The following is a 54360-nucleotide window of genomic DNA, read 5'->3' on the forward strand; positions in this document are numbered from 1 at the left end:
GTGTCGACACCGTTGCTGAGGTCGGCGATCGACGCGGCGGGCGTCGAGGCGGCGCTGGGCTCGGCGGACGACGAGGACGACGTCGAGGAGGTGTCGGTCGCGGTGCCCGAGTTGGACGAGCACGCGGCGAGGGAGAAGATCAGGGCGCCGGAGGCGGCGATGCCGAAGGCGGCTTTCGTGATGCGCTTGCGAGTGAAGGCGTTCATGGTAAAGCTCCTTGTCTGTTGGTCCCGGTGGGGATGTACAGGGTTCGCCACCGGGCCCGGAATCGATTGGGCCCGATCCACTTCGTTACCCGCCCGTGACCTTCACCCCCGAACGGGGGGCGAGGGTGCGCGATGGGCCCAGCAGGACGCGCAGGAGGCGCGGTGCCGGTCTCGAGGACCGGCACCGCGCCTCCTGCGGTCGCGTCGGGTGCTGCCCTACTTCTTCAGGAACTCGAGCACGACGCGGTTGAACTCCTCGGGGTCGCTGACGTTGGCGCCGTGCGGGGCGCCCGCGATCACGTGCAACTCGGAACCGGCGATCGCCGCGTGCGTCCGTGCACCCGAGCCCTCGTACGGCACCGTCTCGTCGCCGTCGCCGTGGATGACCAGCGTCGGCACGGTGACCTTCGTCAGGTCGTCGCGGAAGTCGGTGGTGGCGAACGAGGTCATGGCCTCGAGCGCGGCGGCCTTGTTCGCCTGCTTGGCGAGCCGGAGGGCGTCCTGACGGTCCGCCTCGGACACCTTGAGCACGCCGCCGACCGAGAAGAATCCGGTCGTGAAGTCCTCGTAGAACGAGTCCTCGTCCTTGGTCAGCCCGGCCGTCATCTCGGCGGCGGCCTCCTTGGTGAGAGGGCCGTCGGGGTTGTCGTCGGTCTTCAGCAGGTACGGCGGCACGGCCGAGGCGAAGACGATGCTGTGCAGGCGCTCGGTGCCGTACTTCGCGACGTAGCGGGCGACCTCGCCACCACCCATCGAGAAGCCGACGAGCGTGACGTCGTCCAGGTCGAGTTCGGTGAGGACGGTGTGCAGGTCCTCGGTCAGGTGGTCGTAGTCGTAGCCCGTCTTGGGCTTGTCGCTGCGTCCGAAGCCGCGGCGGTCGTAGGTGACGACCCGGTAGCCGGCCTCGACGAAAGCCGGGACCTGCTTGCTCCAGGACTCGCCCGACAGGGGCCAGCCGTGGATCAGGACGACGGTGCGGCCCGAGCCGCCGGTGTCGTCGACGTGGAGGTTCGTGTCCTTGAAGAGGCCGTGATGTGCGGTGATCTCGGTCATGGTCGGGTGCCTTCTCTCTCCCGCCGTCCCGGCGGGGTCCCTTCCGTTCGTAGTCCGCCGCCGGGCGCCCCGTCTCGACGCGGAGGCATCTCGGAGGTTGGGGGACAGCCGGTCGGGCGCCCTGGCATTCATACCCCTAGGGGGTATAACCTGGGCGTCGATCGAGAGGACCGCGCATGACCGACACCACCATCACCACCCTGCAGGTCGACGGCATGACCTGCGAGCACTGCGTCGCGAGCGTCACCGAAGAGCTCTCCGAGGTCGAAGGCGTCGACTCGGTCGAGGTCGACCTCAACCCGGGAGGCGCGTCCACCGTCTCGGTCCAGGCCGACGCCACCGTCGAGCACGACCGGCTGCGGGCCGCTGTCGAAGAGGCCGGCTACCAGCTCTCCGCACGATGACGCGAGACGTGCAGCCCGGCGCCGTGCAGCTCGACATCTCGGGCATGACCTGCGCCTCCTGCGCGAACCGCATCGAGCGCAAGCTCAACAAGCTCCCCGGCGTCGAGGCGTCGGTCAACTACGCGACCGAGAAGGCGCACGTGCGGGTCGTGGCCGGCGAGGCACGCGACGGCGACCCCGGGGCACCCGACGTCGACGCCCTCATCGCTACGGTGGCCGCGGCGGGGTACGGGGCCACCCTGCCCGCGCCTCCTGCGCCTTTGGCCGGTTCGGCCGACGCCGCGGGCGTCGACACCCCGGACGCCCGGACCACCGAGGTCGTCGCCCTGCGTCACCGCACCCTGGTCAGCGCCGCCCTGGCCCTGCCGGTCGTCGTGCTGTCGATGGTGCCGGCCCTGCAGTTCACGAACTGGCAGTGGCTCGCGCTGACCCTCGCCGCTCCGGTCGCCGTCTGGGGTGCCTGGCCGTTCCACCGCGCCGCCGCCGTGAACGCGCGGCACGGCGCCGCGACCATGGACACCCTGGTCAGCGTCGGCGTCGTCGCCGCGTTCGCGTGGTCCCTCTGGGCCCTGTTCTTCGGCGACGCCGGCCGACCGGGCATGCACATGTCGTTCAGCCTGGTCGCGACCCACGGCGGTCCGACCGAGATCTACCTCGAGGTCGCGGCTGCCGTCACGGTCTTCATCCTGCTGGGGCGCTGGCTCGAGGCCCGAGCCAAGCGTCGCTCGGGTGAGGCCCTGCGCGCCCTGCTCGAGCTCGGCGCGAAAGAGGCCACCGTGCTGCGCGACGGTCAGGAGGCGCGGGTCGCCACCTCGAGTCTGGTGCCCGGCGATCTCGTGGTCGTCCGCCCGGGCGAGGCGATCGCCAGCGACGCCCTCGTGCGCGAGGGCACCTCGGCGGTCGACCTGAGCATGCTGACCGGTGAATCGGTGCCGGTCGAGGTGGGCCCGGGCGACCGGGTGGTCGGCGCGACGATCAACGTCGGCGGGCGTCTGCTCGTCGAGATCACCCGGGTCGGGGCCGACACCGAGCTCGCTCGTCTCGGCCGCCTCGTCGAAGAGGCACAGAGCGGCAAGGCCGAGGTGCAGCGCCTGGCCGACCGGGTGTCGGCCGTGTTCGTGCCCGTCGTCATCGGGCTGGCGGTGCTGACCTTCGTCGGCTGGCTGGCGTTCGGCGGCCTGGTGGACGGCACCGGAGGGTTCTTCGCCGGGCCGCTCCAGACCGCGTTCACGGCTGCGGTGGCCACCCTGATCATCGCCTGCCCGTGCGCGCTGGGACTCGCGACGCCGACCGCGCTGCTGGTCGGCACGGGCCGCGGCTCCCAGCTCGGCATCGTGATCCGCGGGCCCCAGGTGCTCGAGCGCACCCGCACGGTCGACACGATCGTGCTCGACAAGACCGGGACGGTCACCACCGGACGCATGGGCGTGCGCGAGGTCGTCGTGGGCGAGGCCGAGACGGCCGACGAGGTCCTGGCCCGGGCCGCCGCCGTCGAGTCCGGCTCGGAGCACCCGGTGGCCCGTGCCGTCGAGGCCGAGGCCACCCGTCGCGGGGTCGTCGTCCCCGGCGCCGAGGCGTTCGCCGCTCACGCCGGGGCCGGCGTGCAGGCCCTCGTCGGCGGCACGCTCGTGCTGGTCGGCCGCCCCGGGTGGCTGGCCGACGAGTGGTCGGTCACCGCGCCTCCTGAACTCGACAGGGCGTTCGCCGCGGCCGAGGCGACCGGGGCGACGCCCGTCGCGGTCGCCTGGGACGGCCGGGTGCGCGGTGTCGTCACCGTGGCCGACACCGTGAAGCCCGGCGCCCGTGAGGTGGTCGAGCGGTTCCGTGGGCTCGGCCTGAGGCCCGTGCTGCTGACCGGCGACAACGCGGGCGCGGCCCGACACGTCGCGACGCAGGTCGGCATCGCGGCGGCGGACGTCGTCGCGCAGGCGACCCCGCAACAGAAGGTGGAGGCGGTGGCCCGGTTGCAGGCGGACGCTCACGTCGTCGCCATGGTGGGCGACGGTGTCAACGACGCGGCGGCCCTCGCCACGGCCGACCTCGGCATCGCCCTGGGCACCGGCACGGACGCGGCGATCGCGGCGGGCGACCTGACCGTCGTCGGCGGTGAGCTCGCCGGGGTGGCCGACGCCATCCGGTTGTCGCGGGCGACGCTCGGCACGATCAAGGGCAACCTGTTCTGGGCCTTCGCCTACAACGTGGCGGCGATCCCGATCGCGATGCTCGGGCTGCTCAACCCGGTGCTGGCCGGTGCGGCGATGGCGGCCTCGTCGGTCTTCGTCGTGACGAACAGTCTGCGCCTGCGGCGGTTCCGCGCCGGCTGAGGTGCGGGCCCGCGTCGCACCGCCCTCTGAACGTCGCACCGCCTGTTTCGGCGGTGCGACGTACAGTTCGTGGTGCGACGCGGCTCGGCACCGGGTCGGGGGCGCCGCCTAGGGTGAGCGCATGATCATCTTCGGCACCAAGGGCACGAGCGCCCTGCTGGGCGTCCTCTTCTTCGTCTGCCGGGTCTGCGGCAACGAGGCCGCGCAGCGCCTGGTGAAGCACCGTCGGTGGTTCACGCTGTTCTTCATCCCGGTGATCCCGTACTCGACGAAGCACGTCTACACCTGCGCCTACTGCGGCGCGGGCACCGAGCTCGACGCCGAGGCGGCCGGGCGCTTCCAGGCCGACGCCGAGCACGCGGCGGCGACCCACGGCGGGCGACCGCAGGGCTGACCGGCCGCTCGGCAGCACACAGCCGAACACCACCGACGGGACAGAAAACCGCGCTGTTCCTGGGTGTTCTGTCCCGTCGATGGTGTTCCGGCACGGGAGGCGCGGGGCGGCGTCAGGGCAGCGCGCGGTACCAGCCGGCCATGCGGGCTCGGAGGCCGGCGCGGCGGGGCCGACACCGCGCCTCCTCGGGGGTGTCGTCGACGACCGGGGCGAAGCCGACGGTCGCGCACGAGGTGCAGACGAGCACGTGGCGATGCACCGAGAGGGCCGTGCCGTAGAACGGGTTGGGCTCCCGGCGGGTCGGTGCCGCGCAGAGGGCGCACGGGGGCAGCGCCTCGTCGTCGGTCTCTGTCGCCACACTCGATGTTCCGTCATCGGGCCGCCTTCGGTTGTCCCCCACTTCGGGTGCCGGGGTACGAACGAGCAGGACGGAGACCCCCAGGTCGATCCGATGACCCGACCGAGGAGGCGCGGGTCGGCTGCGTAGGATCGTCGCGTGACGGACTCCCACGACCCCGGGCACGGCGCCGGCGGGCACGGCGGCTGGTCACCGCTGGCCGGGAGTGCGCAGGCCGTGGTGCTCGACATCCTCGTGCACGGCGCCCGGCCCAGGACCGAGCTCGCGGCCCGGCTCGGCCTCTCGGGCCCGAGCCTCACGCGCATCACCCGGCCCCTGCTCGAGAGCGGGCTGCTGGTCGAACGCCCCGCCCTGGCGTCGCCGTCCGGTTCGGGTCGGCCCTCGATCCCACTCGACCTCGACCCGGACGCGCACCACTTCGTCGGCCTCAAGCTGACCCGAGACCGTCTCTTCGTCGTCGTGACCGACCAGCGCGGTGAGGTGCTGAGCGAGCACGACGAGCCCTTGCCCGACCTCGCGCCGGGGGCGGTCGTGGCGCAGCTGGCCGTGGTCGTGGCCGCCGCCCGTGCCCGGGACGACCGGGTCAGGGCGGTCGGCGTCACCGTCGGAGGGCAGGTCGTCGACCGGGCCCACGTGCGCCACGCGCCCTTCCTGGGCTGGGACGACGTGCCTCTGGCCGATCTGGTGGGCACCGCGACGGGCTTGCCCGTCTGGGTCGAGAACGACGTACGCGCGCTCACCCAGGCCGAGCACTGGTTCGGCGAGGGGCGCGGGCTGCGGTCGTTCGCCCTCGTCACGATCGGGGCGGGCGTCGGGCTCGGCCTCGTCGCCGCGGGCGAGGTGATCGGCGGGGCGCACTCGTCGGCGGGCAGCGTCGGGCATCAGCGGATCGTGGCGCCGGCTCCGATGCCGGTTCACACCCCCGCCGCACCCCCTCCCGCCGCCCCGGCCCCGACCTGCGACCTCGGCCACCGCGACTGCGCCGGGGCGTTCCTCACGGTCGCCGCGGTCGAGAGCGCCGCCGCCCGGGTCCTCGGCCGCCCGGTCGCCTACGACGACCTGCTCGCCCTCGCCGTCGACGGACACGAGGAGGCGCGGGTCGTCGTCGACACCGCCGCCGACGTCCTCGGGCAGCTGATCGCGGGCGTGCTGAACCTGCTCGACCCCGAGGTGGTCCTGCTGTCGGGAGAGGGCGTGCGGCTCGCGGTCGTCGGCGGCGCCGCGGTCGCCGCCGCGATCGAGCGCGGCACCCACGGGGCGGTTCCCCCGCCGCGACTGATCGTCCAGGAGTTCCGGTTCGACGAGTGGGCCCGCGGCGCCGCAGCCGTCGCGATCCAGATGCACGCGCTCGGCCGCTGACGCCGTGTGCGCTCGCTGACACCGCGCGCGCTCCTCGGGACGCGACCCGCGCCTCCTCAGCCCTCGGCGGTGACCCGCAGCAGCACGACGCGTTCGGGGAACGACACGGGCGCCTGTACCCCGGCGACCGCCAGGGTGCGCCCGTCGAGCACGATCCCGGGGTAGGCGCCGCCCTCGTCCGGCGTGCCCCACCACGGCGGAGGCGTCAGGCCGTGGTCCGGCGATCCCACGGTCACGGGGGCCACCCGGTACCTCCGCTCGGGGGCGAGTCCGGGCAGCAGCACGCGGCCGGCCGGCGCGACGTCCGAGCGTCCGACGGTGGCGAGGAAGAACAGGGCCTCGCTCGCGTCGGCGGCGACCGATCCGTAGACGAGCAGCGACGGGTCGGCCTCGTCGACCCGTACGACGTCGCCGGTGTGCAGCAGATGGCGGTGCCGCTTGTAGAGCGCGATCCACTCGGCGAGATCGCGGTTCTCGGCGTCGGTGGCACGGGCGAGATCCCACTCGATGCCGAGGTGGCCGAACAGGGCGGTGCCGGCCCGGAACGACAGCTCGTGCCAGCGGCCGGTCATGTGGCTGACGCCCGAGGCGATGTGCGAGCCGAGCAGCTCGGGCGGCAGCAGCTGCATCGTCCAGCGGTTCATCTGCTGCCGGTCGAGCGGGTCGATGCAGTCGCTCACCCAGACGCGGTCGGTGCGCTCGAGCACGCCGAGGTCGACCCGGGCGCCGCCGGACGAGCACGACTCGATCTCGAGACCGGGGAACCGCGCCTTGAGCTCGTCCATCAGCCGGTACGCCGCGAGGGTCTGTTCGTGGACGCCCGCGGCACCCGTCGGCCACGTGCCCGCGTCGACGAGGTCGCGGTTGTGGTCCCATTTCAGGTAGGCGATGTCGTACTCGGTCAACATCGCCGTCATCTGGCCGAGCACGTGCTCGAACGCCCCGGGGATGCCGAGGTTCAGCACCTGCTGGTCACGCGACCGTGGGGGCAGACGGTCACCGGTCTGCAGGATCCATTCGGGGTGGGCCCGGGCGAGGTCGCTGTCCTCGTTGACCATCTCGGGCTCGAACCAGAGGCCGAACTCCATGCCGAGGCCCGTGACGTGGTCGATCAGCGGCGACAGGCCGTCGGGCCAGACGTCGGTGTCGACCACCCAGTCGCCGAGGCCCGCGTGGTCGTCGCGCCGCCCCTGGAACCAGCCGTCGTCGAGCACGTACCGTTCGACACCGAGGGCGGCGGCGCGGTCGGCCAGGTCGCGCAGGCGGGCGAGGTCGTGGTCGAAGTAGACGGCCTCCCAGACGTTGATCGTCATCGGGCGCGGACGGGTCGGGTGCTGCTCGCGCGCCCTCAACCACCGGTGGAACCGTCGGGCCTGGTCGTCGAGGCCGTCGCCGTACGAGCCGTACACCCAGGGGCTGCGGTACGACTCGCCGACCTCGAGCCGCAGTTCGCCGGGCAGCAGCAGCTCCCCGCCGCCCAGCACCTGCACGCCCGTCGACAGGCGCTCGGCGTAGTGCCGGTGGTTGCCGCTGAACCCGACGTGCAGGCCCCAGACCTCGCCGGCGGCGAAGCCGAAGCCCGGCACGCCGACGCTCAGCACCGTCGCGGCGTCGGGTCCGGTGCGGCCCTTTCGTCCCTCGCGTTCGTGCACGCCGACCACGAGATCGCGGCGCTGTGGCGTGCGCTCCTTGCCCCAGCGGCCGGCGAAGTCGAGGATCTCGCGGGCCCGCGGCGGCAGCGGCAGGGCCAGGTGCAGGTCGGTCAGCGTGTAGACGTCGGCGGCGACGCTGGCGGCGCCGGCTGCGGTGCTCGCCGAGCGGTCCTCGCCCGAGCCCGCGCGGCCGCCGTCGCGTCGTCCGGCGACGTTCGTCAGGGCGGCCCGGGTGCGGACGAGCCCGCTCGTCGTCAGCTCGACCTCGATCGCGACCGCGAGTCCGGCCACGTCGTCGTGCGCCTCGACCGTGACGACGGCGGCCCCGGCGTCGAGCAGCCCTGGCCCCGAGGAGGCGCGGGTCGCCCGGGCCTCGCCCGTCACGTCGAGCGTGTCGACCGCGAACCGCGGCGACCAGTCGGCACCGTCCGATCGGTGGCCGCCGACCCCGGGCTTGCCCGACCATCCCGCGTGGTGCTCGGGCAGGATGGCCAGCCGCACCGGCTCGTCCATCAGGTTGTTGACGGAGGGTGGCACCGCCGCGGCGGCGAGCGCGCGCACGTCGTCGAGGCCGGGTCGGCCGAGTGCGGCTCCCCAGTGCACGATCGCCGGCAGGCGCCCCCCGGTCACGTCGAGCAGCAGGCTGACGCCGGCGCTGCTCAGGTGGACGAAGGCGTCGGGTGCCTCGGGCGGCGAGACGACGGTGGGCGACGGGGTGGGGTGCGACACGGGACTCCAGACGGCGGAAGATACTTTTGTCCAAAAAGTATCTCTGAGGTCACGCCGGCGTCACAACCCCTTCGTATCGGTCGCGGGGTCCGAGCGCCGGGGTCGGGATCAGGAGGCGCGGGGCGAGAAGAGCTCGTCGGTCACCTCGGTGGGCTGGTCGCGGAACCAGCGCAGCAGGGTGCGGACCTTGTGCGACGACGACGGGGACAGGTTGCCCAGCCCGTCGCGGTCGCGGTTCCCGGCCTCGGTCTCGGTGCCGAAGACGTCGGCGTAGCCCGGGATCACCGTGGCGAGGTCGTCCGTGACGGCGCGGTAGCCCATGGTCCAGCCGGGGAACAGCCGGTCCTCGACGCGTTCGTCGACGATGGTGTGCACGGCCGTGTGTCGCGGGTCGCGGGCGATGACCGCGAGGCGCGCGCGGACCGCCTCCTCGGGCCCCTCGAGCACCTGGATGAATCGCCCCTCGCGGTGCAGCAGCATGCCGGTGATGCCCAGTCGGGCGTTGTTCGAGCGACTGGTCATCAGCAGATTGGCCAGGTCGTCGTCGGTGAAGGGGTACGACGATCGGCTGACGTACACGGTGGACAGCACGGGCGGGCCTCCTCGGGATCAGCGTCCGAGTCTGCCGGTCCGGTCGCGCCGCCGCCCTCCCCAGTTCTGGGCGCTGACAGCTCCCGCACGTCCATGCCACGCCCTGCCCGCCTGCCTGCCTGCGGAGTGGGTGTCACACCACGTTCTGAACGTCGCACCGCGCAATTCGGCGGTGCGACGTTCAGAACGTGGTGCGACCCCCTGATCCGGTTCGTACCGGATCAGCTGCCACGAGGCGCCGACCCTCGTTCCCGTCGTCCCTCGAGCACCCCGGCGAGCAGCACCACGGCCACGCCCACCACGGGCACGATCAGCAGTCCGAAGCGCAGGCCGGCCGAGTCCGCGACGAACCCGACGATCGGAGGCGACGCCAGGAACCCCAGTCGCAGCAGCCAACTGACCAGCGTCAGGCCCGTGCCGGCGCGGAACCCCGGCAGGTTGTCCGCCGCATGCATCGCGGCCGGGATCAGGGTCGCGACGCCGAACCCCGCCGCCGCGAAGCCCACGATCGTCCCGACCACCGAGGGGAACGCCAGCGCGACGCCCATGCCGACGGCGACGAACACGCCTCCGGCCCGGGCGACGGCCTTCTGCCCGAAGCGGTCGACCATGCCGTCGCCGAGCAGCCGTCCGACGAACTGTGCCCCCTGCAGCGACACGAACCCGAGTGCGGCGACCGTCACGCCGGCCCCGAGCGACCCGAGGTAGAGCGCCGCCCAGGTGCTGCCGGAGTCCTCGACCACGGCGCCCGACGACGCGATGACCACGAGGGCCAGCAGTACGCCCCACTTCGCCAGGAACCCGGGCGAGACCCGGCGGCCGTCACGAGCCGAGGAGGCGCGGGTCGAGTCGACGGGACCGCCCCCCGCGGGCGCGACCCCCGGCTCCGCGCCCGCGGCACCCGTCACGACCACCGCGTCCACGGCCTCGGGGAGGCCCTCGGCCGGTTCGCGCCCGGCGAGCAGCAGCGGGTAGGCGACGAGCGCCACGACGGCGAAGATCAGCGCCGAGGCCCCGAGGTGCCAGGCGATCGGGATGCCGAGACCTGCCGCCGCGCCGCCCATCAGGCCGCCGAGGACGGCTCCGATGCTCCACACGGCATGGAACGAGTTGAGGATCGACCGGCGGTAGCGGTACTGCACGCGCAGTCCGTGGGAGTTCTGCGAGACGTCGACGATGGCGTCGAGGGCGCCTGCGAGCAGGAAGCCCGCGGCGAGCAGTCCACCGACGGGGGCGATGCCGGTCAGCAGGACGGCGATGCCGGTGATCACGGTGCCGACCACGGCCACGCGCGACGACCGGAACCTGCGGATCAGCCATCCGGCCCCGAGCCCGGCGACGAGCGCGCCGACGGGCATCGCCGCGACCGCCAGGCCGAAGTCGGCGTTCGACAGTTCGAGGCCGGCCTTGATCGCGGGGTATCGCGGCAGGAGGTTCGCGATCAGGGCGCCGTTGGTGAAGAAGAGCAGGGCGACGCCGAGTCGGGCGCGGCGGTCCTCACGCGTCGGCACGGTGCGGGCCGGTGCGGCAGGAGAGGTCGTCGGTGACGTCATGGTGTACGAACGTACACTAAGGCCGGACGGCCGTTGACCGCTCACGGGGACGTGCCGCCGAGGTGACCAGCGACGCACCCGCGACCACCGCCAGCACGACCACCATCGCGCTGCGCAGGCCCACGTGCTCGCCGACGAAGCCGAGCAGGGGCGGCCCGACCAAGAACGCCACGTAGGCCATCGTCGCGACGGCTCCGACCGCCGTCGTCGGGTCGTCGCTGTCGGCCGCGGCCGAGACGGTCACCGGGAACCCCAGGGCGGCGCCCAGTCCCCAGAGCAGGACGGCGACGCCTGCGACGACGACCGAGTCCGAGAAGACGACGAGGGCGATGCCGGCCGCCGAGACGAGGGCGCTGGCGCGCAGCACGGTGGCGTGGCCGAAACGCGCGAGCAGGGGTTCGCCGAGGAACCGGCCGACCGTCATCGCCGCCGCGAACGCGGTGAAGACGACCGTGCCGGCGGTCGCCGAGACGCCGTGGCCGTCGACGAACAGCAGGGGCAGCCAGTCGTTGGCCGACCCCTCGGCGAGGGCGAGTGCGAGCACGATCAGCCCGAGCAGCACGAGCCGGCGGTCGCGCCAGACCGCGAGCGAGCCGGCGAGTCGAGCCCTCGCCCCGGAGGCGCGCTCGGCCGCCGCGTCGGACCGTCCGGTCGCCCGCGGCACGATCGGCACCGCCCAGAGCAGTGCGGCACCGCCCGCGAGCGCGACGCCGAGCAGGTGCCACTGGACGGGCACGTGGGTCGCGGTGAGCAGGATGCCCAGGCCGGCCCCGGCGACCGTGCCGAGGCTGAAGCAACCGTGCAGGACGGGCAGCACCGACCGGCCCGACGCGGTCTCGATGGCCGCGCCCTCGATGTTGACGGCGATCTCGGCGAGGCCGACGCCGGCGCCGACCAGAGCGAGGCCGCAGAAGACGCCCGGCATCACCGAGAGCGAAGCGGCCAGGCCGACCAGGGCGACCCCGAGCACCAGCGAGGTGCCCCCGATCGCCACGGCGCGGTGCGCCCCGTGCCGCCGCACGATCGGGGCGGAGGACAGGATGCCGCCCATCGATCCGACGGACAGGCCGAAGATGACGAGGCCCATCTCGCCCGTGCTCGCCTGGAGCAGGTCGCGGATGGCGGGGGTGCGAACCACCCACGAGGCGAGCGAGACGCCGACGACGGCCATGAACACGAAGACCGCCGCTCGACGTCTGGCGAGTTCGGGGGTGAACGGCGGTCGGTTGGTCATGCGTCCAGTGTGTACGTTCGTACGCTCGTCGTCTAGGGTGTCGGGCATGACGACCACCGACCACTTCGCCGGCGACGCGCGCACGAACCACGAACGCATGCTGGCGGGCGACCTCTACATCTCGGACGACCCCGACATCGCCGCGCAGCAGCAACGGGCGATCACGCTCCAGGCGCGTTTCGCCGGCGACAACGTCTGGCTCGGTGGTGGCGTGATCGTGCTGCCCGGGGTGACGATCGGCGACAACAGCGTGATCGGTGCCGGGGCGGTGGTCACGAAGGACGTCCCCGCGAACGTCGTCGCGGTCGGCAACCCGGCCCGCGTGGTGCGGAGCCTCTGAGCATGGGGGGCACGCGGCGCACCGAGCCCGACCGTCGCGACCGGCTGATCGACGTGACCCTCGACGTCGTGGCCGAGGTCGGCGTCGCCGGCGCGTCGCACCGCAGGATCGCGGCGCGCGCGGACGTGCCGCTCGGCTCGATGACCTACCACTTCGACGGCATGGACGAGCTGCTGCACGAGGCGTTCTCCCGTTTCGCCGAGACGATCATCGTGCGGTTCGAGGGACGACTCGGTGCCGCGACCACCCGGGACGAGGCCAAGGAGGCGGTGGTCGCGTTGATCCACGACGACCTGACCGGCCCGGCCGCGGTCCGCGACCAGGTGATCAGCTACGAGCTCTACGCCCTCGCCGCCCGCGAGCCACGGTTCCGCGAGATCACGCGGGAGTGGATGCGTCGCAGCCGGGTCGAGCTCGAGCGCCACTTCGACCCGGACACCGCCCGCCAGCTCGACGCCTTCGTCGAGGGGGCGTCGATCCATCTCGCGCTCGACCCGTCGCCGCCGAGTCGTGCCCTGACCCGAGAGGCCGTGGAGCGCATCACGCGGCCCTCGTGACCGGCTCCACCCGCGCCTCCTGCGGTCGGCCGGAATGGCCGCAAACCGAACTGTGCCCACCGCGGCACGCGGTCCGAGGTCGCTAGGCGATCTAATGGAACAGGTGCAGAAGGTGCACGCCGGTGAGAACGTCGGCACCTGATCAGGACGAGAGTCGAGAAACCAGTGGACGCAGAGGGCGACGAGTCGCGCCGCGCTCCCACGGTCGACAGCCCGGGCGGCTCCACCTCGGGTGCACCCGACACCGGGTTCGGCGACTTCAACGTCGCCAGTGACTTCGGCGAGATCGGTGACGCGGCCCGGACCCCGGCGGCCGACCTGTTCTTCGGCGACTTCGCGCCCCCGCTCGACCCCGACCTGATCTTCGAGTGCTCGGCGTCCATGAACGGCGAGCACGGGGCTGTGACCCTCTACGAGGACCGCATCATCGTCGAGAGCCCGGACGAGCCCGACGGTGAGGCCGTGTTCGCCGCCGATACGGTGCGGGCCTGGTGGCTGGTCGATGGTGACTCCTTCTTCGCGCTCGTCGTCGAGGCCGACGTGCTCCACCGCACCCGTCTGCCGACGGGCTTCAAGGCCGTTCTCAAGGCGGCGTTCTCGAAGGCCTTCGGGCCCGCGTCGCCCCCGACCGGGGCCTGAGCGCCTTATACCTCTGCCCCCGCTTCGGGGGTTCCGCCCGGTCAGGCCATTCTTTCAGTGCGCGCGACATGGCAGGATCACTGTGATGGAACCCGAACAGACCCTGCCCCCGGTGCGCTCCGAGATGGGCGGCCGCGACATGGACCAGGCGCGCGCCCTGTTCGAGGACACCTACAACGGCGCCGGCTTCCGCACCGACACCCGGCAAGAGACCTTCGCCTACCGCTACACGACGGCGGGCGACGAGGACATGACCCTGCGGTCGGCGATGTTCCTGGGGGACATCCGCGGGGCGATCCAGCCCGAGCGTGAGTACGTCGTCGCCTGGATCACCGCGGGCGAGGGGCGGGTCGACGTCGGGGCCGAAGAGGCCGCGTTCGAGATCGGCCGACCGTTGATGTTCCCGACCGGCAAGGCCTTCGAGTTCGAGGTTCGCGAGTACCGACAGAACCTCGTGCACTTCGACGCCGCGTTCCTCGAGCGCATGGCCGCCGAGCACGAGGGTGCCCTCGCCGGGCCCCTGCAGTTCGACCACACGGCCGTGCCCGAGCTCGCCGACCTGCGTCGGTGGCAGGCCACCATCACGAACGCCGCGAAGACGATCCTGGGTGGGGAGTCGACCGAACTGCTGCGCTCCGAACTCAAGCGGGAGTCGGCGTTCGCCCTGCTCGACACCTTCTCGCACCGGTCGATCGACCTGCCGCCCGCCTTGCTCGTGCCCCGCAACGCCCGCCTGCGCGAAGCCGTCGAGTACCTGCACACCCACTCGCACCTGCCGGTCAACATGACCCAGTTGGCCGAGGCCGTGCACCTCACACCACGCGGACTGCAGCAGGCCTTCAGCCGCCAGCTCGGGGTGACCCCCACCGAGTACCTGCGCACCATCCGCCTCGACCACGTGAAGGCCGAGCTGAGCGAACTCGCTCCGGGCGAGGCCACCGTGGCCGCCGTCGCGCAACGCTGGGGCTTCACGCACCTGAGCCGGTTCACGGCGTCGTACGTCAAGCGCTTCGGCGAGTACCCCAGCGCCACCCTGCAGGGCTGAGCCGGCGCGCACATCCCGCCACCCACCACGCCAGGAGGTGGACACCGCACCACGAGAACGCTTGGCGCTGTGACCACGTCCTGGCGCTGTGCCCGGCGCCGGGCGAGTCAGCCGCGCAGTGCGCCGGCGACCCGGTCCCACCACACGGTCGACGCCGCGCGGGTCTCGTCGAGGCGCTCGGCCCAGGCCGCGTGCACCGCGTCGCGCCTGGACCACGCCGCCAGCGCGATCGCGTCGGCTTCGCCCGCGAGCAGCTGCCCGGCCGAGACGACGCTCGTCTGTCCGAAGTTGCCGAGCGCCCCGGTCAGCTTGATCGTCGTGTAGTCGTCGACCGCGAGTCCGACCGTCGGCACCCCGCCCGCGACGGCGAACACGGCCGGGTGGTAACGGCTGGTCAGGTGCAAGGCCGCACCCCGGGCGAAGCGCGCGGCCGCGGGGGAGTCGGTCGTCGGTTCGACCCGCGCGGGCACGGTCAGCTGGTCGAGCACGGCCCGGTGCAGCAGCGAGTCACCGCGCTCCTCGGTCGGGTCGAGCGATGCCCAGTGCGCGAGGAACACGACCTCGAGCCCCGCCTCGCCCGCCACCCGGTCGAGCAGCCGGGCGACGGCCGTGGCGAACGCCGCGCGGTCGGCGTCGCCCACGTGCGCGGACAGGCTGACGGCGAGGTACGGCGCCGGTGCGGCCGCGGCGTCCACGGCGCCACCGGCAGGAGGCGCGGCGTCGAACCCGAGGAAGCTCGCGTCGTCCACCGTCCCCACCGTCGTCGCCGGGTCGACCCCGAGCGTCCGCACCAGCTCGAGCGACGCGCCCTCGCGCAACCCGACGAGGGCGGCGGCGTCGAGCAGCTCGGTCACGAGTTCGCGGTCCTCGCCCTCGAGCACCGGCCCGATGGTCTGCCCGCTGACGACGAGCGGCTTGTCGAACCGTCGGGCGATCAGCCCGAGCGTGTTCCGCTCGTAGACGTGCATCGGCCAGAGCGAGGCCATGTTGCCGCCGCCCGCCACGAGCACGCCGTCGGACTCGCGGACGGCCTCGACCACCTGCCAGGCGGGGTCGTCCTGCGGGAGGTGACCCGCGCCTCCGTCGATCGCCGACAGCACCCGGGCGCGACGCTCGCGCTGGCCGAGCCGGCCGCCGGTGGTCGCGGGGTGGAAGCCGATCGCGGGCACGGCGTCGACGCCGTACCGCTCGGCGGTCTCGGCCGGGTTCGACGAGACGCCGGTGATCGTGGCGCCGCGGGCACGCAGCTGCACGGTCGCCTCGTGGAACATCGCCTCGTCGCCGACGTGGACCATGCCGTCGAGCACGCCGACGTCTCCGATGGTGACGATTCGCACGGGTGGGACCTCTCGCTGCGGGATTCGGCAGCGGGATCGATGCCGCCCACGACGGTACCGGACCCCCGAGGCACGCAACGCACCGCCGGGTCACGCCGCGGCGATAGGCTCCACCAGGCCCGGGGCTCCGGGGTCGACCCCCGCGCGACGCGCGACGCACCATCGAGAGGCACCGCATGGGCATCCAGACCTCGCTCGACGCGATCCACGAGGCCGACCGCCTGGTCGACTCGATGCGGCTCGCCGACGACCTCGCGCTCGACGCCGCGCGCACCGGTGGGGCCCGCACGATCCGGGTGCTCCGCGGTGCCCTCGGCAGCCAGGACCAACTCGTCGCCATCGCGGCCACGAACGCGCTCGCGCAGGTCTTCGACGAGCAGGCCGACGTGGTGCTGAGCGACCTGCTGTCGAGCGACCGCACCTTCTTGCGTGAGCACGCCGCGTCCGCGCTCAGTCAGCGACTGCCCCGGTACGACACCATCGGCCGGCTGATCGGACTCGTCATCGCCGGGGGCTTCACCGGCATGGTGGCCCAGCGCACGCTCGAGCAGTGGTCGTCGTCCGCCCCCGCCGTGGTCGCGGTGGCACTCGAGGGTGCCCTCATCGGCGTGCACGAGCCCGCCGCGCGGTACCGCCTGGTCGAGACCCTCGGGCTGGTGCGGGCCCGCATCGCCTCGCGCCCGCTCTCGACCATCGCCCGAGACGGGGGCGAGGACGAGCACGTCCGCGTCGCCGCCGTGTCGGCCCTCGGCCAGCGACGCGGCGACCAGGCCGTCGCCGCCGTCGTGCGCGAGCTCGCCCGTCACGACGGCTACCTCGGTGACGTCGCGCGCCTCGCCGAGATCGACCTCTCGGCCCGCGACGACGTGTTCGGCGGTGACCGCGGGCTCGACCGCACCGGCGACCGGGGCGGCGCCGACCCCGTCGACCTCGCCGACCCCGCCGGGCGCGAGGGTCTCACCATCGCCCAGCTCTTCCTGCACGCCGACATCGACGCCGGCCTCACGCACGCCGGCAGCGGCGACAACGGTGGCATCGCGACGCTTCTCGTGCGGCTCGGCGACGCGCTCGCCGCGGGAGGCGCGGCGCACGTCCTCGACGGCCGTCACGTCGCCAGGGTCGTCACCCTCTCGCGGGGATCGGCCGACGCGGCGGTCGCGAGCGTCCACGATCTGGCGATCCGCGCCTCCGGACACGTGTACGGGCGCGTCCCGCTGCTCAGCGACCCCGTCACGTCGGCGACCGCGTGGCCGCTGCGGGTCGCCGCGCGTCGCGGCATCCGGCGGGTGCTGCGCGCCGCGGGCGGCGTCGACCTGCTGCACCTGCGCATGGCCGACGTGGGCAGCCTCGCGGCGGCCGACGTGGCGCGCGAGCTCGACATCCCCGTGGTGTTCACGGTCGCGCCCGACCCGCACGCCGTCATCCAGTCCCTCGACCTGTCGGGCGCGCTGACCCGCGAGACCTTCGGCGACGTCGACGAGGTCGAGCACTTCTGGTTCCGCACGCGACTCGTGCAGCAGCTCGCCTCGAACGCGTCGCACACGGTGTTGTTCCCCCGGCCGGAGCTCGAGCGCGACATGCGCGAGCTGGTCGGCATCGACGTCACCTCCCACCCCGAGCGCCACACGATCGTGCCCGAGGGCATCGACCTCGACGTGGTCGACCGCTCCGTCGCCGAGGCCGCCGAGCACGCCGCGGGCCTGCCCGCGACCCCGCCGATGGCCGAGCTGTGCGCCCTGCTCGAGACCCTGCCGCCCGAGCGTCGCGGCCTGCCGCTGCTGGTCAGCGTCGGACGCCTGCACCGGGTCAAGGGAATGGCGACCATCGTCGAGGCGTGGGCCGCCGACGCGGCCGGTGCCGACGGGGCCGCCGCGGCCGGGTCCCACGCGTCCGGGGTGCCGCTCCGCGACCGAGCGAACCTGCTGCTGATCGGCGGCGACCTCGAGCACCCGAGCGCCGACGAGCGCGAACAGCTCGACCTGATCGACGCGATCGTCCCCGCCGGTCGGCACCGCGCCTCCGGACTGCTGCTGCCCGGCCACCGGCCGAACGACACGGTCGCCCGCTGGGTCGCCGCGGCGCGCTTCGGCCTGCCGGGGCTCGCGGCACCGCGCGGCGTCTACGTCTGCGGCAGCCTGAAAGAGGAGTTCGGCATCGCCCTGCTCGAAGCCATGGGCTCGGGCCTGCTCGTCGTCGCGCCGCAGGGGGGCGGGCCGTCGACCTACGTCCGTCAGGGGGACACCGGCTGGCTCACCCGCACCTGGGACGTCGACGCCCTACGCCTCGCGATGGGCGAGGCGCTCACCGCGGCCTCGGCCGAGACCACGGAGGCGCGCGCGGCCCGGTCACGCGACACCGTCGAGCGCTCCTTCACGATCCAGGCCATGGCGCGGGCGTTGTCCGGCGTCTACGGCACGGTGCACCACGACGAACTCGAACAGCGCGAGTGGAGCGTGAGCGCACGATGACCCTGCTCGTCATCAGCCCGGATTACGCGTCGCACCTGCTGCCCCTCGCGACCCTGGCCACCGAGTGGCGCGATCGCGGCGAGCGCGTCGTCGTCGCGACCGGGCCGGCCACCGCCGCCATCGTCCGGTCGTTCGGCTTCGAGCGTGTGCACCTGCAGCTCGGTCGCGGCTCGAACCCCGGCGTGATCCGCGCCGAGGAGCAGGTGGCCGAAGAGGACGCGTCGCTGCGCGGCTTCTTCGACGCCACCCGGCTCGGCATGGTCGAGACGCTCTCGTACCAGGCGCGCGAACGTCTCACCGACCTCATGTGGCAGCCCGTCGCGACGGCCCGGGCCGTGCTCGACGTGGTCGCCGCCGTGCAGCCCGACCAGATCGTCGTGGACCACCTTGCGTTCAGTGCCCGGCTCGCACTCGTCGCCGGGGGCGTCTCGTTCGCCGACGTCGTGCTCGGGCACCCGACGGCGCTGCCCGTGGGCGACGAGGTCTACGGCTGCCCGCCCGAGTGGCCCGCGGCCTTTGGCGGCGCGCAGCCTTCCGAGGCGAGTCGCACCACCGATGTGGCGTCGAACCACGCACATCGGTGGTTCGACGCCACATCGGTGGTGCGACCCCCGGCCCCGGGCGTGGGGGGGCTGCGCGAGCTGTGCCAGCGGGTCGACGCCTCGTTCACCGCCGAGTGGAACGCTGCACTGGCCGAGCTCGCTCCGCACCTGGCTCCGTCGACGAGTGCGTTCGGCGAGCACGGCGACCTGCTGCTCTACAACTATCCCGGCGAGCTGGCCGACCCCGCGCGTGAGGCCCTGCTGCCGCCGCACGTCTGGCTCGGCTCGGCCGTGCGTGCCGAGCCCGTCGACACCGAGGTCGCCGCGTGGCTGGCCGCCGATGCCGACCCCACGCCCGCCCCCTTCGTCTACGTCAGCTTCGGCAGCTTCCTGTCGGTGCGGTCCGACGTGCTCGGGCGTGTGGCCGAGGCCCTCCGCCGTGTCGGGGTGCGGGCCGCGATCGCGCTCGGCTCGGGTGACCGGGCCGACCTCGGCGAGGTGCCGCCCGACTGGCTCGTGCGTGAGTTCCTGCCGCAGGTGACGTTGCTCGACGCGGCGGCCGCGGCGGTCACGCACGGCGGCAACAACAGCGTGACCGAGGCGATGACCGCGGGTGTTCCCGTCGTCGTCCTGCCGTTCTCGACCGACCAGTTCGCCGGGGCGGCGGCCCTCGAACGGACCGGAGTCGGCGTCGCGCTGGCCCCGAACACGGCGACCGTCGACGAGCTGGCGGAGGCGCTGCGGCACGTGCTCGACCTGCCGTCGCGCGACCCCGCTGCGGCCGGGCGGCTGGCCGGGCTGGCGGCGTCCCTGCGCGAGACGCCCGGGCGGGCACGAGCCCACGCGGCACTCACCGGACGCGGCTGACCGACCCGGCCCGCACCTCCTCGGCCCCGCCCCTCGAGATGTCGCGACGTGCCGCTCACCTTCGAACGTGAGCGGCACGTCGTGACATCTCGCCTGCGGGACGCCCGGGCGAGCCCGGCCTAGCCGCCGAAGACGACGGCGCGCATCGCGTCGGCGCCGACCGAGGCGTCACGGTACCGCTGCATGAGCGCGGCGTTGGCGTCGTACTGCGGCCCCTCGCGCACCTCGGCCTGGTGGTGCAGGGCGAAGACCATGCCCTCGTGGCGGCGGGGTGGTTCGCCGAGCAGCGTGGTGTGGGCGAGGTACCAGGCGGCGTCCTCGAAACCCCAGCCGCGGAAGCGCTCGTCCTGCCCGCCGTGCGCCTGCCACGAGGAGGCGCGGGTCACGTAGACCCCCGAGCAGGCCCCGCGCACGAGTTCGAATTCGCACCGCTCGAGGGGGGTGCCCGCGGCCGCCTGCGCGGTGCCGGCGCTCCCCAGCCAGCGGTACTCGGTGTAGGGGAGGTGCACCCGGCCGCTCGTGCGCGCCGCCTCGATCGCCGCGAGCAGGGGCTCGCGTTGCGGCAGGGTGTCGGCGTCGCCGATCACGGCGACCTCGTCGTCGGCCAGGGCCGCGACCCCGAGGTTGCGGCACTGCGCCAGGTTGAAGACCGGGTCCGGCGAGTCGATCGTGCGGATCTCGGCCTCGGGCAGGGCCTCGGCGTACCAGTCGCGCACGACCTCGAACGCCGCGATGCGACTGGGTTGCGGACGCCAGGGGAGCACGACGGTGACCATCCCGCGAGCCTAGCGGCGCCCGCCCGCCCGCACGGCCGCCCGCACGACCGTCCGCGCCCGGCGGCCTGGCTGCGCGGCTGACCCCTGTGCCCGGGACGCCGAGCGGGCGTGTTCGTGGCCGGCGGGCGTCGTCGGACGCCCGCCTTCACGGACTCGCCCGTTTCCGCGTGCTCGCCCGCTGGCGACCCGGAGGCGCGGTGCCGGTCAGGCGGGGACGTCGTCTCCGGCCGTCGACCGGCGCTTCTCGACCTCGGCCTCGAGCTTCGCCAAGCGGGCGAGCCGCTCGTAGTGCTCGGCCTCGCGGTCGAGGTCGGCGAGCTGCTGCTCCGTGCTGCGCACACGGTGGTCGAGCGTGCGGGCGGCGGCCTCGTGGTACCGGCTCTGGTCGCGCGGCCCGACCTGCTCGACGCGGTGACCGTACTCACGGCCGGCGGCGAACCAGACGATGCTGCCGATCAGCGGCAGGAACAGCACGATCATGATCCACAGGCCCTTGGGCAGGTGGCGTACGTCGCTCTCGGGGCGCGTCACGATGTCGACGAGCGCCCCCACGATCACCAGCAGGGGCAGGGCAGCCAGCACGAAGGTCACGGCCCGAGGGTAGGGGCGCCGGCGACCGGACGGAACCCCCGCGAGGTGGGGTGACGGCGGTCCCGGTGTGCCGCGTTCTGGGTGTGACCGGTCCCTCCCGTGGCCGATATCGTCGCCCGCATCGCGGCGAGCGTCCCCGGTCCGGAGGCGCGGTGTCGGTCGACCCGAAGGGTGCAGCTCATGAAAGATCGCCTCCACCCCTGGTCAGCGGGCGCCTCGGATCGTAGAGTGGGTCGGTCCGCCCAGCCGAGGAGAACCGTGAGTCGACGCGCCGTCCTGATCAGGAAGCGCTCATGACCGACCCCTCGACCGCCGCCGGGTCCGCGGCATCGGTGACCACCGATCCGCCGCTGACGCGCCGCGAGGCCCTGGCCCGCGAGCGTGCCGCCGCAGCTCCGGCCGCCGCAGCTTCTGCCGCCGCACCTTCTGCGTCCGCACCTTCTGCGTCCGCGCCTCCTGCTGCCGCCCCTCTCGTCCCCGTCACGAAACCGGGTGCGACGGTCTCCCGCGTCGTGAGCCCGAGTCCGCGCCAGGGCCCGAGCCCCCGCGGCAGGTCCGGCCGGTCGCGACTTCGGGCCGTCTCGTCGCGCGTCCGTGCGGCGACCCTGCCCGTGCTCGGCGTCTGCGCCGTCATGCTCTTCTTCACGTCGAACCTCACTCCCGCCTCGGCGAGCGACCTCGGCGGGTCGAACATCCCGACCGCCGGTGCCGCGCCGATGCCGACCCAGACGCTCGCGGCCTCGCTCGTCGTGTTGACCGTGTCCGATCGCGACGCCTTCGGGGTGACCGACGCTCCGCCGCCCCCTCCGCCGCCCGAGCCCGAGCCCGTGGTCACCTCGAAGAACCTCGCGGGTTCGACGAGCTCGAACCGCGCCTCCTCGGGGGGCGGCACCATCGTCAACTCGGGCACCGGCGACATCCGGTGGCCCTTCCCCGGCACCGTCGTGCTCAGTTCCGGGTTCGGCCCCCGCTCGGCCCCGTGCGCGGCGTGCTCGAGCATGCACATGGGGCTCGACCTGACGCCCGGTGGTGGCACCCCGATCGGTGCCGCTGCGGCGGGTGTCGTGCGGACCTCGAGCATGCACGGCCAGTTCGGCCAGTACGCGGTGATCGACCACGTGATCGACGGCCAGCGGGTCAGTACGCTCTACGCGCACATGCAGGTCGGCTCGAGTCCGCTCGTCGCCGGGCAGACGGTCCAGGTGGGCGAGCTGGTCGGCAAGGTCGGCCGCAGCGGGGTCGCGACCGGAGAGCACCTGCACTTCGAGGTGCTGCTGGGCGGCACCACACAGGTCGACCCCAAGGCCTGGCTCGACGCGAACGCCGGCCGAACGCTCTAGCCGCTCCGAGCCGCTCCGCGTGGGGCCATCCCGTGGCGGGACGTCCCGGGTCTCAGGCCGTGCGACGCGCCTCGCGCCAGGCTCGCACCTCGGCGGCCAGCTCGGCCTTGCGGTCCGCATCGGCGAACGACGCCTCGACGGAGTTCGTCGCCAGCAGGGCGAGTGTGTCGTCGTCGAGGCCCAGTACGTCGCGCAACGCCTGGTAGTTGTCGCCCACGTAGCCGCCGAAGTACGCGGGGTCGTCGCTGTTGACCGTGACGAGCAGCCCGGCCTCGAGCATGCGGGGCAGGGGGTGGTCGGCCAGGTCGGACACCACGGCGAGCCGCAGGTTCGACAGCGGGCACACGGTGAGCGGCACCCGGTCGGCGACGAGGCGCGCGACGAGCGCGTCGTCCTCGAGGCTGCGCACCCCGTGGTCGACCCGTTCGACGTGCAGCAGGTCGAGGGCGTCCGTGACGTACGACGGCGGCCCCTCTTCGCCGGCGTGGGCGACGACGTGCAACCCGAGGGCGCGGGCACGATCGAAGACGCGGGCGAACGCGGCCGGCGGGAACCCCACCTCGGAGGAGTCGAGCCCCACCCCGATCAGATCGGAGGCGCGGTGCGCGACGGACTCGAGGGTCGCGGCCGCGTCACCCACCGGCAGGTGGCGCAAGAAGCACAGGATGAGCCCGCCCGTGATGCCGTACCGCTCGCGTGCCTCGTCGAGTGCCTGCGTCAGGCCGTCGACGACCGCGTCGACGTCGACGTCGCGCGAGGTGTGCGCCTGGGGATCGAAGAACATCTCGACGTGTCGCAGCCCCTGGGCGTGGGCCCGTTCGAGATAGGCCCAGGCGAGGTCGCGGAAGTCCTGTGCGGTCTGCAGCACGGCCGTGCACGCGTAGTACAGGTCGAGGAACTCTTGCAGCGAGCCGAACGAGTACGCGGAGCGCAGCTCGTCGACCGAGGCGAAGGGCAGATCGACGTCGTTGCGTTCGGCCAGGGCGAAGACGAGCTCGGGTTCGAGCGTGCCCTCGACGTGCAGGTGCAGCTCGGCCGTCGGCGGCGTCGCGAGCACGGTGCCCGTCAGGGGCGTGCCCGGGGCCGTGGCCGTGGTCGTCGGGGAGGTGTCGATCGCCGTCATCGGGCCACCGTAGCGGCACGGTGCCACCTGACGAAGCCTCGTGCACGATCGTTCACCGTCCCGTCACCGGAGGACCGCCTGGGGACGAGACGAGGAGGCGCGGGTGGCGGACCCGAGGGCCCTCGCGACCGGCGCGTACCCGCTGCCGGCACCGCGCCTCCTTCGGGTCGTCAGGCCGTGAGCACGACCGCGAGCGTCTCGGGCTGGTCGTGCCCGGTCCAGGTGCCGGTGAGTACGTCGACTCCGTGGTCACCCGTGTGACCACCGGTCGCGGCGAGTGCGCCCGCGTCGTGTCGGCCGAGGACGCGGGCGACGACGATGCGGACCGTGGCGCCCGTGACGACCGTGCGGCCCTCGACCTGGTCGACGGTGATCTCGTCGACGTCGGGCACCGGGGTGCCGGGGGCACCGCTGCCCACGACGGTCGAGTTCGGCTCGCGGACCTGCCGCTCGCCCTCGACCTCGAACCAGGCCTCGGCCTGCGTGCCGCCGGTCAGCACGGCGGTGGCGAGGGCCCCGGCCCATACGGGGTCGGCCGTCCCGTCGTAGACCCACCGCTCGCCGAGCACCGAGTGTCGCGTCGTCCCGACCAGGTGGGCGTCCGCGCCCGCAAGGGGAGCGTCGCGGTAGGTGAGGGGGACCTGCAGCTGCACGCCGTCGGCCGTCGCGACGACGATCGTCTCGATGCCGACCTCGCCGGCGGGGTCGTCGAAGCGGAAGGCGGCGACGTCGCGCAGGCCCCCGTCGCTCCCGGGGGGCGGCGGGCCCTCGAACCACGGCTGGGTGGGCACCCACGCGTCGAGCAGATCGATCTTGGAGGGGCTCATCTCGGCCCGGTGCAGGTGTGCCATGCCGTCGATCGTAGGACCGACCTCCGTCACGGGCGCGAGGCGTGTCCGCCTCGGGGATGTACGGCGACACCTGTCGCCCGAATTCCAGCAGCCGGGCGTAGCCTGCGCCCCATGAAGGCACTCCAGTACACCCAGATCGGTCAGCACCCCGAAGTCGTCGAGATCGAGAAGCCGTCGCCCGGCCCGGGGCAGGTGCTGCTGAAGGTCACGGCGGCCGGCGTCTGCCACAGCGACGAGTACGTCATGAGCCTCAGCGACGAGGACTACACGGCGCAGGGCTACCCCCTGCCGCTCACGCTCGGGCACGAGGGAGCCGGCATCGTCGCCGAGCTCGGTGACGGCGTCGAGCACCTGCAGGTCGGTGACGCCGTCGCCGTCTACGGCCCGTGGGGCTGTGGTCGCTGCCACCAGTGCGCCCAGGGCAAGGAGAACTACTGCGTCAACGCGGCCGCCGAGGGCATCAAGCCCCCCGGGCTGGGCGCTCCCGGCTCGATGGCCGAGTACATGATCGTCGACGACCCCCGCCACCTCGTGCCGCTCGGCGACCTCGACCCCGTCGAGAACGTCTCGCTGACCGACGCCGGCCTCACGCCGTACCACGCGATCAAGACCTCGCTGCCGAAGCTCGGGGCGGGCACCTATGCGGTCGTGATCGGCACCGGTGGCCTCGGCCACGTCGGCATCCAGATCCTGCGGGCGCTCTCGGGTGCGCAGATCATCGCACTCGACGTGACCGACGAGAAGCTCGAGCTGGCGAAGCACGTCGGCGCGCACCACACCGTCATCAGCGACGAGCACGCCGCCGACGCGATCCGTGAGATCACGGGAGGCCTCGGCGTCCAGGCCGTCTTCGACTTCGTCGGTGCCAAGCCGACGATGGCCACGGCCGTGGCGGTCGCGGCGCCGGACGCCGACGTCACGATCGTCGGCATCGGCGGCGGCACCGTCGAGGTCGGGTTCGGCACGGTCGCCTTCGACGTCGCCGTCCGCATCCCCTACTGGGGCAGCCGCAGCGAGCTGATCGAGGTCCTCGATCTCGCCCGTGCGGGGCAGGTCGAGGTCGCCACCCAGCGCTACTCGCTCGACGACGGCCCGAAGGCCTACGAGGCCCTCGCCGCCGGAACGGTCCGCGGCCGCGCGGTCATCGTCCCCTAGGGCGACCACCCCGAGGAGGCGCGTCCACACCCACCAGGCGATCACCCACACGCACGAGCACTACCCCGACAGTCATCACCGCCACACCCACTGAGGCGAGAGCCCGATCACGGACGCGTGATCGGGCTCTCGGGGTGCTCAGGACGAGGGGCGGTCGACGACCTCGTCGGTGTCGGCTGGAGGGTCGGTCTCGTCGGCGTCGGGGATGACCAGGAGCTCCGAGATGCGGCGTCGGTCCAGCTGGGTCACCTGGAGCCGTGCACCGTCGATCTCGACGACGTCGCCCACCTTCGCCAGGCGCCCGAGGGTCTCGATGACGTAGCCGGCGACGGTGTCGGAGGCGCTGTCGGGGAGGTGGATGCCGGTCGCCTCCTCGAAGTCCTGGAAGTTCAGGCGACCGTCGACGGTCCCCCCTCCTGCCTCGAGATCGGCGGCGGCGGACTCGGTGTCGTACTCGTCGAAGATCTCGCCGACCACTTCCTCGACGAGGTCCTCCAGGGTGACGATGCCGTCGGTGCCGCCGTACTCGTCGACGATGACGGCGATGTGGTGGCCATCGGCGCGCATCGAGGTCAAGGTCGGGAGGACGCGTGCCGTCGCCGGGAGGTAGGAGATGGTGCGGACGATGTCGCGGACCGGTGTGGCGGGGTCCGTCGAGATCGCTTCGAAGAGATCGCGGACGTGGACGAAGCCGATGATGTCGTCGATCGACCGGTCGATGACCGGGTACCGCGAGTAGGGCTGGTCGTGAACCTCGACCGCGGCATCTCGTACGGTCCCCGTGCCGTCCACGGCCGTGACCTCCGGGCGAGGGCGCATGACCTGGCTGAGCTGCCGGTGCCGAAGCGACAACACGTCGTCGAGGATGCGCCGCTCGTCCTCGGGGAGGCCCTCGTGGCTCGAGACGATGTCGCGGAGCTCTTCCTCCGTCATCTCCTCGCCCGTCTTGTTCGGGTCCCCGCCCAAAAGACGGACGACGAGGTTGGTCGAGATCGACAGCAACCAGATGACGGGACGCATGAGGACGGCGAAGACCGCGAGGACGGGGGCCACGGCGTACGCGAAGGAGGCGTTCCGCTGGATCGCGAGCCGCTTCGGTGCCAGCTCGCCCAGGACGAGCGAGAGGTAGGCGATCACGAGGGTCAGGGCGATCGTCGCGACCGTGGACGCGAGCTGCTCGCCGAGGCCGAGGCCGACCAGCAGCGGCGCGACCGACGGGGCGATGGAGGACGCGCCGTAGGCGGCCGAGGCGAAGCCGGCGACGGTCACGCCGATCTGCACCGCCGCGAGGAACATGTTGGGGTCGCGGGCGAGACCGGCGACTTTCTCGCCGCGCTTGCCACGTGCTGCGATGGCGTTGACCTGGCTCTCACGGAGCGTGACGAGCGCCATCTCCGTGGCGGCGAACACCCCGCCCACGAGGACGAAGACGACGACGAGGACGATGTTGAGGAGCAGGTCGCCGTTCATCGGATCGTGGTGGCCAAAGCTCGGTGGGTGCCCGGGGTCGTCCGGGCACCGGGCCTGTGGCAGTCGGACGGAGAATCTGCTGTGCGCTTCATGGGCAGAGATTACCGGCAGCCCTCCGCCGCCGTCTGTGATCGACGTCCCGAGGCCACGACCGCCGTCTAGGTTGGGCCTGGTACCCATGGAAGGAACCGTCATGAGCATGGAAGGCGCGGCCTGGAGCTCGCTGTACAAGATCTCGTCCGCGAGGGACGGCAAGCACGGCATCTCCCGCGAGTCCGTGCGGCGGATCATGAGGTTCGCGGTGCCCTACCGCTCCAAGCTGGTGGTTTTCATCGGTCTCTCGATCGTGGGGGCCTTCCTCGCCGTCGCGACGCCGGTGCTGGCCGGTCGGGTGGTCGACGTCATCGTCGCGCGGGGCGAGGTCGGAGCGATCGTCCGACTCGCCCTGCTCATCGCCGCCGTGGCCGTGGCCGACGCCGGCGTCTCGCTCGCGACGCGCTGGTACTCGGCCCGGATCGGCGAGGGGGTCATCCTCGACCTCCGCACCGCCGTGTTCGACCACGTGCAGAAGATGCCCATCGCGTTCTTCACGCGCACCCGGACGGGCGCCCTCGTCAGCCGGCTCAACAACGACGTGATCGGTGCCCAGCAGGCCTTCAGCGGCACGCTGTCGGGCGTGGTCACGAACGTCGTGGCCCTCGTCCTCACGCTGATCGTCATGCTCAGCACGTCCTGGCTCGTGACCGTCCTCGCCGTGATCATGCTGCCCGTGTTCCTCGTGCCCGCACGGCGCATGGGCAGCCGTCTCGCGGCGTTGCGCCGCGAGGCCGCCGACCACAACTCGGCGATGAGCACGCAGATGACCGAGCGGTTCTCGGCTCCTGGGGCCACCCTCGTCAAGCTGTTCGGTCGTCCCGACGAAGAGGCCGAGGAGTTCCGCGTCCGCGCCGCCCGCGTCCGCGACATCGGAGTCCGGAGCGCCCTGCTGCAGTTCGTCTTCGTCACCGCGTTGACGCTCGTCTCCGCTCTCGCCCTCGCCCTCGTGTACGGGCTCGGCGGTGCGCTCGCGCTCGCGGGCCAGCTCGACACCGGCGAGGTCGTCACCCTGGCCCTCCTCCTCACCCGCCTCTACGTGCCGCTGACCGGTCTCGCGAGCGCCCGGGTCGAGATCATGAGCGCGGTGGTCAGCTTCGAGCGCGTCTTCGAGGTGCTCGACCTCGAACCGCTCATCAAGGAGAAGCCCGACGCGGCGGTCGTCCCCGACGGCCCGGTGAGCGTCGAGTTCGACGACGTCCGCTTCGCGTACCCCTCCGCCGACAAGGTGTCTCTCGCCTCGCTCGAGGAGGTCTCCACCCTGGACACCCGCGGCGGCGACGAGGTGTTGCACGGAGTGTCGTTCAGGATCGAGCCGGGGCAGACCGTCGCCCTCGTGGGCACGTCCGGTGCCGGCAAGTCCACCATCGCGCAGCTGCTCTCACGCCTCTACGACGTCGACGGTGGTGCCGTCCGACTCGCGGGTGCGGACGTCCGCGACGTGACCTTCGCCTCGATGCGCCACACCCTGGGCATGGTGACGCAGGACGGCCACCTCTTCCACGAGACCATCCTCAGCAACCTGCGCCTCGCCCGTCCGGAGGCGTCGGAGGACGAGGTGTGGGACGCCGTCCGCCGTGCCAGGCTCGAGCCCCTGATCAGGTCGCTGCCGGACCAGCTCGACACGATGGTGGGGGAGCGCGGCTACCGGCTCTCGGGAGGCGAGCGCCAGCGGATGACCATCGCGCGCCTCCTGCTCGCCCAGCCGCGTGTCGTGATCCTCGACGAGGCGACCGCGGCACTGGACTCGACGTCGGAGGCCGCCGTGCAGGCGGCGCTCAGCGAGGCGCTCGACGGGCGGACGGCGATGGTGATCGCCCACCGCCTGTCGACCATCCGCAGCGCGGACATGATCCTCGTGGTCGAGGACGGTTCGATCGTGGAGCGCGGCACGCACGACGAGCTGCTGGCTGCGGCCGGTCGGTACGAAGAGCTGCACCGGACCCAGTTCGCCGTGCAGCGGACCCCTCACGCCACGGATCAGTCGTAGACGCGACCGAGCACCCAGCCGCCGTCGGCATCGAGGACGACCTCGAACATGTGGGTCGTGCCGTCGTCGTCGGTGGCCTGGAAACGCCAGCCCACGAAGCGCCGGGGCGGGTGCGTGATGAAGGCCGGCGTGACGGCCGGCTCGACGCGCAGCTCGGTCGGGGTGTCGCTGACCCGCCACCGACGGCACGACCAGACCAGCCGCGCGGGGAGGTCGCGCTCGAACCACAGCGCGACGGGCTCGTGGGTGGTCTGCGTGGTCATCTCGTCCTCCTGCTCGCTCGAACATGTGTTCGAACGGATCGAGTGTAGGTCAGCACGGCAGGGCGGGCAACCAGATCACGATCGTCCTGACGAGCAGGCGTCGGCACTCCTGCCGGCCCCCTGTCCGCTATGCGAACTGCTCGGGGGAGTAGCTAGATGGCCTAACTACCTCATGGTTTCATTCATGTGTACCGACTTCACGGGCGGTACGGGACACCGCACACGAGTCGCGGTCCCTCCAGATCAGCATCACGGGCAGGCGGCACAGGGCTGCCGAGAACGGATTCACCATGACACTCCTCACCCCGACGCGTCGCCGTTCCGACGAAGGCCGCAGCGCCTTCTCGGAGGTCCGCGAGACCGAGCGCCAGGCGACCCTCTTCGTCATCGCCACGGCCGCCGTCGGCGCGAGCGCGAGCCTCGTCGCCGCCCTCTTCCTCAGCAACGGTCTCTTCCTGTGAACGACGACCTGACCCACCTCGAGCTGGCTCCCACCGAGCCCCTCGACCTCTCGATGCTCTTCGAGGCCGACGCCGCCTGATCCGCGGCTCGGCCGCGGCCCCCGGCGCGTCGGCGGCCCCGCCCGCGACGTCCATGCGGTTCGGAGCCGGCGCCTCCTACCCTGGTCGGCATGCAGACCCTCCACCCGACACCCGTCGATCCGGCGGCACGACTCGACGACCGGTACGGCCGTCGGCCGGGTAGAGCTCGTCGCTCGCGGCTGATCGCCCTCGTGTCGGGTGGCCTCGTGGCCGTCGTGGTGGCGGCGTGGGTCGTGCTGGTCGCCTTCGACGGCGACTCGGCCGAGCTCGAGGTGAGTCACTACGGCTTCACCGTCGCGGACGACGACGCCGTCCGGGTGCAGTACACGATCAACGTGGCCGGCGGCACCGACGTGAGCTGCGCCGTCCAGGCGCTCAACGAGAATCGTGCGGTGGTCGGCTGGAAGGTCGTCGACCTGCCCGCCGTCGACACGTTCACCCAGACCTACACGACCTCGCTGGTGACGAGCGAGCGTGCCGTGACCGGGTCGGCGTACCGCTGCTGGGTGCCCTGAGCCGCCTGCCGTCCGGTCCGACGACGACGCGACCCGCGCCTCCTGCAGGAGGCGCGGGTCGCGTCGTTCGGGGCGGCGTCGCCACCCGGCCGGTTCAGGAGGCCTGCGGCACCCGGTTCGCCTTCGCGAGGTTGGCGACGAGCTCGTCCTTCGTCTGGCGCACGACGTAGGCGGGACGGTCGCGCTCGACGCGCCAGCTCTCGGACAGCGGGCTGACGTCGACGGTGTCGAAGCCGAGCTCGTCGTAGAGGTCGGTCATCAGGGCGACGGCCTCGGGCGAGTCGCTCGACGTCGCCAGGGCGCGACGGTCGGGGGTGCCGGAGGGGGCGACGTCGGTGGTGATGTCGTCGGCGGGGATGTGGTTGAAGCCCTTCACCACGCGGCTCGTGGGCAGGTGGCGCTGCAGCATCTCGGCGGTCGTGTCGGTGCCCTGGTCGAGCGCCTCGATGTGACCGTCGCGCTCGAAGTAGTAGTTGTTCGTGTCGATCACGGTCTTGCCGGCGAGCGGCTCGACGGGCACCTGGTCGATGTTCTTGAGGGGGACGGTGACGACGACCACGTCGCCGGCCGCGCCGGCCTCGGTCGCCGTGGCGGCCCGCGCCTTGGGGCCGAGGTCGGCCACGAGGTCGGTGAGGGTCTCGGGTCCACGCGAGTTGCTGATCACGACGTCGTGCCCGTGGGCGATGACCGCCCGGGCGACCTGGCTGCCGATGTTGCCTGCTCCGATGATTCCGTAGGTTGTCATGTGCAACCCAACCGGTGGACGGCGCACTCCCTTCCCGGTGACCCCGTTCTCCCAGGGCATCGCAAGGTGCGAACCCGGCGCGGTGGGGTCGCGGGCGCTCGCCGTGACGCCGGCCACGAGACCGTCGTGATGCGATCGTCACCCGCGCGGTCGTCACCGGAACGCGCCACATGCGACAGGATGGACCCCACACCAGTCACGAGGGGGAGGCGATGGCCGCGCCACAGCAGGACGACGCGCTCGATCGTGTCCTCGCCGAGCGCTATCGCCTGCAGTCCGTCGTGGGTCGCGGCGGCATGGCGACCGTCTACAAGGCCGTCGACGAGAGCCTCAACCGCACGGTGGCCATCAAGGTGTTCCACAGCGCGATGGTCGACCCCGCGCGGCAAGAGGCCGAGCTCGGCGTGCTGTCGAGCCTCGAGCACCACGGCCTGGTCGGCTTGTTCGACGCGGGTGTCGAGCAGGGTCCGAACGGGCCGCAGCGATTCCTCGTGATGCCCCTGATCGCCGGTCTCAACCTCGAGGACCGGCTTCGTCACGGCGCACTCGCCCCCCGGCACATCGCCGAGATCGGCTACGACATGGCCGAGGCGCTCGACTACATCCACGGCCACTCGGTCGTGCACCGCGACATCAAGCCGTCGAACATCCTGCTCGTCGACTACGGCGACCACGGCGCCGCGCGTGCCCGGGCCAAGCTCGCCGACTTCGGCATCGCCCTGACCGAAGACGTCGAACGGCTCACCGCCGAGGGCGTCACGACGGGGACCGCCGCCTACCTCAGCCCCGAGCAGGCCGTGGGCGGCCAGGTCGGCCCCCCGAGCGACGTCTACAGCCTCGGTCTCGTGCTGCTGCAGTGCTTCACCCGCCGGCGCGAGTTCCCCGGTTCGCTCGTCGAGTCGGCCGTGGCCCGGCTGTCACGCGACCCCGTGCTGCCCGACCCGCTGCCCGACCACTGGCGTCACGCGTTGCGCGCGATGACCCGCCGCGACCCCGCCGAACGCCCGACGCGCGCCGAACTCGTGGCGCTGATGCGCGACGTCGTGATCACCGAGAGCACGGAGCACCGTGACGGCCTCGGCGACCTGTCGGTGGGCGACGGCACGACGCGCGGGGGCGACACCGAACCCTTCGACCACAGCGAGGTGCTCGACACCTTGCCGAACGAGGCGCTCGACCGGGTCACGGCCATGGCCGCGCGGCTGTTCGCGGCGCCCATCGCCCTGGCGACCGTGATCGACGACGACCGCACCTGGTTCACCACCCACTACGACCCCGCCGTGGGCGACGTCGCGCGGCAGATCGACCTCTCGCAGGGTGCCGTGCACTCGTCCGAGCCCTTGGTCATCGAGGACGCCGCGACCGACCGTCGCGTGGCGACCAGCCCGCTCGTCACCGGCCCGCTCGGCATGCGGTTCTACGTGAGCGTGCCCCTCACGAGGCGCGACGGCCACACGATCGGCACGCTCTCGGTGATCGACCGCGAACCGGGCACGGCGAGTGACGAGCAGGTCGCCAACCTCGCCGATCTCGCGGCGCTCGTGGTCGCCCAGCTCGAACTGCGACAAGAGAGCCTGCGCATCGCCGGCACCACCACGGGCAACGTGCCGCACGCCTCGCGCGCCGATCTCGACACCCAGGCCTGGAGCCCTTCCGACGACTGAGGTGCGGCAGACTTGCCCGGTGACCATCGAGCTCGTGCCCGCCGACGTGGGTGAGGCCGCCGCCGGGCCCGTCCCCTCGCGTGTCGCCGCCTTCCCGCGCCTGCGCTACATGGGCTCGAAGTACGCCCTGCTGCCCGTGCTGCACGACGTCTTCTCCCGCGTCGCCCCCGTACCGGCCGGCGATCCCGACGACGCAGGAGGCGCGGCTCGGCCCTCGACCGCGATCGACGCCTTCAGCGGGTCGGGCGTCGTCTCGTACCTGATGAAGGCGGAAGGTCGCCAGGTCGTGAGCAACGATTTCCTGGCCTTTCCCGCGGTCATCGCCCGCGCCTCCGTCGTCAACGGGTCGACGACGGTGTCGGACGACCTCGTGGACGAGATCTGCGGCCCGCCCGCCGACGACCGCGACTTCGTTCGTCGCACCTTCGACGGCGTCTTCTTCTCGGCCGACGACCGGGCCTTCCTCGACTCGGCCTGGTCGCACGTCGACCGGCTCGACGGTGCCGAGCGCGACGTGGCGATCGCCGCTCTCGTGCTGGCTGCGGCGCGCAAGCAGCCGCGGGGCGTCTTCACGTTCACCGGCACGCGCTACGACGACGGACGCCGCGACCTGAGGATGACCATGGCAGAGCAGTTCCGGGCGGCCGTCCGGGCCTACGGCGCGACGGTCTTCGACGACGGGCTCGCGCACGAGGCCGTCGAGGGCGACGTGGTCGACCTGACGCGACCACCCGCCGACCTGGTGTACCTCGATCCGCCCTACGCGCCTCCTCGGGACGACGCGGACTACATGAAGCGGTACCACGTCCTGCAGGGGCTGGCCGTGTACTGGCGGGGACAGACGATCATGACCGAGACCAAGACCAAGAAGATCGCCAAGCTCTACACGCCGTTCGCCTACCCGCGCACGGTCGACGACGCCCTCGTGCGCACCTTCGAGCAGTTCTCGGACGCCGGGGCCCTCGTGCTCTCGTACTCGTCGAACGCCGTGCCGAGCCGCGAGCGCATCGAGCAGCTGCTGCGGACGGTCAAGCCGCACGTCGAGGTGCACGTGGTCGATCACACCTACAGCTTCGGCACGCATCGAGCGGCGACCCGCACGGCGGCCACCGAATACGTCTTCGTCGGGAGGGACTGACCATGACCATCCCCACCTTCGACGAGTACCTGGCGTCGCTCGGCCGCATGACCCCGCACGTCGACCCGACCTCCCCTTCGGCGGCGGCGGCCGACCTCGCCCGGGCCGCGGCGAGCCTCGGCGAGCTGCCCGTGGTCGACCGCGACCACCTGGCCGAGTGGACCCGGCAGCACCCGGCGTGGGTGCCGGCCCTCGGCCTGGCGGTCGGGCTGTCGCAAGAGAAGCTGCGCAACTCGCTGCGGCACGCCTTCGACACCCCGAGCTGGCTGACGCTCGCCCGAGGGCGAGCCGACGACCTGGTCGCCCACCTCGACGACGAGTTCGAGCTCGTCCGCCTGATCGCGTCGCAACGGCACCGCACCTACGACTTCGGTGACCTGCTCTCGGCGCGGGCCGGCACGCGGGCGTCGGCGATCCGTGCCGGTGTGTCGGGCCGTCGACTCGAGGACGAGATCGAGGCGATCGCCCGCGACCTCGGGCTCGCCTGCGGCACCCGAACGCGCTTCACCGGCCGGGCGAACCGCACGGCGCCGTGCGATCTCGTGATCCCGTCGGCCGCCGAGCCCGCGATCGTGGTCGCGGCGAAGGGCTTCGACTCGACCGGTTCGAAGCTGACCGACGCGGTACGCGAGATCGAAGAGATGGCCGACGTGCGGCTGCCGCGGCAGACCGTGATGGCCGTGATCGACGGCATCGGCTGGAAGAGTCGCCAGGCCGACCTCCGGCGCATCCACCAGCTCTGGGTCGACCAGCAGATCGACGGGCTCTACACGCTGGCCACACTCGACCGGTTCCGGGTCGACCTGGCCGACGCCGCCCGCCTGCGCCGCCTCATCCCGTAGCGACCCCTCCGCGCGGGACGGATCAGGCTGCGGCGGGGGCTGCGGCGGTGCCGACCCCGTGCCGGTCGAAGGCCCGGCCGAGGTCGATCAGCGTGTCGGCGAAAGCGTCGTGCTGCGACGCCGGCACGACCTCGGCGAACGCGGCCGCGTAGGCGCTCGCGATGGCGGTCGTGACCTCGACGCCGCGCGGCGTGCGGCTGACGATGACGCTGCGTCGGTCGTCGGGATTGCGGCGGCGGTCGAGGTGGCCGGCGTCGACGAGGCGGTCGACGAGGTTCGTCATCGCGCCCGACGAGAGGTCGAGGTGGTCGGCCGCTCGCTTGGGCGTGACCAGGTCGCCGGTGGCCCACACGTAGAAGAGGAACCGGATGTCGGTGTCACCCAGCCCGAAGAGGTCGCCCTGGTGGTCGAGCACCCGGGAGTGGTTCAGCATCAACAGCCGGAACGAGTCGAGCAGGCGCCCGAGGTCGGCGGGGCCGGGGGTGGCGGTGCCGGGATCGGCGGGGGTCGTGACGGGCATGGGGGTCCTCCGTGACACAGGTCGGTGTGCCGTCCATGGCACGGGCTCAGTCAACAAGAGTCTTGACGATCGGGACACCCCCACCACTGGGGACATGGTTTGGCTTGCAAGCCTCTCAAGTAGCAAGTAATTTGATTGCCGTACCACTTGAAGACAACGATCACTTGAAACCAGAACGGTTCGAGTGGTGAGCGTCTCACCGGCGAAGTCCTTGATCTCGTCGCCGGGTGGCCCCCGATCTCCCCCTCCTTCCACCCTCTCGCCCCCTGGAGCACACCATGTCCCGTCCCACCCCCCGCATCGCTCGCATCGCCGCCTGGATCGCCATCCCCGCCGCCCTCGTCGCCTCGGGCATCGTCGTCTCGACCGCGTCGTACTCGGCCTTCTCGTCGACCACGGTCAACCCCACCAGCAACTGGACCGCCGGCACCGTCGCCCTGACCGACGACGACAGCAACACCGCTCTCTTCACCGCCACGAACCTCAAGCCCGGCCAGACCGGCAGCAACTGCATCGCCGTCACCAGCACCGGCTCGCTCGCCTCGGCCGTCAAGCTGTACGGCACGGGCGCCGCCACGACCAACAACCTCGCGTCGAACATCACGCTGAGCGTCGTGCAGGGCACCGGCGGCGGCTTCGGCTCGTGCACCGGCTTCACCCCGCTCTCGTCGGGTTCGAGCCTCTACAGCGGCACGCTGGCCGCCTTCGGCACGAGCTACACCAACTACTCCAACGGCGTCGGCACCTGGGCCCCGACCGGCACCGCGTCCGAGACCCGCACCTACCAGGTGACCTACACCGTCTCGAACACCGCCCCCAACACGACCCAGGGCGGCACCGCGAGCCTCGGCCTCACCTGGGAGGCCCAGAACAGCTGAGCCCCCGGCTGACGCCCGGCTGACCCCCGGGACACGGCACCACACCGCACCACGGCACCAGGCGGCCCGACACCGCATCACCCGCACCATCCCCGAGCAGAGGCACCCATGAGCACGATCGACCTGAAGTTGCGGCCCGCCGCAGCGGCCACGGCCTCGATCACCGTGCCCCTGGGTGCCTCTCGCTCGTGGCTCGACTGGACCCGCCTCGCCCTCGGTACCGCCTCGCGCGTCGTGCTCTACTCGCTGCTCGGCCTGATGGTCTACGCCGCCGCTCCCGCCGCCCTCGGTTGGAGCCCCACCACCGTGATGACCGGCTCGATGGAGCCCCGCATCCACCCCGGCGACGTCGTCGTCGCGAAGCCGGTGGCGGCCTCCGACGTCCACCGCGGACAGGTGCTGCTCTTCGACGACCCCGACCAGGCCGGCCACCTCCGTCTGCACCGCTACTCCGACAACGGCCAGGCCGGGCAGATCGTCACCAAGGGCGACGCCAACCCGAGCGCCGACTCGACCCCGATCGACCGCAGCGCCGTGATCGGTGTCGGTTTCCTCCGCGTCCCCTACGTCGGCACGCCCTTCGTCTGGGCGGCGGGCCACCAGTACGGCCACCTGCTGGTGACCGGCGGCCTGCTGATCCTGATCGTCCTGCTGAGCCGCAACGACCGGTACCTGCTGCGCGAGGACCGCGACGAGCGCGTCGCGTCGAGCCGCGTGACCGCCTCGACCGGCCGCCGTGCACAGCGACGACGCGAGCGGCGCCTCCGTCGCCTCCGGACCGCAGGAGGCGCGATCGGCCTGGCAGCGATCGGCGGCGGTCTCGCACTCACCCTCGTCGTCTCGGGTGGTTCGCACGCCGCGTTCGCCGCGTCGGTGGCGAACCCGACGTCCAAATTGACGGCCGGCGCCTACGACTGCCTCACCGAGACGTTCAGCGACAAGCCCGACTTCGCCTTCGCCTACAGCGAGGTGTCCGGGACGACGGCCACCGACAGCTCGGGCAACGCCCGGCCCGGAACCCTGGTCGGCGGGGCGTCCTTCACCGCCGGAACCTGCGCGGCCGACGACAGCCCGTACCTGACGCTCGACGGCGCCAGCGGTCAGGTCACCACCCCGACGTCGTTCACCGGCTCGAACAACTTCACGATCGAGACCTGGGTCAGGACGAAAACGACCGCCGGTGGCGAACTCGTGGGTTTCGCCAACTCGCAGGCGGGGGCTCCCGGGTTCTACGACCGGCACCTCTACATGACGAACGCGGGCAAGCTCGTGTTCGGCGTCTACCCCAACGCGGTCAAGACGATCGCCTCGCCGCTGTCGTACAACGACGGAGCCTGGCACCACGTCGTCGCGACCCTCTCGAGCACGAACGGCATGAGCCTCTACGTCGACGGCACGAGAGTCGCCGCCGACGCGGCCACCCGGAGCGCACAGGCCTACACCGGCTGGTGGCGCATCGGCCAGCTGCCGCTGTCGGGCTGGACCTCGGCCCCGAGCAGCAACTACTTCGCCGGCTCGCTCGACAGCACCCAGGTCTGGAACACCGGCGTGCTGACGGCGACCGGGGTCACCGCCCACTACAAGGCGGGGCGCTGAGCCCGAGCCTCCTCGCTCAGCCGGCCAGCGCCTCCTCGATGACCGCGACGACCTCGGGGGCGTCCGGCTCGGTCGTCGGGCGGAAGCGGTGCACGGCACCGCCGGGCGTGACGACGAACTTCTCGAAGTTCCACTTGACGCGGCCGGCCTTGCCGTCGGCGTCGGTGGCCTTCTTCAGCTCGGTGTAGAGCGGGTGCTCGCCACGACCGTTGACCTTGACCTTCTCCATCATCGGGAAGGTCACGCCCCAGGTCGCCGAGCAGTACTCCTCGATGGCCTCGCCGCTCGAGAGCTCCTGGAAGAACTGGTTGCTGGGGAAGCCCAGCACCGTGAAGCCCTGGTCGCCGTACTGCTTCTGCAGCGCCTCGAGCTTCTCGTACTGCGGGGCGAGGCCGCAGCGCGAGGCCACGTTCACGACCATCACCACCTTGTCGGCGTAGGCGCCGAACGTGGTGGACTCGCCGCGGATCGTGGTCAGGGTGATGTCGTCGAGGGTCATGCGGTCGACGGTAGGCCCGCCTGCTGCGAACCTGCTCGCGATCTGCGCCGCCGTTCCGTCCTGCGCCCCTGGTCACCCCGCGTCCGTCGTCACCCTGCCATCGTCGGCAACTCCTGACCCGTGCGTCGCCGAGGTGGAGCGAGCCGCCAGGCTCTCCGCCCTCTCGGTCCGAGCACTCGCGGCAGGGAGGAGTTCCCGACACCCACGACGGGCCGCGGCCCACCCGCCGTGCGGATGAGTGCCCTGATCGCGGCGGCCGTGGCCTCCCACAGGTCTCGCAACATCACCGTCCCTGCCCGGAACGGGATTCGACCGTCGCGAGCTATGTCGGCATCTTTAAGGCGGTCCTTGTCGAAGCGTGTCTCGTGATGTCTTCGCCCGTCCGTCTCGAGACCGACGATGCCGTCGACCACCATGTCGATGATCTTCGGCGTTCCGGGGATGGGCACCTGGCGCAGGACGTGATGCCCTGCCTGCCGGAGTCTCGTGCCCGCCGCGCTCTCGAGGATGCTCTCGGCGCCGGAGTCGCTCCACGCCACGAGACCGGCAGCGTCGGCACGTTTGCGGGACAGCACTTCGGCCGCATCGTCGTCCCCCTCGACGATGCCTGCCCGCCTGGCCCAGTCGACCAGGATGACCGCATCCTCGAGAGACCGGGTCTCGACCACTGCCCGGGCCAAGGCGTCGCGGGGGTCGACGGACCAGGTCGAACCGCGACCACTGATCTCGAGGGCATCCCATACGACCCGGACTCCGCGCCGGCGCCGCAGCCGCGAAGCCGTCTCGGGGACCGACACCGTCACGGGCGGCCGGGACCACGACCACGCGCCCAACTGATGCAACGCGGAGGCACCGGTGAGTCGACCACCCACGGCGACCGCGATGTATCGAGGGTCTTCAGGCGCCCAGGTGGAGTACCACCCGCGCCGGGGCCTGCTGACGGTGCGTGAACGAACCGCGACCGTCAGATGCCGGTCGTTGGCACCGGATGCGACGAGGTCGTGTTTGTGGAGGAGCCCCCCGGCGGACGAGACGAGTTCGGCGATCGTGGTCATGCCACACGAGCGTGGCGACGAGACGGGCTCCCTCGTCGAGCACGCATCTGCGGGTGTTCAGGGAGCGTCCGGCATCGCCTCTGGGGAGGAGGCGTCGGAGGAGGCGTCAGAGGAGGCGGCGGAGGAGGCGTCGGAGGGGCCGACGCGAGGTTCCTGCGAGCCGCGGGTCTCCGGTCGGCAATTCCTCCCTCACGTGCCGAACGTGCCTGTCGCGCCGCTCAGTTCGCCGCGGCCGCAGCACGGGGCAGGAGTTGCCGAACGCAGAGCGCGGCGCGGGCGGGGGCAACAAGGAGCGGCACGCAGATGTCAACCCCCTCGGGGTGAATGGTGCGGACTTTGGAGCGCGTGCAACAATTCGCAGAGATGGCTGCCTGGGACGACAAGATGCGCTTCGACGCGCGCGGTCGCGATCTCGACGAGGCCATCGACATCATGGAGGCCGGCTACAACGGCCGTGGTTTCCACGTCGTCCCCACCGAGGCGCCTTTCGCCTTCCGCCACACGATCGTGGGCGACGGGGCGATGACCCTCCGCTCGACGATGTTCATGGGGCGTGTCGACGGCCAGGCCGCGGCGGGCGACGAGCACGTCGTGCACTGGCTGCTCGGCGGGCGTTCGACCGTCGACAACGGTCGCGACGAGGTGGCCGGCGCCGTCGGGCGGCCGATCCTCTTCCCCGAGGGACGCGAGTTCGAGTTCACCACCGAGGACGTCAACCAGAGCCTGCTGCACCTGTCGAAGTCCGTCGTCGACGAGGTCGCGGCCGAGCGGCTCGGCATCATGCCCGGCACGCTCCGCTTCGACCACGCCGCCCCCGTGTCGTCGGCTGCGGTGCAGGCCTGGCACGCGACCGTGCGCCTGATCGGCCGCGTCTACCTCGGATCGGGCGAACCCAGCGACATGATGCGCTCCGAGATGGCCCGACTCGCCGCCGGCGCCCTGCTCGACACCTTCGTCCACACCTCGACCTCGATGCCCGCGGCCCTGCTCGCACCGCGCAACGCGAGCCTGCGCCTGGCCGTCGAGTACATGCACGCCAGCGCCCACCTGCCGATCTCCGCCGTCGACATCGCCCGGGAGGCGGGGCTCACCCCGCGCGGGCTGCAACAGGCGTTCAGCCGCCACCTCGACACCACCCCCACGGCCTACCTGCGCGAGATCCGGCTCGGGCGCGTGCACGAGGCGCTGCGGGCGGCCGCCCCGGACACGACGACCGTCGCCGACGTCGCCCGACACTGGGCCTTCGCCCACCTCGGTCGGTTCTCGGCCGCGTACCAGCAGCGGTTCGGCGAGTACCCCCGCGAGACGCTGCACCGCGGCTGAGGTCAGTGTCCGATCGCGGCGTACACGTGCAAGGCGCCGGGGACGACCTCGACCGTGACGGGCAGCGGTCCGACACGCTCGCCGTCCGCGTAGGCCGCGACCCCGTCGGCCTCGACGACGGCACGACGCACCCGGTGCACCGTGACGTTCGGGTGGCTCAGGTGGGTGCCGCGGAACACGCTCGGGAAGAGCCGCACGAACTGCCACCGGGTGAGCCGCTCGACCACGAGCACGTCGAGCAACCCGTCGTCGAGCACGGCGTCCGGGGTGACCTTCATGCCCCCGCCGAGGGACTGACCGTTGCCGATCGAGATCAGGGTGCCCTCGACCGTCGTCGCGACGCCGTCGAGTTCGAGGCGGTAGGCGATCTTCGGCAGGCGGACCAGTTCGATGGCGAGCGCTACGTCGTACCTGCGGCGACCCTTCGGCCAGCTCAGCCGGTTGGCCCGCTCGTTGACGACGGCGTCGAAGCCTGCCGACACCATGCAGGCGAACCAGGTGGCGCGGCCGTCGGCCTGCAGCACGCGGCCGGCGTCGATGGTGGTCGGTTCGCCCTCGAGCAGCCGGACCAGGAGGCGCGTGGCCGCCTCGGCGTCGTCGTGGGGCAGCCCGAAGGCCCGGGCCGTGTCGTTGCCGGTGCCCGTCGGCACCAGTCCCAGCGGCACGTCGGTACCCGCGACCAGGTTCGCCCCGAGGTTCACCATGCCGTCGCCGCCGACGACGATCAGCGCGTCGGGGCGCTCGCCGCGACCGGGATCGAGCTCGCGGCGGGCCGCGGCCACGAGATCGTCGTAGCTCGACTCCGTGAGCGGCACGACGGTGTGGCCTGCTTCTCGCAGAACGGCGAGCACCCGGTCGATGAGGTGCTCGCGGCCGCCGGCGGACGCACCGGGGTTGATCGCCACGACCAGGCGGAGGGGCATCGGGCTCATGGGGACGATCCTGCCAGCCACGCGCCCGTCCGGGTCGGACGGCCCGCCGCGGGTGGCGGGCATACTGGACAGCGACCGGACCGACGAGAGGCACCCCCACCATGAGCAGCACCCACGGCACCACGACCACCGCGACCCCGGCTCCCTACGAGCCGACGATCCGCGAGTCGCCCAACCGCGGGGCCGGTCTGTTCGTCGGCACGGTCTTCCTGCTGCTCGGTGCCATCGGCTTCCTCGTCGAGGACATGGGCACCTTCTTCTCCACCCAGGGGGCCTCGCTCTGGTTCGTCTGGAACCTCAACCCGGCGCTGGTCGTCGTCTGGGTGCTGGCCGGCGCCGCTCTCATCATCGCGGGTGCGTCGTCGCGGGCGAGTGCCCGCTACATCAACACCTGGATCGGTCTGATCTTCGTCGTCTTCGGCGTCGCCGGGTTCTTCCTCGAGGGCACCGACGTCAACTTCCTCGCGTTCAACCTCGGTGACAACGTCACGCACCTCGTCGGTGGTCTGCTGCTGCTCGCGACCGCGGTGGGGGCCGAGCGCCGCCGCCGCTGACCCGGCGGGGAGCCGCCTCGCAGCGGCCTGTGGTCCGCCTGCGCGTCCGCCGGGATCGTCCCCGGGGGCTACCGACGCCGGGCGTCTCTGGCTAGGTTTAGGGTCACCTAACCCAGGTCACCCAGGAGGTGCGTCTCATGACCGTCGTCATCCCCTTCTCCGAGGCGGTACGCGAGCGAACGGCCGAGCGCGTGCCCACCGACGTCGGCTGCTCGTTCATGACCGACCTGCTGATCGGGCGCGGCACGCGTGACGACTACGTGCAGCTGCTCGCCCAGCACTACTTCGTCTACGCCGCCCTCGAGGACGCCGCCGAGAGCTGGTCGGGCGACGTCGTCGTGGCACCGTTCCTCGCCCCGGGGTTGACCCGGTTGCCGGCCATCGAGGCCGACCTGGCGTTCTTGCTCGGCGACGACTGGCGCACCAGGATCGCGCCGCTACCGACCACCCGCGCGTACGTCGAGCGCATCGAGCTGGCCTCGACCTGGGCCGGCGGGTTCATCGCGCACCACTACACGCGGTGCCTCGGCGACCTGTCGGGCGGGCACCTGATCCGCAGCATCCTGCAGCGACGCTTCGGGTTCGACACGAACGGGGTCGGCTTCTTCCTGTTCGCCGAGATCGCCGAACCGAAGTCGTTCAAGACGACCTACCGCCGGCAGCTCGACTCGGTGCCCTGGTCCGACGACGAGCGCGAGCAGGTGCTCGACGAGGTCTGCGCCGCCTACCGCTTCAGTACCGAGCTGTTCGCCGACCTCGCCGCCGCGAAGGCCGCCGCCTGACTCGCAGCGGTCAGGCGGCCGCCGTGAGGCGAGCGCTCAACCCGCGGCGGCCGTGGCGTCCTCGGCCACGCCGGCGTCGGCCGCGGCCTTGATCGCCGGCACGCGCGACGCCTCGCTCATGAAGCGGCGGACGTCGAGGTCGACGATGATGTCGGCCGGCCGGAGCGGGCGAGACAGGTAGAGGCCCTCGAGCGAGGTGATGCGGCTCAGGGCGACGTAGGTCTGCCCCGCACTGAACACCCGGGAGCCGAGGTCGACGATGGCCCGGTCGTAGGTCTTGCCCTGGGACTTGTGGATCGTGACGGCCCAGGCGAGCCGCAGCGGGAACTGCGTGAACTCGGCCACGACGTCTTTCTTGAGCTGCTTGGTGGTCGCCGAGTACGAGTACTTGTGTTTCTCCCACACGACGGGCTGCACCTCGTGCACCTCGCCGTCGACCTCGACGAAGACGGTGTCGCGCACCCGGGTGACGACGCCCGTCGTGCCGTTGACCCACCGCTGCTCGGAGTCGTTGCGGAGGAACATGACCCGGGCCCCGACCTTGAGCTCGAGGGCTTCGTCGGCCGGGTAGGCCCGCCCGCCGAACTCGCCGCTGACCTCGGCCTTGGCGGTCATCACCTTGCCCGACAGGCGATCGAGCTCGACCTTGTTGATGCGGTTGACCGTGTCGTTGCGCGTCGCCAGGGTGATGGCCCCGCCGTCGGTGGGCACCGGCCGGGCGCCGGCGCCGTTCAGCGCCCCGGCGATCTCGGCCGTGACCCGACCGTGCCGCACGGCGTTGAGCATCTCTTTGAAGTCGCCCTCGGTCTGGCGGTGGATGAACGCGAGCTCGTAGATGCGCAGGCTCGCCTCGGCCCACACCTTGGCGTCGAAGAACCACATCGAGCGGTAGTTGTCGCGGAAGTACTCGCGCTCTTCGGCGTCGCCGGGCACCGGTGGCAGTTGGTAGGGGTCGCCGAACAGCACGACCTGCACCCCGCCGAACGGCTCGTGTTTGCGCTGTCGGGCCTGGCGCAGCGACCGGTCGATGGCGTCCATCAGATCGGCGTTGACCATCGAGACCTCGTCGATGACGAGGGTGTCGATGGTGTTCAGCAGCTTGCGCAGCTCGGCGTTCTGCTCGATGTCGTGGTCGGCGATGAGCCCCACCGAGAGGCGGAACAGCGAGTGGATCGTCTGGCCGCCGACGTTGAGGGCGGCGACGCCCGTGGGGGCGCAGATGACGATCTGCTTCGAGGTGTTCCACGACAGGTGGTTCAGCAGCGTCGACTTGCCGGTGCCTGCCCGTCCCGTGACGAAGATGTGCTCGCGGGTGTTCTCGATCGCGTCGTACAGCGCCTGCTGTTCGGCGGAGAGGGCCACGCTCACGACGACGAGCACCTTTCAGGAGGGAGTGGGGGAGGCCACCAATCTACCCGCGACGGGGGCGACGCTCGGCTGTTCGTGACCCGCGCCTCCTATTGTTGTCGTCATGTCGTCGTCTGTGGGGGAGGGGACGCGCTCACCGCTCGGCTGGCCTTTCGTCGCGATCTGGGGCGGAGCGCTGCTCTTCGTGCTGATCGGTTTCTGGGTCACCGTCGTGGCGCTGAACGCCACCGTCTACAGCGCCGCCGGCTTCGCCCGCGGCTACGTGGCCGCGGTCGACCGCGGTGACACGTCGAGCGCGCTGACCCTCGCGGGCGTCACGCCGACCGACCAGCTGGCCGATGCGCTGCTCGAGGTGCCCTCGCTCGGCGGCGTCGACGACGTGACCGAGGTGGGCGACGTCGACCTCGGCGACGACACCCACGCCATCACGCTCTCGTACTCGATGCAGGGCACGTCGGCCACGGCCGAGGCCCCGGCCCAGTCGCAGTTCGTCGTGCAGCGGGTGGGCACCCGGTTCGGGCTGTTCCACTCGTGGCGCTTCGTGCAGGCACCCACCGCGCAGCTCGACGTGACGCCCCAGCACGACTCCCGGTTCAGGGTGGACGGTCGCGACGTCACGACCGACGCCCCCGACGTCGCGACCCGGTTCACGGTGCTCGCCCCGTCGCGATTCGAGCTCGACCATTCGTCGCGCTACCTCGAGGCACCGACGGTCCAGGCCGACGCGCTCAGCGTGGGGGCGACGACGGGGGTGTCGATCGAGGTGCAGCCGCGGGTCGCGTTCGTCGAGGCCGTGCAAGACATGGTCGACCAGCAGCTCGACGAACAGTGCGTCACGCAGCAGGTGCTGCTGCCCGCCGGCTGCCCGTTCGGCCGCCAGGTCGACGACCGGGTCACCGACGACCCGACGTGGACGGTCCCCGTGCACCCGGTCGTCTCGATCGTGCCCGGTCCGTCGGGCCAGTGGCAGGTGCCCGGTGTGGCCGGCACCGCCCACCTGGTCGTCGGTGCCCAGTCGCTCTTCGACGGCAAGCGGTACACGATCGACGAGGACGTCCCGTTCACGGTCACGTACCTGATGCGCATCAGCACCTCCGACGAGCTGACCTTCGAGTAGTCACTCCCGGTCAACGGACGGAGGCGCGGCGCAGGAACGCGTACGTCCCCGCGATCGCGGCCGCCGCGAGCAGCGCCGCCGTGAGTGCCGACCACCAGCTCTGGTAGTTCGCGAACACGGTGGGCAGCGAGGGGCCGGAGGCGAGGAGTGCGACGGCCAGCACGAGGACGATGCCGATCGAGATGCCGAGCGGACCGCGCGGCCCGAACCGCAGCCAGGCCGCTCCGAACACCCCACCGGCCGTCTGGGCGACGAGGGCGCCGAGGAACACGATCGGGACGAGCGCGCCCAGGTCGCCGGCACCGAGGACGTTGACGTCGAAGACGTAGAAGCCGCCGAACCAGTGGTCGGTCAGGATCTCGAGCGCGAGCAGGGCGGCGGACACGCCGGTCAGGTAGAGCGCGACGAGGGTGTGCGTCACGGCCGTGCCCAACGCGAACGCGCGCCGCGTCGCCCCGAACGAGGCGGCGAGGGGGAAGGTCGAGGCGACCGAGGCGACGCCCATGGCGACGAGGTACCCGGACTGGGCCCACACGACCCCCGGATTGAAACGCGCGCCGGTGGCGTATGAGGTGCCGTCGTCGTAGGTGCCCGAGCGTTGGAGGGTGACTTGGATCACCACGGTGACGGCGACCGTGATGGCTACGATGATCAACGGTACGAGCAGGACGCTGCGTCGACGGGCGAACTGCAGGCGGACGACGGGCATGATGCGGTTCACGAGGCGGCTCCTTCGAGTTCGGTGTCGCGCGACCCGAGCGCCGCGACGACCTGTTGCAGTGAGACCCCCGAGAGTTCGACGCCCGCGGTGGCCGCCTCGGCGCGCGCGGTGCCGTCGGCGACGCCGTCCACGACCGCCGTCTTAAGCCCGCCCACCGCGTGCTGCGACAGGAGGCGGCGCCCACTCGTGAACCGGTCGACGGTGGATGCCGTACCCGCGACCTGGTAGGCGGAGGCCCGCGCTTGGTCGACGTCGGAGTCGAGCCGCACCCGGCCCTCGTCGAGCACGACTACCCGCTCGAGCAGGGCTTCCATCTCGTCGATCAGGTGGGTCGAGAGCAGGATCGTGCGGGGGTGGGTCGAGTAGTCGGCGAGCAGGCGGTCGTAGAAGAGCTGCCGGGCCGTGGCGTCCAGGCCGAGGTAGGGCTCGTCGAAGATCGTCAACGGGGCCCGAGAGGCCATGCCGATCACGATCGACGCGGCGGACAGCTGCCCGCGGGACATCTTCTTCAGGTCGGTCTTCTCGGGCACCCGCAGTTCGGCGGCCAGGTCGCGGGCGAGCGCGGCGTCCCACCCGCGATGGAAGGCCGGCGCCACCGACAGCACGTGCTTGAGCCGGAAACCGTCCGGGTACCGCTGACTGTCGCGCACGAACGACACCCGCGACAGGACGTCGGCGTGGTCGGCGGGCTCTCGGCCGAAGACCCTCACCGCGCCTCCTGATGGTCGTTCCTGGCCGGCGACGCAGGCCATCAACGTGGTCTTGCCGGCGCCGTTGCGGCCGAGGAGGCCGCAGATGACGCCTTCGTCGACGTGGAGGTCGACGCCGTCCAGGGCTAGGGAGGAGCCGTAACGGCGGCTCAGGTCGGTGATCTCGATCACGGGGCTCATGACTGGTCCTCTTGTTCGATCAGGTGGTGGAGGGCGGCGACGTCGATGCCCAGCGCGCGCGCCTCGGACACCAGGGGGCGCACGTACTCGTCGGAGAAGCGGGCCCGTCGGTGTTCGGCCAGGCGCTCGCGGGCGCCGGTCGCGACGAACATGCCGACGCCCCGGCGCTTGTAGAGGATGCCGCGGTCGACCAACAGGTTGACGGCTTTGCCGGCCGTGGCCGGGTTGATCCGGTAGAACGCGGCGAGCTCGGTGGTCGACGCCACCGGTGCCTCGTCGGCATAGGTGCCGTCGAGCACGTCCTTCTCGATCTGCGCAGCGAGCTGCTGGAAGATCGGCGTCCCATCGTCGAGCACAACAGCTCCTTTGGTTAGCTACTTAGGTAGTTAACCTAGGAGGCGCGGATCGGCCTGTCAAGGTCCGTCCTGGTCAGGCGGTGGCCGCTCCAGCCCGCTCGAGGTCGCGCACGTCGCCCACGCCGCCGAAGGTCGCGCGATAGGCCCGCGGGGTGGTGCCGAGCACGCGGGCGAAGTGGTGCCTCAGGACGGCGGCCGAACCGAAGCCGACCCCGTCGGCGATCGCGTCGATGCCGAGCCCCGTCGCCTCGAGAAGCTCTTGCGACCGCAGGAGGCGCTGGCGGGTGAGCCATGCCCCGGGCGTCGCCCCCGCCTCGGCCTTGAATCGTCGGGCGAAGGTGCGCGGCGACATGTGCGCCCTCGCGGCCAACCCCTCGATGCTCAGGTCGTCGCGGAGGTGCCCGAGCATCCAGTCGGTCAACGGCGCGAGGGAGTCGTCGACCTCGACCGGGAGGGGCGTCTTGATGAACTGGCTCTGACCGCCGTCGCGGTGCGGCGGGACGACCATGCGCCGAGCGATCACGTTCGCGGCGGCGGCACCGTGCTCGCGGCGGACGAGGTGCAGGCAGGCGTCGATGCCGGCGGCGGTGCCGGCGCTCGTGATGATCCGGCGGTCCTCGACGAAGAGCACGTCGGGGTCGACGTCGATCGCGGGGTACTCGCGCTGCAAGGCGTCCGAGTACCGCCAGTGCGTCGTCGCCCGGCGGCCGTCGAGCAACCCGGCCTCGGCGAGGACGAACGCCCCGCTGCAGACGCTCAGCAACCACGCCCCCCGGGCCTCGGCCGCGACGAGCAGCTCGCGCACCGCCGGCGAGACGAACTCGGCCTGGTCGGGGCGGTTCCATAGGGCCGGCACGCAGATGACGTCCGCGTCGGCCGCGGCACCCAGGTCGAGGTCGACCGTGATCGAGAACCCCTGGTTCGTGCGGACGAGCCCCGGGTGCTCGGTCACGATGCGGTGCTCGAACGGAGGCGCGCCCTCGTCGGTCCGGTCGAGGCCGAACACCTCGCAGAGCACCCCGAATTCGAAGGGCGCGACGCCGTCGGCGACGATCGTGGCGACGGTGCGGAACGGGGGCATCGGGGCTCCTGGGGTGAGTCGAGCCGCACGCCGCCACGACGTGGACACAGCGCCATCTTTTCTCGTGGCGTGGTGATCACATCGTGGCGCGTTGGCGGGATGTCGAGGGGTGGTGGCAACACTGCCACTCGTGGCAGGAGCTGTCCACCCGTAGGGTTCCTGCCATGACGCCCGAGCCCCGCCCGACGCCCGAGTCGCGACCGACCGCCGCCCTCCTCGACGAGCTGCTCGCGCCTCCTTCGCTCGTAGCCTCCCGCGCCCTCGAGGCCGCCGCCGCCGTGTCGAGCCCGGCCCTGCTCGCGCACAGCCGCCGCTCGGCGGCGCTCGCCGTCGACCTCGGGCGACGTGAGGGCCTGGCCTTCGACCACGAACTGCTGTTCGTGGCGGCGGCCCTGCACGACGTCGGGTTGACGTCACCGTTCGACAGCCACACCGAGCCGTTCGAGCGAGCAGGGGGCGAGGTCGCCCGGGTGTTCGCGACGGGGGCGGGCTGGTCGGCCGAACGGGCCCAGCGGGTGCTCGACGTGATCGTGCGGCACATGTGGCCGGCGGTCTCGGCCGACCTCGACGTCGAGGGGCATCTGCTCGAGCGGGCGACGAGCCTGGACGTGTCGGGGGTCGGTGGCGACGACTGGCCGGGCGAACTCGTCGGCGCCCTCGTCGCGCGCGTGCCCCGGGACGGCTTCGGCGTCGAGTTCGCCGGGTCGATGTCGACCCAGGCCCACCGGAAGCCCGGGTCCGAGGCCGCCCGGGCCATCCGTGGCGGAATGCGCGACCGCATCGCCGCGAACCCCCTCGACCGGCCGTGAGTCGAACCACATCCGGCGCCGATCGGGTAGAATGATGCAAACGTATTGATTTGGAGAGCACGCGCATGGCACACCCCCTCGAGTTCGGCCTCGACACCTTCGGCGACATCACGGACCGTCTCGACGGCAGTCCGGTCACGCACGCCGAGGCCATCCGCAACCTGGTCGACCAGGCCGTCCTGGCCGACGAGGTGGGCCTCGACTTCATCGGAGTCGGCGAGCACCACCGCAAGGACTTCGCCGTCTCGGCCCCCGAGGTCGTGCTCGCCGCGATCGCCGCCCGCACGAAGACGATCCGTCTGGGTTCTGCCGTCACGGTGCTCAGCTCGGACGACCCCGTCCGGGTCTTCCAGCGCTTCGCCACAGTCGACGCGATCTCGAACGGCCGGGCCGAGGTCATCCTGGGCCGCGGCTCGTTCACCGAGTCGTTCCCGCTCTTCGGGCTCGACCTCCAGGACTACGAGGTGCTCTTCGAAGAGAAGATCCAGCTCTTCGCCGAGCTGCTGAAGGAGGGGCCGACGACCTGGTCGGGCACCGTCCGCGCCGGCCTCGACGGGCAAGAGGTCTACCCGAAGACCGAGGGCGGCTCGATGCGCACCTGGGTCGGCGTCGGCGGATCGCCGCAGTCGGTCATCCGGGCCGCGCACTACGGGTTCCCGCTCTTCCTCGCGATCATCGGTGGCCAGCCCGCCCAGTTCGCGCCCTACGCCGACCTCTACCGTCGCGCCCTCGGCGAGTTCGGTCACGACTCGCAGCCGATCGCGATGCACTCGCCCGGCTTCGTCGCCGAGACGGACGCCGACGCCAAGGAGGCGCTGTTCCCCTACCAAGAGGAGCAGACGAACCAGCTCGGTCGCGAACGCGGCTGGCCCCCCTACAGCCGCGCGCAGTACGAGGCGAGCGCCAGCTCGACGGGTGCGCTCTACGTGGGGTCGCCCGAGACCGTCGCCACGAAGATCGCGCAGAACATGCGTCTGCTGGGTGCGACCCGCTTCGACATGCGCTACAGCATGGGGCGCCTGCCGCACGAGCTCATGATGCGCAGCATCGAGCTCTACGGGACGAAGGTCGTGCCGCTGGTCCGCGAGATGCTGGCCTGACCCGACCCGCGCCTCCTCGACCCCCGGGCCGTCGCGTCAGCGGGTGCGCTCGCGCTGATGCGCCAGCGCCTCGAGCTGCTCGTTGTACGCCCTCAGCTCGGCGTCGTCGTCGCGCTCGGCCTGGCGGTCCTTCCGGACGGCCTCGCGGCCGTCGCTGCGGCTCCACATGATGGCCACGGCGATGGCCATGACGATCGTCGGGATCTCGCCGACGCTCCAGGCGATGCCGCCGGCGACGTACTGGTCCTCCATGGGGGTCGGCCCCCACGTGCGACCCATGGCGCCGTACCAGTCGGCGAGGAAGAGCCCGGTGGCACTCATGATGCCCAGGCCGAAGAACGCGTGGAACGCCATGGTCCCCAGCAGCACGACGAGGCGGGCGGGGTAGGGGAGTCGACCCTTGACGGGGTCGATGCCGATCATCGACTGCACGAAGAGGTAGCCGGTGATCAGGAAGTGCACGATCATCCAGTAGTGGCCGATGTGCGTGGTCGTCGCCCAGCTGAACAACGGCGTGTAGTAGAACGCCCACAACGAGCCCGCGAACAGCACCGCCGAGATGATCGGGTTGCTGACGAAGGTCGCGAACCGGGAGTGCACGAGGATCATGATCCACTCGCGGCCGCCGCGGGTCCCGTCCTTGCGCTTCGTGATGGTGCGCAAGGCGAGCGTCACGGGCGCACCCGGCACGAGCAGCACGGGGACGAGCATGCCCAGCGCCATGTGCGCGAGCATGTGGGTGCTGAAGAGGTACTCCTCGTAGACGTTCGGGGCGCCACAGGTGATGTAGAACAGCACGACGAGGCCGGCCACCCACGAGACGGTGCGCCCGATCGGCCAGCGGTCGCCGCGGCGGTGCAGGCGGACGACGCCGGCCAGGTAGAAGAAGACGCCGAAGGCGCAGAGCAGCCCCCAGAGCAGGTCGACGTTCCACTCGGTGAGGTAGCGCAGGGGCGTCAGCTCGGGCGGCAGCGCCTCTTCGGTGAGGATGACCGCCGGCGTGGGGTCGGCGAGATCGGTCGCGGCGATCTGTTCGACCGGGGTGGCCGTCCGGGCCAGGGCCGCCGCGACGCCCGAGGCGAGACCCATGAACGCGAGCTCGGCGGTGACGAACCACCAGAAGAGCTTCGTCGTCGCCTTGGGGTGCGTCGCCAGGCGGTCCACGAGCCACCGCCGCTGCACGACGCCGAACAGACCCAGCGCCACGAGGGCGAACGTCTTGACCAGCACGAGGACGCCGTAACCCGACGTCAGGGCCGACCAGTCGCCGATGCGGATGGCGGCGCTTCCGACGCCCGAGACCGCGACGACCACGAAGCAGACGATGGCCACGCTCGAGTAGCGCGCCAGCACGATCGCCAGCCGCCCGCTCGAGAGGTGGCCGCGGAGCAGCACGATGGCGAGCAGGCCACCGAGCCAGACCGAGGCCCCCACCAGGTGCAGGGCGAGGTCGGTGACGGCGGCGTCGTGCCCACTCGTGCCGGCCGCGTGGCCCTGCTCGGCGATGGGGATGAGCCCGCCCGCGGCGAGCACGGTCACGGCGACGACCAACCAGATGTTGCGGACGACGAAGCACAGCACCGTGACCGTCGCCGCGATCAGGGTCGTGATGAGCCAGGCGGTCCCGAGCTCGGTGTCCGTCAGGAAGAACGCGAGCGTCCGTCCGAACTGGTCGTCGAAGGTGACCGGCACGTTGGCCACGCTGAGGAAGGTGAAGAACGCGGTGACGGCCGAGGCGACGGCCCAGAAGCCCGCGGCGGCGGCCGCGACGTCCAGGGCGCGGTCGTATTCGGCTTCGCGTCGGGTGAGGGCGAAGCAGGTCAGGAAGAGCGTGCCGATGGTGAGAGCCGCACCGATGTTGCCGAGCATCTTGGCCATCGGTAGGCCGTAGCGCACGACCTGGCCGGGGTCGACGACGAGGGGCGCGTCGGCCGCCCCGCCGAACGTGAGTGCGGCGAGGAGGGACGCGAACGCCACCAGCACGAGCAGTGCGGGCGCCGTGGTTCGGGCGAGTCTGGGCATCGTCTACCAGGGTAAGTCGGATCACCTGGTGAACAGGCGGGGGTGCAGGACGTCGCTCGACGTCGAGTGATCAGAACGAGAGAAGGGGCGGGACGACCGATGGTCGTCACGCCCCTTCTCGGGTGCTCGTGAGAGCGAGGACTACTTGACGGCAGCCTTGAGCTTGCTGCCGGCGCTGACCTTGACGCTGTCGCTGGCGGCGATCTCGAGGGCCTCACCCGTCTGGGGGTTGCGGCCGGTGCGAGCGGCGCGGTGCGTCTTCTCGAAGGCGATCCACCCGGGGATGGTGACCTTCGTGCCGTCGGCGACCGACTTCGAGACGACGGAGAAGAACGCGTCGACGACGCCGCTGACGGCGGCCTGGCTCTGGCCGGACTCGGATGCGACAGCTGCGACGAGCTCGGTACGGTTCAGTGACTTGTCAGCCATATAAATGTCCTCCTCGGACTTCGTTCGGTATGACGAGACACGGCGTTCACCATGCCTGCGCGGTCGAGACCAGAGAGCCGAGGGCCCTGTGGAACCGGTTGAAACCTACCAGGAAGACTTCGTGATGCCCGGCAACTCGCCCCGGTGGGCCATGTCGCGGAACCGCACGCGGCTGATGCCGTAGGCCTTGAGGTGACCACGGGGGCGGCCGTCGACCGAGTCGCGGTTGCGGAGGCGGACCGGCGACGCGTTGCGCGGCAGCTTCTGCAGACCCAGGCGAGCGGCCTCACGGCTCTCGTCGGAACCGTTCGGGTCGATCAGGGCCTTCTTCAGCTCGAGACGCTTCTCGGCGTAGCGGGCCACGATCTCGGCGCGCTGGTTGTTCTTGGCGATCATGCTCTTCTTGGCCATTTTTAGCGCTCCTCGCGGAATTCGACGTGCTTGCGAATCACCGGGTCGTACTTCTTCAGCACGAGACGGTCGGGGTTGTTGCGACGGTTCTTCTTGGTCACGTACGTGAAACCGGTGCCCGCCGTCGAGCGGAGCTTGATGATGGGACGAACGTCCTGCTGACGAGCCATTAGATCTTCTCCCCACGAGCGAGCAGGTCCTTGACGACCGACTCGATACCACGAGCGTCGATGACCTTGATGCCCTTGGCGCTGAGCTGCAGCGTCACGTTACGACGAAGCGACGGCACGTAGTACGTCTTCTTCTGGATGTTCGGGTCGAAACGACGCTTGGTGCGTCGGTGCGAGTGCGAGATGTTGTGCCCGAAGCCGGGAACGGCTCCAGTCACCTGGCAGGTTGCTGCCATGGTTTTCCTCCGTAGATACCGTGAGGGCCGAAGCCCTCACCCAAGGTCACTTGTCGGCGCGCCGGTCCCCCTGCCCGATCGTCGGATCGGGCGATGGTGCCGGGGGGCGGTGCACATGGGCGCAGAGAGCGCCCAACCAAAGGGAGAGCTTACGCGACACGCCCGGAGCGACGCAACCCGCGCCTGCGGGGCCCTCGCGACGTCGGGCCGAGGCGCCGCGGGGCCGTGGCGACCGGTGTCGAGGAGGCGCGGCTCAGTGGGACGCGGAGGCCTCGGCGGCCTCACGGGCCTCGGCCGTGCACGCGGGGCACAGGCCGAACACGTCGACGACGTGCTGCGCCTCGGTGAACCCGTGCGTCGCGGCGACGTGATGGGCCCAGGTCTCGACCTCGTCGGCCTCGATCTCGACCGTGGTGCCGCAGTTCCGGCAGATCAGGTGGTGGTGGTGCGTGCCCGGGGTGCAGGCGCGGTAGAGGCTCTCGCCCTCTTGCTGCAGCGAGTCGGCGGAGCCGTCGGCGGCGAGGTCGGCGAGGGCCCGGTAGACCGTGGCCAGGCCGATGCCGGTCTCGCGCAGGTGGGCGTGCAGCGCCTGGGCGCTGACGAACCCCTCGCTCGTGCCGAGTGCTTCTCGCACGGCCTCGCGTTGCCACGTGTTGCGTCGGACCACCACGTCGTCCTGCCTCTCTGTGTCAGACCCCGGTCGGGGCCAAGGGTACCCGTGGCCTCCTGCGTGGCCTCCCGGCGGCGGTCGTGCGCCGCCA

56 protein-coding genes and 1 pseudogene (1 of these 57 only partly in view) are annotated in these 54360 nt (G+C 71.7%); 26 read left to right on the forward strand and 31 right to left on the reverse strand.

Features of this window, described 5'->3' with window-relative positions; genetic code table 11:
• Together HRF36_RS14325 and HRF36_RS14330 are read right to left on the reverse strand one after the other, a co-directional pair.
• Positions 1-206, reverse strand: a pseudogene (locus HRF36_RS14325) (hypothetical protein); the annotation flags it as partial.
• 216 nt (positions 207-422) lie between these two features.
• A complete protein-coding gene (locus HRF36_RS14330; protein ID WP_173211042.1) occupies positions 423-1259 on the reverse strand; it encodes an alpha/beta fold hydrolase in 837 nt (278 codons plus the stop codon).
• Positions 1260-1435: 176 nt separating this feature from the next.
• On the opposite strand from HRF36_RS14330, the gene HRF36_RS14335 reads away from it, so the two are divergent.
• From HRF36_RS14335 to HRF36_RS14345, 3 genes are all read left to right on the forward strand, one after another.
• Positions 1436-1663 (forward strand): heavy-metal-associated domain-containing protein, encoded by a 228-nt coding sequence (locus HRF36_RS14335; RefSeq protein ID WP_173211044.1) that lies wholly within the window; start codon positions 1436-1438, stop codon positions 1661-1663.
• Positions 1660-3987 carry a cation-translocating P-type ATPase gene (locus tag HRF36_RS14340; protein WP_173211046.1) on the forward strand — a complete coding sequence of 776 codons (2328 nt, stop codon included), beginning with the start codon at positions 1660-1662 and terminating at the stop codon, positions 3985-3987. Before HRF36_RS14335 ends, HRF36_RS14340 begins: the two co-directional genes overlap by 4 nt.
• A 121-nt stretch (positions 3988-4108) precedes the next feature.
• Positions 4109-4381: a zinc-ribbon domain-containing protein gene (locus HRF36_RS14345; RefSeq protein WP_173211048.1), complete on the forward strand. Its 273-nt coding sequence runs from the start codon at positions 4109-4111 to the stop codon at positions 4379-4381.
• A 112-nt stretch (positions 4382-4493) separates the two neighbouring features.
• Here the strand turns inward: HRF36_RS14345 and HRF36_RS14350 are convergent, their stop codons facing one another.
• Positions 4494-4739 (reverse strand): hypothetical protein, encoded by a 246-nt coding sequence (locus HRF36_RS14350; protein ID WP_173211050.1) that lies wholly within the window; start codon positions 4737-4739, stop codon positions 4494-4496.
• 138 nt (positions 4740-4877) lie between these two features.
• Here HRF36_RS14350 and HRF36_RS14355 point away from each other — a divergent pair, with 138 nt between their 5' ends.
• Positions 4878-6098: an ROK family transcriptional regulator gene (locus tag HRF36_RS14355; RefSeq protein WP_173211052.1), complete on the forward strand. Its 1221-nt coding sequence runs from the start codon at positions 4878-4880 to the stop codon at positions 6096-6098.
• A gap of 56 nt (positions 6099-6154) precedes the next feature.
• Here HRF36_RS14355 and HRF36_RS14360 read toward each other — a convergent pair whose 3' ends face one another.
• The 4 genes from HRF36_RS14360 to HRF36_RS14375 form a co-directional block, all read right to left on the reverse strand.
• Positions 6155-8365 (reverse strand): alpha-galactosidase, encoded by a 2211-nt coding sequence (locus HRF36_RS14360; RefSeq protein ID WP_371740220.1) that lies wholly within the window; start codon positions 8363-8365, stop codon positions 6155-6157.
• 222 nt (positions 8366-8587) lie between these two features.
• Positions 8588-9070, reverse strand: coding sequence for a BLUF domain-containing protein (locus HRF36_RS14365; protein WP_173211056.1), 483 nt, complete (start codon positions 9068-9070; stop codon positions 8588-8590).
• Positions 9071-9291: 221 nt separating this feature from the next.
• Positions 9292-10623 carry an MFS transporter gene (locus tag HRF36_RS14370; RefSeq protein WP_173211058.1) on the reverse strand — a complete coding sequence of 444 codons (1332 nt, stop codon included), beginning with the start codon at positions 10621-10623 and terminating at the stop codon, positions 9292-9294.
• 16 nt (positions 10624-10639) lie between these two features.
• Positions 10640-11857: an MFS transporter gene (locus HRF36_RS14375; protein ID WP_173211060.1), complete on the reverse strand. Its 1218-nt coding sequence runs from the start codon at positions 11855-11857 to the stop codon at positions 10640-10642.
• A gap of 46 nt (positions 11858-11903) precedes the next feature.
• Between HRF36_RS14375 and HRF36_RS14380 the strand changes: the two genes are divergently transcribed.
• The 4 genes from HRF36_RS14380 (at position 11904) to HRF36_RS14395 (ending at position 14438) form a co-directional block, all read left to right on the forward strand.
• Positions 11904-12197 carry a DapH/DapD/GlmU-related protein gene (locus tag HRF36_RS14380; RefSeq protein ID WP_173211062.1) on the forward strand — a complete coding sequence of 98 codons (294 nt, stop codon included), beginning with the start codon at positions 11904-11906 and terminating at the stop codon, positions 12195-12197.
• Between the two features lie 2 nt (positions 12198-12199).
• Positions 12200-12754 carry a TetR/AcrR family transcriptional regulator gene (locus HRF36_RS14385; RefSeq protein ID WP_173211064.1) on the forward strand — a complete coding sequence of 185 codons (555 nt, stop codon included), beginning with the start codon at positions 12200-12202 and terminating at the stop codon, positions 12752-12754.
• Positions 12755-12919: 165 nt separating this feature from the next.
• Complete coding sequence (locus HRF36_RS14390; protein ID WP_173211066.1) at positions 12920-13393, forward strand: hypothetical protein; 474 nt, start codon at positions 12920-12922, stop codon at positions 13391-13393.
• A gap of 85 nt (positions 13394-13478) precedes the next feature.
• On the forward strand, positions 13479-14438 hold the full coding sequence (locus HRF36_RS14395; protein ID WP_173211068.1) for a helix-turn-helix transcriptional regulator: 960 nt from the start codon (positions 13479-13481) through the stop codon (positions 14436-14438).
• A 107-nt stretch (positions 14439-14545) separates the two neighbouring features.
• Here the strand turns inward: HRF36_RS14395 and HRF36_RS14400 are convergent, their stop codons facing one another.
• The gene (locus HRF36_RS14400) at positions 14546-15775 is read right to left on the reverse strand and encodes a polysaccharide pyruvyl transferase family protein (RefSeq protein WP_173211070.1); all 1230 of its coding nucleotides are present in this window, start codon (positions 15773-15775) and stop codon (positions 14546-14548) included.
• A 176-nt stretch (positions 15776-15951) separates the two neighbouring features.
• Between HRF36_RS14400 and HRF36_RS14405 the strand changes: the two genes are divergently transcribed.
• Both HRF36_RS14405 and HRF36_RS14410 read left to right on the forward strand, forming a co-directional pair.
• On the forward strand, positions 15952-18243 hold the full coding sequence (locus HRF36_RS14405) for a glycosyltransferase (protein ID WP_173211072.1): 2292 nt from the start codon (positions 15952-15954) through the stop codon (positions 18241-18243).
• Positions 18240-19652, forward strand: coding sequence for a glycosyltransferase (locus HRF36_RS14410; RefSeq protein ID WP_173211074.1), 1413 nt, complete (start codon positions 18240-18242; stop codon positions 19650-19652). Before HRF36_RS14405 ends, HRF36_RS14410 begins: the two co-directional genes overlap by 4 nt.
• A gap of 119 nt (positions 19653-19771) precedes the next feature.
• On the opposite strand, the gene HRF36_RS14415 is transcribed toward HRF36_RS14410, so the two are convergent.
• Together HRF36_RS14415 and HRF36_RS14420 are read right to left on the reverse strand one after the other, a co-directional pair.
• Positions 19772-20428 (reverse strand): hypothetical protein, encoded by a 657-nt coding sequence (locus tag HRF36_RS14415; RefSeq protein WP_173211076.1) that lies wholly within the window; start codon positions 20426-20428, stop codon positions 19772-19774.
• Between the two features lie 204 nt (positions 20429-20632).
• On the reverse strand, positions 20633-21019 hold the full coding sequence (locus HRF36_RS14420) for a PLD nuclease N-terminal domain-containing protein (protein ID WP_173211078.1): 387 nt from the start codon (positions 21017-21019) through the stop codon (positions 20633-20635).
• Positions 21020-21312: 293 nt separating this feature from the next.
• Between HRF36_RS14420 and HRF36_RS14425 the strand changes: the two genes are divergently transcribed.
• Entirely contained in the window at positions 21313-22359 is a 1047-nt protein-coding gene (locus tag HRF36_RS14425; RefSeq protein ID WP_173211080.1) for a M23 family metallopeptidase, read from the forward strand.
• 52 nt (positions 22360-22411) lie between these two features.
• On the opposite strand, the gene HRF36_RS14430 is transcribed toward HRF36_RS14425, so the two are convergent.
• Together HRF36_RS14430 and HRF36_RS14435 are read right to left on the reverse strand one after the other, a co-directional pair.
• On the reverse strand, positions 22412-23482 hold the full coding sequence (locus tag HRF36_RS14430; protein ID WP_173211082.1) for an adenosine deaminase: 1071 nt from the start codon (positions 23480-23482) through the stop codon (positions 22412-22414).
• A 170-nt stretch (positions 23483-23652) separates the two neighbouring features.
• A complete protein-coding gene (locus tag HRF36_RS14435) occupies positions 23653-24333 on the reverse strand; it encodes a hypothetical protein (RefSeq protein ID WP_173211084.1) in 681 nt (226 codons plus the stop codon).
• A 111-nt stretch (positions 24334-24444) separates the two neighbouring features.
• On the opposite strand from HRF36_RS14435, the gene HRF36_RS14440 reads away from it, so the two are divergent.
• The gene (locus HRF36_RS14440; protein WP_173211086.1) at positions 24445-25488 is read left to right on the forward strand and encodes an NAD(P)-dependent alcohol dehydrogenase; all 1044 of its coding nucleotides are present in this window, start codon (positions 24445-24447) and stop codon (positions 25486-25488) included.
• Between the two features lie 138 nt (positions 25489-25626).
• On the opposite strand, the gene HRF36_RS14445 is transcribed toward HRF36_RS14440, so the two are convergent.
• Entirely contained in the window at positions 25627-26958 is a 1332-nt protein-coding gene (locus HRF36_RS14445) for a hemolysin family protein (RefSeq protein WP_173211088.1), read from the reverse strand.
• A 193-nt stretch (positions 26959-27151) separates the two neighbouring features.
• Here HRF36_RS14445 and HRF36_RS14450 point away from each other — a divergent pair, with 193 nt between their 5' ends.
• On the forward strand, positions 27152-29041 hold the full coding sequence (locus tag HRF36_RS14450; RefSeq protein WP_173211090.1) for an ABC transporter ATP-binding protein: 1890 nt from the start codon (positions 27152-27154) through the stop codon (positions 29039-29041).
• Here HRF36_RS14450 and HRF36_RS14455 read toward each other — a convergent pair.
• Positions 29032-29304: a hypothetical protein gene (locus HRF36_RS14455; protein WP_173211092.1), complete on the reverse strand. Its 273-nt coding sequence runs from the start codon at positions 29302-29304 to the stop codon at positions 29032-29034. The genes HRF36_RS14450 and HRF36_RS14455 overlap by 10 nt on opposite strands.
• 290 nt (positions 29305-29594) lie before the next feature.
• Here HRF36_RS14455 and HRF36_RS14460 point away from each other — a divergent pair, with 290 nt between their 5' ends.
• Positions 29595-29765, forward strand: coding sequence for a hypothetical protein (locus tag HRF36_RS14460; RefSeq protein WP_173211094.1), 171 nt, complete (start codon positions 29595-29597; stop codon positions 29763-29765).
• 170 nt (positions 29766-29935) lie between these two features.
• Positions 29936-30361, forward strand: a complete 426-nt coding sequence (locus HRF36_RS14465) for a DUF4307 domain-containing protein (protein ID WP_173211096.1) — start codon at positions 29936-29938, stop codon at positions 30359-30361.
• A 94-nt stretch (positions 30362-30455) separates the two neighbouring features.
• Here HRF36_RS14465 and HRF36_RS14470 read toward each other — a convergent pair whose 3' ends face one another.
• Positions 30456-31166, reverse strand: a complete 711-nt coding sequence (locus HRF36_RS14470) for an NADPH-dependent F420 reductase (RefSeq protein ID WP_371740211.1) — start codon at positions 31164-31166, stop codon at positions 30456-30458.
• A 152-nt stretch (positions 31167-31318) separates the two neighbouring features.
• Between HRF36_RS14470 and HRF36_RS14475 the strand changes: the two genes are divergently transcribed.
• Genes HRF36_RS14475 through HRF36_RS14485 form a run of 3 tightly spaced genes read left to right on the forward strand, consistent with a single transcriptional unit; the run spans position 31319 to position 34750 of the window.
• Positions 31319-32770: a GAF domain-containing serine/threonine-protein kinase gene (locus HRF36_RS14475; RefSeq protein ID WP_173211100.1), complete on the forward strand. Its 1452-nt coding sequence runs from the start codon at positions 31319-31321 to the stop codon at positions 32768-32770.
• A gap of 19 nt (positions 32771-32789) precedes the next feature.
• Complete coding sequence (locus HRF36_RS14480) at positions 32790-33908, forward strand: DNA adenine methylase (protein WP_371740212.1); 1119 nt, start codon at positions 32790-32792, stop codon at positions 33906-33908.
• Positions 33909-33910: 2 nt separating this feature from the next.
• Entirely contained in the window at positions 33911-34750 is an 840-nt protein-coding gene (locus HRF36_RS14485) for a hypothetical protein (protein WP_173211102.1), read from the forward strand.
• A gap of 22 nt (positions 34751-34772) precedes the next feature.
• On the opposite strand, the gene HRF36_RS14490 is transcribed toward HRF36_RS14485, so the two are convergent.
• A complete protein-coding gene (locus HRF36_RS14490) occupies positions 34773-35270 on the reverse strand; it encodes a MarR family winged helix-turn-helix transcriptional regulator (protein WP_173211104.1) in 498 nt (165 codons plus the stop codon).
• A 278-nt stretch (positions 35271-35548) separates the two neighbouring features.
• Between HRF36_RS14490 and HRF36_RS14495 the strand changes: the two genes are divergently transcribed.
• Together HRF36_RS14495 and HRF36_RS14500 are read left to right on the forward strand one after the other, a co-directional pair.
• The gene (locus HRF36_RS14495) at positions 35549-36148 is read left to right on the forward strand and encodes a hypothetical protein (protein WP_055977732.1); all 600 of its coding nucleotides are present in this window, start codon (positions 35549-35551) and stop codon (positions 36146-36148) included.
• 108 nt (positions 36149-36256) lie between these two features.
• On the forward strand, positions 36257-37744 hold the full coding sequence (locus tag HRF36_RS14500) for a signal peptidase I (RefSeq protein ID WP_173211106.1): 1488 nt from the start codon (positions 36257-36259) through the stop codon (positions 37742-37744).
• A gap of 16 nt (positions 37745-37760) precedes the next feature.
• Here HRF36_RS14500 and HRF36_RS14505 read toward each other — a convergent pair whose 3' ends face one another.
• Positions 37761-38243: a glutathione peroxidase gene (locus HRF36_RS14505; protein WP_173211108.1), complete on the reverse strand. Its 483-nt coding sequence runs from the start codon at positions 38241-38243 to the stop codon at positions 37761-37763.
• 89 nt (positions 38244-38332) lie between these two features.
• Positions 38333-39298: a glycyl-tRNA synthetase gene (locus tag HRF36_RS14510; protein WP_173211110.1), complete on the reverse strand. Its 966-nt coding sequence runs from the start codon at positions 39296-39298 to the stop codon at positions 38333-38335.
• Positions 39299-39661: 363 nt separating this feature from the next.
• On the opposite strand from HRF36_RS14510, the gene HRF36_RS14515 reads away from it, so the two are divergent.
• Positions 39662-40621: a helix-turn-helix domain-containing protein gene (locus HRF36_RS14515; RefSeq protein WP_173211112.1), complete on the forward strand. Its 960-nt coding sequence runs from the start codon at positions 39662-39664 to the stop codon at positions 40619-40621.
• A 2-nt stretch (positions 40622-40623) separates the two neighbouring features.
• Here the strand turns inward: HRF36_RS14515 and HRF36_RS14520 are convergent, their stop codons facing one another.
• On the reverse strand, positions 40624-41553 hold the full coding sequence (locus tag HRF36_RS14520; RefSeq protein ID WP_173211114.1) for a diacylglycerol kinase family protein: 930 nt from the start codon (positions 41551-41553) through the stop codon (positions 40624-40626).
• Between the two features lie 101 nt (positions 41554-41654).
• On the opposite strand from HRF36_RS14520, the gene HRF36_RS14525 reads away from it, so the two are divergent.
• Together HRF36_RS14525 and HRF36_RS14530 are read left to right on the forward strand one after the other, a co-directional pair.
• Positions 41655-42107: a DUF4383 domain-containing protein gene (locus HRF36_RS14525; protein ID WP_056049797.1), complete on the forward strand. Its 453-nt coding sequence runs from the start codon at positions 41655-41657 to the stop codon at positions 42105-42107.
• A 137-nt stretch (positions 42108-42244) separates the two neighbouring features.
• The gene (locus tag HRF36_RS14530) at positions 42245-42889 is read left to right on the forward strand and encodes a heme oxygenase (biliverdin-producing) (RefSeq protein ID WP_173211116.1); all 645 of its coding nucleotides are present in this window, start codon (positions 42245-42247) and stop codon (positions 42887-42889) included.
• Positions 42890-42925: 36 nt separating this feature from the next.
• On the opposite strand, the gene HRF36_RS14535 is transcribed toward HRF36_RS14530, so the two are convergent.
• Positions 42926-44257, reverse strand: coding sequence for a DEAD/DEAH box helicase (locus tag HRF36_RS14535; protein WP_173211118.1), 1332 nt, complete (start codon positions 44255-44257; stop codon positions 42926-42928).
• Between the two features lie 103 nt (positions 44258-44360).
• Here HRF36_RS14535 and HRF36_RS14540 point away from each other — a divergent pair, with 103 nt between their 5' ends.
• Complete coding sequence (locus HRF36_RS14540) at positions 44361-45374, forward strand: hypothetical protein (RefSeq protein WP_173211120.1); 1014 nt, start codon at positions 44361-44363, stop codon at positions 45372-45374.
• A gap of 10 nt (positions 45375-45384) precedes the next feature.
• Here the strand turns inward: HRF36_RS14540 and HRF36_RS14545 are convergent, their stop codons facing one another.
• The 4 genes from HRF36_RS14545 to HRF36_RS14560 all read right to left on the reverse strand — a co-directional run bounded on the left by HRF36_RS14545 (position 45385) and on the right by HRF36_RS14560 (position 48422).
• Complete coding sequence (locus HRF36_RS14545) at positions 45385-46095, reverse strand: hypothetical protein (RefSeq protein WP_173211122.1); 711 nt, start codon at positions 46093-46095, stop codon at positions 45385-45387.
• On the reverse strand, positions 46092-46985 hold the full coding sequence (locus HRF36_RS14550; protein ID WP_173211124.1) for an ATP-binding cassette domain-containing protein: 894 nt from the start codon (positions 46983-46985) through the stop codon (positions 46092-46094). The genes HRF36_RS14545 and HRF36_RS14550 overlap by 4 nt, the downstream gene beginning before the upstream one ends.
• Entirely contained in the window at positions 46982-47341 is a 360-nt protein-coding gene (locus HRF36_RS14555; protein ID WP_173211126.1) for a GntR family transcriptional regulator, read from the reverse strand. Before HRF36_RS14555 ends, HRF36_RS14550 begins: the two co-directional genes overlap by 4 nt.
• A gap of 73 nt (positions 47342-47414) precedes the next feature.
• Complete coding sequence (locus tag HRF36_RS14560) at positions 47415-48422, reverse strand: GlxA family transcriptional regulator (RefSeq protein WP_173211128.1); 1008 nt, start codon at positions 48420-48422, stop codon at positions 47415-47417.
• Between the two features lie 164 nt (positions 48423-48586).
• On the opposite strand from HRF36_RS14560, the gene HRF36_RS14565 reads away from it, so the two are divergent.
• Both HRF36_RS14565 and HRF36_RS14570 read left to right on the forward strand, forming a co-directional pair.
• Complete coding sequence (locus HRF36_RS14565) at positions 48587-49231, forward strand: HD domain-containing protein (RefSeq protein WP_173211130.1); 645 nt, start codon at positions 48587-48589, stop codon at positions 49229-49231.
• Positions 49232-49296: 65 nt separating this feature from the next.
• Positions 49297-50331 carry an LLM class flavin-dependent oxidoreductase gene (locus HRF36_RS14570; protein ID WP_173211132.1) on the forward strand — a complete coding sequence of 345 codons (1035 nt, stop codon included), beginning with the start codon at positions 49297-49299 and terminating at the stop codon, positions 50329-50331.
• A 36-nt stretch (positions 50332-50367) separates the two neighbouring features.
• On the opposite strand, the gene HRF36_RS14575 is transcribed toward HRF36_RS14570, so the two are convergent.
• The 7 genes from HRF36_RS14575 to HRF36_RS14605 all read right to left on the reverse strand — a co-directional run.
• On the reverse strand, positions 50368-52353 hold the full coding sequence (locus HRF36_RS14575; protein ID WP_173211134.1) for a cytochrome c oxidase assembly protein: 1986 nt from the start codon (positions 52351-52353) through the stop codon (positions 50368-50370).
• A 141-nt stretch (positions 52354-52494) separates the two neighbouring features.
• A complete protein-coding gene (locus tag HRF36_RS14580) occupies positions 52495-52782 on the reverse strand; it encodes an HU family DNA-binding protein (protein WP_043595940.1) in 288 nt (95 codons plus the stop codon).
• Between the two features lie 105 nt (positions 52783-52887).
• Entirely contained in the window at positions 52888-53193 is a 306-nt protein-coding gene (gene rpsN, locus HRF36_RS14585; protein ID WP_043595941.1) for a 30S ribosomal protein S14, read from the reverse strand.
• Positions 53194-53195: 2 nt separating this feature from the next.
• Positions 53196-53363 carry a 50S ribosomal protein L33 gene (gene rpmG, locus HRF36_RS14590; protein WP_043595944.1) on the reverse strand — a complete coding sequence of 56 codons (168 nt, stop codon included), beginning with the start codon at positions 53361-53363 and terminating at the stop codon, positions 53196-53198.
• Positions 53363-53599: a 50S ribosomal protein L28 gene (gene rpmB, locus HRF36_RS14595; protein WP_043595945.1), complete on the reverse strand. Its 237-nt coding sequence runs from the start codon at positions 53597-53599 to the stop codon at positions 53363-53365. The genes rpmG and rpmB overlap by 1 nt, the downstream gene beginning before the upstream one ends.
• Before the next feature lie 253 nt (positions 53600-53852).
• Positions 53853-54266, reverse strand: coding sequence for a transcriptional repressor (locus HRF36_RS14600; protein ID WP_173211314.1), 414 nt, complete (start codon positions 54264-54266; stop codon positions 53853-53855).
• Positions 54267-54288: 22 nt separating this feature from the next.
• On the reverse strand, positions 54289-54360 hold the final stretch of the coding sequence (locus tag HRF36_RS14605; protein WP_173211135.1) for a metal ABC transporter permease. 819 nt of this gene lie beyond the right edge of the window; only the last 72 of its 891 coding nucleotides appear in the window; its start codon lies beyond the right edge, outside the window; the stop codon is at positions 54289-54291.

It is taken from the genome of Frigoribacterium sp. VKM Ac-2836 (genome assembly GCF_013248995.1).
Classification (GTDB): domain Bacteria; phylum Actinomycetota; class Actinomycetes; order Actinomycetales; family Microbacteriaceae; genus Frigoribacterium.

What these genes read in the sequence shown, in the direction of transcription:
- HRF36_RS14330 (WP_173211042.1), bottom strand. Translation starts at nt 1,259, where the DNA reads ATGACCGAGATCACCGCACATCACGGCCTCTTCAAGGACACGAACCTC.
- HRF36_RS14335 (WP_173211044.1), top strand. Translation starts at nt 1,436, where the DNA reads ATGACCGACACCACCATCACCACCCTGCAGGTCGACGGCATGACCTGC.
- HRF36_RS14340 (WP_173211046.1), top strand. Translation starts at nt 1,660, where the DNA reads ATGACGCGAGACGTGCAGCCCGGCGCCGTGCAGCTCGACATCTCGGGC.
- HRF36_RS14345 (WP_173211048.1), top strand. Translation starts at nt 4,109, where the DNA reads ATGATCATCTTCGGCACCAAGGGCACGAGCGCCCTGCTGGGCGTCCTC.
- HRF36_RS14370 (WP_173211058.1), bottom strand. Translation starts at nt 10,623, where the DNA reads ATGACGTCACCGACGACCTCTCCTGCCGCACCGGCCCGCACCGTGCCG.
- HRF36_RS14375 (WP_173211060.1), bottom strand. Translation starts at nt 11,857, where the DNA reads ATGACCAACCGACCGCCGTTCACCCCCGAACTCGCCAGACGTCGAGCG.
- HRF36_RS14380 (WP_173211062.1), top strand. Translation starts at nt 11,904, where the DNA reads ATGACGACCACCGACCACTTCGCCGGCGACGCGCGCACGAACCACGAA.
- HRF36_RS14385 (WP_173211064.1), top strand. Translation starts at nt 12,200, where the DNA reads ATGGGGGGCACGCGGCGCACCGAGCCCGACCGTCGCGACCGGCTGATC.
- HRF36_RS14395 (WP_173211068.1), top strand. Translation starts at nt 13,479, where the DNA reads ATGGAACCCGAACAGACCCTGCCCCCGGTGCGCTCCGAGATGGGCGGC.
- HRF36_RS14405 (WP_173211072.1), top strand. Translation starts at nt 15,952, where the DNA reads ATGGGCATCCAGACCTCGCTCGACGCGATCCACGAGGCCGACCGCCTG.
- HRF36_RS14410 (WP_173211074.1), top strand. Translation starts at nt 18,240, where the DNA reads ATGACCCTGCTCGTCATCAGCCCGGATTACGCGTCGCACCTGCTGCCC.
- HRF36_RS14415 (WP_173211076.1), bottom strand. Translation starts at nt 20,428, where the DNA reads ATGGTCACCGTCGTGCTCCCCTGGCGTCCGCAACCCAGTCGCATCGCG.
- HRF36_RS14425 (WP_173211080.1), top strand. Translation starts at nt 21,313, where the DNA reads ATGACCGACCCCTCGACCGCCGCCGGGTCCGCGGCATCGGTGACCACC.
- HRF36_RS14430 (WP_173211082.1), bottom strand. Translation starts at nt 23,482, where the DNA reads ATGACGGCGATCGACACCTCCCCGACGACCACGGCCACGGCCCCGGGC.
- HRF36_RS14435 (WP_173211084.1), bottom strand. Translation starts at nt 24,333, where the DNA reads ATGGCACACCTGCACCGGGCCGAGATGAGCCCCTCCAAGATCGATCTG.
- HRF36_RS14440 (WP_173211086.1), top strand. Translation starts at nt 24,445, where the DNA reads ATGAAGGCACTCCAGTACACCCAGATCGGTCAGCACCCCGAAGTCGTC.
- HRF36_RS14445 (WP_173211088.1), bottom strand. Translation starts at nt 26,958, where the DNA reads ATGAACGGCGACCTGCTCCTCAACATCGTCCTCGTCGTCGTCTTCGTC.
- HRF36_RS14450 (WP_173211090.1), top strand. Translation starts at nt 27,152, where the DNA reads ATGAGCATGGAAGGCGCGGCCTGGAGCTCGCTGTACAAGATCTCGTCC.
- HRF36_RS14455 (WP_173211092.1), bottom strand. Translation starts at nt 29,304, where the DNA reads ATGACCACGCAGACCACCCACGAGCCCGTCGCGCTGTGGTTCGAGCGC.
- HRF36_RS14460 (WP_173211094.1), top strand. Translation starts at nt 29,595, where the DNA reads ATGACACTCCTCACCCCGACGCGTCGCCGTTCCGACGAAGGCCGCAGC.
- HRF36_RS14465 (WP_173211096.1), top strand. Translation starts at nt 29,936, where the DNA reads ATGCAGACCCTCCACCCGACACCCGTCGATCCGGCGGCACGACTCGAC.
- HRF36_RS14470 (WP_371740211.1), bottom strand. Translation starts at nt 31,166, where the DNA reads ATGCCCTGGGAGAACGGGGTCACCGGGAAGGGAGTGCGCCGTCCACCG.
- HRF36_RS14475 (WP_173211100.1), top strand. Translation starts at nt 31,319, where the DNA reads ATGGCCGCGCCACAGCAGGACGACGCGCTCGATCGTGTCCTCGCCGAG.
- HRF36_RS14485 (WP_173211102.1), top strand. Translation starts at nt 33,911, where the DNA reads ATGACCATCCCCACCTTCGACGAGTACCTGGCGTCGCTCGGCCGCATG.
- HRF36_RS14490 (WP_173211104.1), bottom strand. Translation starts at nt 35,270, where the DNA reads ATGCCCGTCACGACCCCCGCCGATCCCGGCACCGCCACCCCCGGCCCC.
- HRF36_RS14495 (WP_055977732.1), top strand. Translation starts at nt 35,549, where the DNA reads ATGTCCCGTCCCACCCCCCGCATCGCTCGCATCGCCGCCTGGATCGCC.
- HRF36_RS14500 (WP_173211106.1), top strand. Translation starts at nt 36,257, where the DNA reads ATGAGCACGATCGACCTGAAGTTGCGGCCCGCCGCAGCGGCCACGGCC.
- HRF36_RS14505 (WP_173211108.1), bottom strand. Translation starts at nt 38,243, where the DNA reads ATGACCCTCGACGACATCACCCTGACCACGATCCGCGGCGAGTCCACC.
- HRF36_RS14510 (WP_173211110.1), bottom strand. Translation starts at nt 39,298, where the DNA reads ATGACCACGATCGCCGAACTCGTCTCGTCCGCCGGGGGGCTCCTCCAC.
- HRF36_RS14515 (WP_173211112.1), top strand. Translation starts at nt 39,662, where the DNA reads ATGGCTGCCTGGGACGACAAGATGCGCTTCGACGCGCGCGGTCGCGAT.
- HRF36_RS14520 (WP_173211114.1), bottom strand. Translation starts at nt 41,553, where the DNA reads ATGAGCCCGATGCCCCTCCGCCTGGTCGTGGCGATCAACCCCGGTGCG.
- HRF36_RS14525 (WP_056049797.1), top strand. Translation starts at nt 41,655, where the DNA reads ATGAGCAGCACCCACGGCACCACGACCACCGCGACCCCGGCTCCCTAC.
- HRF36_RS14530 (WP_173211116.1), top strand. Translation starts at nt 42,245, where the DNA reads ATGACCGTCGTCATCCCCTTCTCCGAGGCGGTACGCGAGCGAACGGCC.
- HRF36_RS14540 (WP_173211120.1), top strand. Translation starts at nt 44,361, where the DNA reads ATGTCGTCGTCTGTGGGGGAGGGGACGCGCTCACCGCTCGGCTGGCCT.
- HRF36_RS14550 (WP_173211124.1), bottom strand. Translation starts at nt 46,985, where the DNA reads ATGAGCCCCGTGATCGAGATCACCGACCTGAGCCGCCGTTACGGCTCC.
- HRF36_RS14560 (WP_173211128.1), bottom strand. Translation starts at nt 48,422, where the DNA reads ATGCCCCCGTTCCGCACCGTCGCCACGATCGTCGCCGACGGCGTCGCG.
- HRF36_RS14565 (WP_173211130.1), top strand. Translation starts at nt 48,587, where the DNA reads ATGACGCCCGAGCCCCGCCCGACGCCCGAGTCGCGACCGACCGCCGCC.
- HRF36_RS14570 (WP_173211132.1), top strand. Translation starts at nt 49,297, where the DNA reads ATGGCACACCCCCTCGAGTTCGGCCTCGACACCTTCGGCGACATCACG.
- HRF36_RS14575 (WP_173211134.1), bottom strand. Translation starts at nt 52,353, where the DNA reads ATGCCCAGACTCGCCCGAACCACGGCGCCCGCACTGCTCGTGCTGGTG.
- HRF36_RS14580 (WP_043595940.1), bottom strand. Translation starts at nt 52,782, where the DNA reads ATGGCTGACAAGTCACTGAACCGTACCGAGCTCGTCGCAGCTGTCGCA.
- rpsN (WP_043595941.1), bottom strand. Translation starts at nt 53,193, where the DNA reads ATGGCCAAGAAGAGCATGATCGCCAAGAACAACCAGCGCGCCGAGATC.
- rpmG (WP_043595944.1), bottom strand. Translation starts at nt 53,363, where the DNA reads ATGGCTCGTCAGCAGGACGTTCGTCCCATCATCAAGCTCCGCTCGACG.
- rpmB (WP_043595945.1), bottom strand. Translation starts at nt 53,599, where the DNA reads ATGGCAGCAACCTGCCAGGTGACTGGAGCCGTTCCCGGCTTCGGGCAC.